Raw genomic sequence first — 57,167 nt, forward strand, 5'->3', positions numbered from 1 at the left:
GGCACCGCCCAGGCCCCCGACACCGGACAGCTCCAGACCTACCCCGTCCACGTCAACGCAGGGCGCGTCATGCTGGACACAAGCCGACGCCAAAACGCGGCCGCTTGAAAGGAACCGCGATGAACATGCAGCATCCCCGTCCCGCCGTCCGAACCACCTGCCCCTATTGCGGCGTCGGCTGCGGCGTTCTTGCGACGCCGGACGGGGCGGGCGGGCTGTCCGTCGCGGGCGATCCCCGGCATCCGGCGAACAAGGGGCGGCTGTGCGTCAAGGGATCGGCCCTGGGCGAGACCACCGGCCTGGACGGACGCCTGCTTGCCCCGCAGATCGACGGGCAGGAGGCAGGCTGGGATCAGGCGCTTGACCTGGTGGCACGGCGGTTTTCCGACACCATCGCCCGGCATGGGCCGGATGCGGTGGCCTTCTATGTCTCGGGGCAGTTGCTGACCGAGGATTACTATGTGGCCAACAAGCTGATGAAGGGCTTCATCGGCAGCGCCAACATCGACACCAATTCCCGACTGTGCATGGCGTCCTCGGTCGCGGGCCATCGCCGCGCCTTCGGCACCGACACCGTGCCCGGCCTTTACGAGGATCTGGAGGAGGCCGATTGCGTGGTCCTGGTCGGATCGAACCTCGCCTGGTGCCACCCGGTCCTGTACCAGCGCCTTGCCGCGGCGCGCGAGGCGCGGGGCACCAGGGTCGTGGTGATCGACCCGCGCCGCACCGCCACCTGCGACATCGCCGACTTGCACCTGGCCCTGGCGCCGGGGTCCGATGCCACCCTGTTCAACCTGCTGCTGGCCGAGATCGAACGGCGCGGGCTTGTCACCGAAAGCCCGGAAAGCCTGGCCGAGGCGCTTGCGGCGGCACGCGCCACGCTGCCCTCGGCCACCGGGTTGCCGCACAGCACCATCCGGCAGTTCCTGGACCTGTGGTGCGGCAGCGAGCGCGTCGTCACCGTTTATTCGCAAGGCGTCAACCAGTCGGACAGCGGCACCGACAAGGTGAACGCGATCCTGAACTGCCACCTGGCGACGGGCCGGATCGGCCGTCCGGGCGCCGGCCCCTTCAGCGTCACCGGCCAACCCAACGCCATGGGCGGGCGAGAGGTCGGCGGCCTTGCCAACATGCTGGCCTGCCACCTGGACATCGAGAACGCGGCCCATCGCGACGCCGTGCAGGGCTTCTGGGGATCGCCCCGGATGGCCGACACGCCGGGGCTGAAGGCCGTGGACATGTTCCGCGCGGTCGAGGACGGCCGCATCAAGGCGTTGTGGATCATCTGCACCAATCCCGCCGTGTCCATGCCCGAGGCCGACCGCGTCGCCCGTGCCATCAAGGGCTGCGACTTCGTGGTGGTGTCCGACATGATCGCCCGGACCGACACCGCGCGGCTGGCCCATGTGCTGCTGCCCGCGACCGGCTGGGGAGAGAAGGACGGCACCGTGACCAATTCGGAACGCCGCATCAGCCGCCAGCGGCGCGTCCTTGCCCCCGCAGGACAGGCGCGCGACGACTGGCGCATCATCGCCGACGTGGCCGCGCGCATGGGCTGGGGAAGCGCCTTCGCCTGGGACAGCCCGGCGCAGGTCTTTGCCGAACATGCGGCCTTGTCGGGCGTCGCGGTCGCGCTTGGCAGCGACTTCGACATCTCGGACCATGCCGGGATCACCCGGCAGGACTATGACGCGCTGGAGCCGTTCCTGTGGCCGCAATCGTCCCGCCGCAAGGGCGGGCGCTTCTTCGGAGACGGACGGTTCCACACGCCATCGGGCAAGGCGCGGATGGTGCCGGTGGTGCCGCGCCTGCCGCAACCGGTCAGCGAGGCCCATCCGTTCCGCCTGAACACCGGCCGGGTCCGCGACCACTGGCACACCATGACGCGCACCGGCCTGTCTCCGCGCCTGTCGCGCCACCTGGCCGAGCCGTTCCTGGAACTGCATCCCGCCGACGCCGCGCGGCTGGACCTTGCCCCGGCCTCCCTGGCCGAGGTTTCAAGCCCGCTGGGCCGCGCCATCCTGCGGGTGCTGGTGACGGACCGGGTTGCGCCGGGCCATCCCTTCGCGCCGATCCACTGGACGGGCGAGACCGCCGCCAGCGGCCGCATCGACGTGCTGGTGCCGGGTGCCGCCGACCCGGTCTCGGGCCAGCCCGCGTCGAAGTCGGCCGCGGTCGCCATCCGGCCCTTCAAGGCCGCCTGGTACGGCTTTGCCGTCTCGACGCACCCGATCAGGCCCGCCTGCGATTATTGGGCCACGGCCACGCTGGCCACGGGCCACCAAGCCGAACTGGCCGGATTGGCCGAGCCTGGGGACTGGGCGGAAACGGCCTGCGCGATGCTGGGCGTCGCCGGCGAACCGCTGGTCGTGCGCGATCCGCGCAAGGGCATCCTGCGCATGGCCTTCATGGCGGAAGGGCGCCTTGAAGCGACGCTGTTCATCGCGCCCGAGCCTGCGGCGCTGTCGCGCAGCCATGTGGTCGCGTCCCTGGGATCACGCTGCGGCGGGACCATCCTGGCCGGACGGCCCGGCGCCGACCAGGCGGATGCGGGGGCACTGGTCTGCGCCTGCTTCGGGGTCGGGATCAACACGATCCTGCAAGGGATCGCCACGCAGAAGCTGATGACGGTCGATGCCATAGGCAAGGCGCTTGGGGCGGGCACCAATTGCGGGTCCTGCAGGCCCGAGCTGAAGGCCCTGCTGGGGCAGGCCCGGTCGCAGCCAGGGCGCGACGCCCATGACCTTGCGCCCCTTGTGGCCGGAGAATGAGGGCGCGGCCCAGCGCGGCAGCCCTTCGAAAGGCTGCCGTGAACCTTGTCGGGACTGTCAGGCCAGATACTTCTCGAACCAGGCCAGCGTCCGGTCCCATGCCAGTCGCGCCGCCGCCTCGTCATAGCGGGGGGTCGAGTCGTTGTGGAAGCCGTGGTTGGTGCCGGGATAGACATGCGCCTCGTAGGTCTTGCCATGCTTCTTCAGCGCGGCCTCGTAGGCGGGCCAGCCCTTGTTGACGTTCTCGTCGGTCTCGGCGAAGTGCAGCAGCAGCGGTGCCTTGATCTTCGGCACATCCTCGACCGGCGCCTGGCGGCCATAGAACGGCACCGCCGCCGCCAGTTCGGGATAGGCCACGGCCGCCGCGTTCGACACGCCGCCGCCATAGCAGAACCCGGTGACGGCGACCTTGCCGGTGGTCATGTCGCTGGCCATCAGGAACTCGACGGCGGCGAAGAAGTCGTTCATCAGCTTCGCCGGATCGACCTCGCGCTGCAGCTCGCGGCCCTTTTCGTCATTGCCGGGATAGCCGCCCTTCGAGGTCAGGCCGTCGGGGGCCAGCGCCACGAACCCCGCCTTGGCGACCCGCCGCGCGACATCCTCGATATAGGGGTTGAGGCCGCGGTTCTCGTGAACCACCACGACGCCGCCGATGCGCGTGTCGGTTGCGACCCCCTCGCGCGCGGGGCGGACCAGATAAGCGCGCACCTCTCCGTGCCCCTGGGGCGAGGGATAGGTGATGTATTCGGCGACAATGCCGGGGTCGGTGAAGGCGACCTGCCGGGCCAGCGCACAATCCGGGCTGAGCGTCCGCAGCAGCGCCACGGCCGTCATGCCGCCCACCGCATAGGTCGCGGCGCGGTCCAGGAACTCGCGCTTGGTGATGCGGCCATGGGCATAGCCGTCGTAAAGCTCCAGCAGTTCGGGCGGAAAGTCCTTCGCGGTCAACCGGGCCATCGGGCATCCTTTCGGGTTGGGGACGCCGGATTGTAGCCCGGAACGGCGGGGCAGGGGATCACGGCATCGGCATCCCTGCGGCAAGGCGACAGCCGGGTGGCATCCGGCAACCGGCAGGACCACGGACGGCCGGCGGGCAAGGCGCAACCGGAACCCCTTGCCTTTGTGATGAACGCCGGTCCCCATGGGGGATGACGGGCCGCCCCCAAGCCCCTATGTCGAAGCGTCACCACCCTGCGCGGAGAGCCCATGGCCGATCCCCTTCCAATGGCAGACCGTTCCGGCGACCGCTATGCGCGGGAACTGGAGCGTCATCTCGACTGGCTTGACACCTTCACCTCGACGGCCCTCGGGGTGCTGGCGGCGGCCTCGGGGATCTATACCTATCTGGGCGTGCGGACGCTGCTGGACGATCCGGGTGTCTGGACCACCTTCGCGGCCTTGTCCTATTCCATCGCCGTGTCCGTGGGGATCTTCGTCTTCTGGTCCTACATGCTGCGGCTTCTGCCCGCCGTCAGGACGGCCACGTCGCGCATCGGGCTGATGCTGACGATGGCGCTTGGCTGCGTCGCCATCATCGCGATGTCGTCCTGGCTGAACGCGGCCGCCCTGGCGGGCGGCGCGGCGGTGGAAACCCACATGGCCACCACCGTGCAGCAATACCAGGCGGCGCTGGAACGCGCGCACGCGAACGCCGTCGCCGGGCAGTCCCTGTCGCGCGACGTGGCCCGCGTGCGCCAAAGCTTCGGCGACCTGTCGGAACAGGAGGCGGGCGGCACGCTGTCGGGCTTTTCCGGGCGCGGCGCGGTGTTCCGCGTCCTGACCCAGAAGGGGTCCGAGCTTCAGGCCCTGGAAGACCAGATGACCGGCGTCGCCCAGCCGATCGAGGATGCCTTCGCGCAGGGCAACACCATCCTTGCCCGGATGCGCAGCCTGTCGGTCGAGCCGGGCGCGATCGAGGAACGCACCGTCCGCTTTTCCGAGGACGCGGTCCAGCTTTCCGGCATCATCACCCAGCTTCGCCAGTTGAACCCCGCGCCGCTTGTCGCGCGGGCGGCGCAGGATCTGGCCGACGCGGTCGTGCTGCCCGAACTGGACGGATCGTCGGCCGACGTGCGCGCCGGGCAGAACAGCACCATCGCCTCGGTCCTGACGCTGGTGGAGCAACGGGCGGCGACCCTGACGGCGGCCGCGAACGAGGTCCTGTCCCTGCCGCAGCCGTCCGAGGCGATCTACACCGCCATGTCGGCGGCGGATGCGGTCATCGCCTATGCGGGCAACTTCATCCCGGCCTGGGCGGGGGCGATCTCGATCGACCTGCTGCCTGCGGTGCTGGTCTTCATCATCATGGTGGTGCAATCCGCGATCCGCGGCGGCCGGGGCGAGACCCACAGCGACGACCGCATGACCGTCGGCGAACTGCGTGCCGCGCTGGCGGCGGCGGACCTGCTGCGCCAGCCCGATGTTCCCGCCGATCCGCCGCGCGCGCTTGTGCGGCCGGGGGAATGACATGAGGCTGTTCTCGACCCCGCAGGGCGCGATCCGGGCCGTGCTGCTGTCGCAGGTCGTCATGGCCGGGGCCATCGTGGCGATGGACATCCGCGGCACGCCCGGCGAGGCCGCGCCGGGCCTGTTCGCGCCCCCTGCCCAAGGGCCAAGCGTCCGCCCCTACCGCCCCGACCTGCGGCCCGCCGCGCCCGGCACCCCCGCCATGCGGCCCATGCCCGAGCAGTTGGAGTTTTCCGTCGAAGACAGCGCGATCCGCATCGCGGGCCAGATCGCGCCGGGCGATGCCGACCGCTTCCTGGCCTGGCTGGACCAAGCCCGGCCGGTGGAAACGCTGGTCAGCCTCGACAGTTCGGGCGGGTCGGTGTCCGACGCGCTGGCCATCGGGCGCGCGATCCGTTCGGCGGGCTATGACACCGCCGTCGCCGACGGCGCGGTCTGCATGTCGGCCTGCCCCTACATGCTGGCGGGCGGGAACGCGCGCCGGGTGGCCCCTGGCGGCGTCGTGGGCGTGCACCAGCACGACTTCGGCGAGAACACGATCCTGCCCGCCTTCATGGCGATCCGAGACCTGCAGCGCGGGCAGGCGGGCGTCATGGACTTCCTGACCGACATGGGCGTGGATCTGCGCCTGATGTCCCACGCCCTGCGGACCCCGCCCGAAGACATAAACATCCTGCCGCCCGAGGTCCTGTCCGACCTGCGGCTGGTCACTGCCTGAAGCAAGCCCGGGGCCGCACATGGACTTTGCGGAACCCGGTGGCGCGAGCGAGGATTGAAAGACATCCAACAGAAGGCGCGTTTGCCATGGACGAGATCGAGTTGAAGCTGCACCTGTCCGAGGAGTCCGCCCGGATGATCGAGGCGGCGGGCGTGTTGCCCGGCAAGCCGAAGCCGGTCGCGCAGCGGTCGATCTATTTCGACACGCCGGACCGCGCGCTGGCGGCCGCCAACCTGTCGCTGCGCATCCGCGAGGCCAAGGGCAAGCGCATCCAGACCGTCAAGCAGGCGGACAAGGGCGCGGCGGGGGTCCTGACCCGGCCGGAATGGGAAATGCCCGTCAGCGGCGATGTGCCGGTGCTTGGCGACGACACCCCGGTTCCCTCGGTTCTGGGGGACGGTGCGGGGCGGCTTTCGCCTGTCTTTACCGTGGCGGTCGACCGGCGGCGCTGGCTGCTGAACGAAGACGGTGCCCAGATCGAGGTGGTGATCGACCAAGGCGACGTCCGGGCGGCAGACCGCAGCAGCCCGGTCTGCGAATGCGAGCTGGAACTTGTCTCGGGTCCGCCCCGGGCCCTTTTCGCCGTCGCGCGGCGGCTGGCCGCCGCGGCCCCTGTCAAGCTGGGCGTGCTGAGCAAGTCCGAACGCGGCTACCGCCTTGTCGGACCCGCGCCCGTGGCCATCAAGGCCGAGGAGGTGACCCTTGACGATGGCCTGACGGCGGCCGAGGCGTTCCGGCGGATCGCCCTGTCCTGCATCCGGCAGTTCCGCCTGAACGAGGATCTGCTGCTGGCAAGCCGAACCGCCGAGCCCCTGCATCAGGCGCGGGTGGCGCTGCGCAGGCTGCGGTCGGCGTTCACCATCTTCCGGCCGATGCTGGGGGCGGCGGGCGGCGGCCTGCGCGAGGACCTGCGCTGGCTGGCCGGAACGCTGGGAGAGGCGCGCGACCTTGACGTGCTGCTGTCCCGCGCGCCCTCAGGGCCCGTCCGGGACCGCATCCGGGCCGCCCGCGACAAGGCCTATGATGAGGTGGCCGAGGTCCTGGAGTCTGGCCGTGCCCGGACCCTGATGCTGGATCTTGCGGAATGGCTCGGACACGGGGACTGGCTGGCCGACCCCGACGGGCAGGCCATGCGCGACAAGGATGCCCGTGACTTCGCGGCCAAGGCGCTGTCGCGGTTCCGCCGCAAGGTCAAGTCCGGCGGCAAGGACCTGTCCGAACTTGAGGACGAGGCCCGCCATGATCTTCGAAAGGACACGAAGAAGCTGCGCTATGCCGCAGATTTCTTTGCTCCTTTGTTCGCAAGAGATCGCCGCAAGGATCGCAAGCGCTTTGGCGCGTCGCTGGAACTCTTCCAGGAACAACTGGGGGCATTAAACGACCTCGCCGCCGCGCCCCTGGTGCTGGACCGCCTGGGCTTGGGCGACATGCCGGAAGCGGCGGATCTGATCGGCACACATGACCGGGCGCCGCTGCTGGCCGCAGCCGAGGAAGCCTATCGGGATCTGGCCTCTGCCGCGAAATACTGGAAATAGCCTCGGGATGTGGGGGCGTCCTGTCTGGGCACTTGGATGCGACGATGTGCAACCTGTATAACCTGACCACCAACCAGCAGGCGATCCGGGACGTGGTGCGGGTCATGCAGGACAGCCTGGGCAATCTGGAACCCAGCCTTGACATCTATCCCGACCGCCCCGCGCCCGTGGTCCGCAACACGCCCGAGGGGCGGGAGCTTGCCCGGCTGACCTGGGGCATGCCGACGCCCCCGCAGTTCCTGAAGTCGAGGGATGCGCCCGACACCGGCGTCACCAACATCCGCAACACCGCCAGCCCGCATTGGCGGCGCTGGCTGGGGGTGGAGCACCGCTGCCTGGTGCCCGCTACCGCATTCTCGGAATACGGGGCAAGGCCCGACCCGGTGACAAGGCGCAAGCCGCTGCACTGGTTCGCCTTGGACGAGAGCCGGCCCTTGTTCTTCTTCGCGGGCATCTGGACGCCGTGGCAGGGCAGGCGCGGGTCGATGAAGTCGCCGCGACCGGGCGAACACCAGCTTTTCGCCTTCCTGACCTGCGAGCCGAACGGGATCGTCAAGCCGATCCATCCCAAGGCCATGCCGGTGATCCTGACCACCGAAGACGAGATCGAGATGTGGATGTCGGCCGACTGGACACAGGCACAGGCGCTGCAACGGCCGCTGGCGGATGATGCGCTGTTGGTGCTGCCGCCAAAGGCGCCCGACGAGCCGCAAGGGCGGCTGCTTTGATGCAAAAATGGCGCCGGGGGACTTGTCCCGGCGCCATCAAGGACGATCAAGGCTTCGTGCCGGTCAGAACGGGCTGTCGGGGAAGTAGAACTGCTCGGCGTTCTCGGGCGTGATCAGCTGGCTGCCGATGATGAAGCGGCCGACCATCGGCGCGCCGGACACGAAATGCAGCGCGGTCATCTCGATCGCCGAGGAGATCAGGGCAGGGGGATAGGTCACGTTCACCGGCAACTGCTTGTCGCCGTCCATGATCCGCTTGACGATCTCCTTCATGCCGGCGCCGCCGATCACCCACATCTCGTCCTGGCGGTTGGCGGCGGAAATTGCCTCCAGCACGCCCACGGCCATGTCGTCGTCGGCCGCCCAGACCGCGTCGATCTCGGGGTATTTCGCCAGATAGTCCTGCATCACCGCGAAGGCGTCGTCGCGGTTCCAGTTGCCGTGCTGCATGTCCAGGATCTCGACCTCGGACCCTTCCAGCGCGGCCTGGAAGGCCTCGACCCGCTCGTTGTCCAGCGTGGTGGGGATGCCGCGCAGCACCACGATCTTGCTGCCCGCTTCCAGGTTGTCGCGGAAGTATTCGCCCGCCACGCGCCCGAAGGCGGTGTTGTCGCCCGCGACATACAGATCCTCGATGCCTTCCTGCGACAGGCCGCGATCCACCACGGTCACGAACTTGCCCGCTTCCTTCACGGCGGCGACGGGGGCGGTCAGCGGCTCGGATTCGAAGGGCAGGACCACAAGGCCGTCGATGTCGCGGGTGGCCATCATGTCCTCGATGTCGCTGACCTGCTTGGCGGCGTCGCCCGCCGTGGACAGCACGAACTGGACGTTCGGATAAACCTCGCCCAGACGCTCGATGGTGTCCTGGGCGTGCCAGTTCAGCCCGCCCATGAAGCCGTGCGTGGCGGACGGGATCGACACGCCGATGGTGATTTGGTCGTCGGCGGCCTCCTGCGCCACCGCCATGCCGCTGCCCAGCACCAGGGCCAGCGCGGTGGCTTTCATCAGGCTTCTGCGTTGCATTCCATTCCCTCCCAAGGATTACCGCTCGTCCGCGGCGCGTTTTTCCCGCTGCAGCACGACAGCAAGAACGATGATGACCCCCTGGATCGCCCCATTCAGATAGGGACTGACCAGATCGGCCAGATTGAGGATGTTGTCGATCATCGACAGGATCAGCACGCCCACCACCGTGCCCCAGACCCGGCCCCGGCCGCCCTTCAGCGCGGTGCCGCCGATGATGACGGCGGCGATGGCCTCAAGTTCCCACAGGATGCCCGTGCCGCCGGAGGCGGAGCCCAGGCGCGGGACATAAAGAACCGTGGCGATGCCCACCAGCAGGCCAAGGCCCACATAGGTCATCAGCTTGACGCGGTTCACGTCGATTGCGGAATAGCGCGCCACGCGGTCGTTGGACCCGATCGCCTCGACATGGCGGCCAAAGCGGGAATGGCGCATGACCCATTCGCCCAGGATCGCGACCAGGGCGAAGGCGATGATAGGCCAGGTGATCCAGCCGATGCCGCCGTAATAGACGGGGCGGTACAGCGTGCGCAGCCCGTATTCCAGCGACAGCGTGCCGCCGTCGGCCAGCCATGTGGTCAGGCTGCGGAAGATGCCCATGGTGCCAAGGGTGACGATGAACGGCTCGATCCGCGCCTGCGTGATCAGAAGCCCGTTCAGCAGGCCCGCGACGACGCCCCCCAGGATCGCCACGCCGACGCCCAGCAGGATCGTGCCCCAGTTCTCGCCCACGCCGGGCAGGGCGGCGTTCATGGCGATGATGGCGATGCCGGCCAAAAAGGCCGCCATGGAGCCCACCGACAGGTCCAGCCCGCCCGCCGTGATCACGAAGGTCATGCCGACCGCGATGATGCCGATAAAGGCCGAGCGCGCCAGCACGTTGGTGATGTTGGCCGGCGCCAGGAAGGCGGGGTTCAGCAGCGCGCCCAGGATGATCAGCGCGATCAGCGCAACCAGCGGGCCGAGGATGTGGAGGTCGAGTTTCATGCGGCGTTCCCTGTCACGCCCATGGCAAGGCGCACGATGGTGTCTTCGGTCATCTGCGCGCCCGCGACTTCGCCTGCGATGCGGCCTTCGCGCATGACCAGGATGCGGTCGGACAGGCCGATCACCTCGGCCATCTCGCTGCTGATGACGATGATGCTGCGGCCTTCGTCGGCCAGCTTGCGGATGAAGGCATAGATCTGCTGCTTCGTGCCTACATCGATGCCGCGCGTGGGTTCGTCGATGATGATGATGCGCGGGTCGGGCAGCATGGTCTTGGCCAGCAGCAGCTTTTGCTGGTTGCCGCCCGACAGCTTGCCCGCCGCCATGTCGCGGCTTTTCGCGCGGATGTCGAAATCGGCGGTGGCACGGTCCAATGCCGCGTCCTCGGCGCGGGTATCCACGCGCAGGTTGCCGAAACGCTCCAGCGTGGCCAGCGTCAGGTTCTCGCGCAGGCCCTTGTCCAGAAGCAGGCCCGCTTCCTTGCGGTCCTCGGTCAGGTAGGCGAGGCCGGCGGCGAAGGCGTCGCGCAGGTGGCGGATCGCCACCGGCTTGCCGTCCACGCGGATCTCTCCGGTGGCGGTGCGCAGGCCCACCAGGCCTTCCGCCAGTTCCGTCCGGCCCGAACCGACAAGGCCCGCGATGCCCAGCACCTCGCCCTTGCGCAGGGTGAAGCTGGCGCCGTGGACGCGCCCCGGCACGGTCAGGCCGCGCACTTCCAGCGCGGCTTCGTCGCGCGGGTTGCCCTTGGGCGGATAGAAGTCCTGCAACTCGCGCCCGACCATGGCGGTGGCCATGCCGTCCTCGGTCAACTCGCCGCGCAGGGCCCGGCGCACCACGCGGCCGTCGCGCAGGACGGTGATGCGGTCGGCCAGATGCGCAACCTCGTCCAGGCGGTGCGAGCAGTAGAGGATCGCGACCCCTTCGGAGCGCAGCCGGTCGATCTGCGCGTAAAGCGCGCCGACCTCGCGGTGGGTCAGCACCGCACTGGGTTCGTCCATGATCAGCACGCGCGCCTTGCGGGACAGGGCCTTGGCGATCTCGACCATCTGGCGGTCGGGCACGGACAGGTCGCGGATGGGGGTGCCGGGGTCGATCCTTGTGTCCAGCCGGTCCAGCAGCGCCGCCGTTTGATCGCGCATGGCGCGGTGGTCCAGCCGCAGCCCGCCAAGTTCTCGGCCCAGGAAGACATTGGCCGCGACCGTGAGGTCGGGGGCGAGGTTGAATTCCTGGTGGATCACGACGATGCCCCGCGCCTCGGCGTCGGGGCCGCTGGCGAAGCGCACGGGGCGCCCGTCCAGCAGGATCTCTCCGCCGGTGGGGTCCAGGAAGCCGCCAAGGATCTTCATGATCGTGGACTTGCCGGCGCCGTTCTCGCCGATCAGGGCGTGGACCTCGCCGGGTTCCAGCGCCAGATCGACGTCGTGCAGGACCTGGATGGGGCCGAAGCTCTTGCTGACGTTCTTCAGGGCAAGAATCGTCATGGTGCTACCCAGGCGCCGTCTCGCGCGGCGGAGGCCTGGCAGGCAGCGATGAAGGCCATGCCGGACAGCCCGGCTTCGATCCCCGGCACGCGGCCCTCATGGGTCAGGTCGCCCCGGATGATTGCGGCGATGTCGCTGTAAAGGTTTGCGAAACCTTCCAGATAGCCTTCGGGATGGCCGGGCGGCGTGCGCGACGATCCGCTGCGGTCCTGCGCGCGCGTCAGGATGCGGGCGGGGCCGTCCTTGGGCGTCATGATCAACTGCTCGGGCCGTTGCAGGTGCCATTCCAGCGCCGCATCGGACCCGAACAGGCGCAGCGACAAGCCGTTTTCCTGCCCCACGGCGACCTGGCTGACCCAGATGCCGCCCTTCGTGCCGCCCTCATAGCGCAAGGCGATCCGTGCGTCGTCATCGACTGCCCGTCCCGCCACCATGGAGGACAGATCCGCCGAGATCAGGGCGGGCGTCCGCCCGGTCACGAACTGCGCCAGTTGCCAGGCATGGGTGCCAATGTCGCCAAGCGCCCCGGCGCCCGCGCGGGCGGGATCGGTGCGCCAGTCGGCCTGCTTGTTCTGCACGTCGTCGGCGAGCCAGCCTTGCAGGTATTCCGCCTGGACCAGCCGCAGCGTGCCCAGCGCACCGTCCGCCACCAGGGCGCGGGCTTCCCGCACCATCGGCAGGGCGCTGTAGTTGTGGGTCAGGAAGAGCCGCGCGCCGCCGGCCCTCGCGGCATCGGCGATCTGGCGGGCCTGTTCGGCCGTGGCGGCCAGTGGCTTGTCGCAGATCACGTGGATGCCCGCGTTCAGGAAGGCCACGGCGGGGGCGGCGTGCATGTGGTTGGGAGTGACGACCGCCACCGCCTCGATCCCGTCGGGGCGCGCGGCCTCGGCCTGCGCCATCGCGGCGAAATCGTCATAGCCGCGGATGCCCAAGTCGTCCGCGCTGGCCTGCGCGCGTGCCGGGTCCGAGGACAGCGCCCCCGCCACCAGCGCGAACCGCCCGTCCATGCGCGCCGCGATCCGGTGGACGGCGCCGATGAAGGCCCCGCTGCCGCCGCCGACCATGCCAAGCCTTACAGGATGAGGGCGGATCGGCCTCATAGCCCCAGCGCCTTGTCGATGGCCGCGCGATCGACGTGGCTTTCCGCGAAATCGTCGAAGGCGTGAGGCGTCACGCGGATGATGTGGTCGCGGACAAAGGCCGCGCCTTCGCGGGCGCCGTCCTCGGGGTGCTTCAGCGCGCATTCCCATTCGACCACGGCCCAGCCGTCGAAACCGTACTGCGTCAGCCTGGAAAACACCGCGCCGAAATCGACCTGCCCGTCGCCGGGACTGCGGAACCGGCCCGCCCGGTCGATCCACGGCTGGAAACCGCCATAGACACCCTGGCGGCCGGTCGGGCGAAACTCGGCATCCTTGACGTGGAACATGCGTATCCGGTCGTGATAGATGTCGATGTTCTGCAAATAATCCAGTTGCTGCAAGACGTAATGCGACGGGTCGTACAGCATGTTGGCGCGCCCGTGGTTGCCCACGCGGTCCAGGAACATCTCGAAGGTGATGCCGTCATGCAGATCCTCGCCCGGATGGATCTCGTAGCAGATGTCGATGCCGTGGTCCTCGGCCAGGTCCAGCAGGGGGCGCCAGCGCGCCGCCAGCGTGTCGAAGGCGGTTTCCACCAGTCCGGGCGCACGCTGCGGCCATGGGTAAAGATAGGGCCAGGCCAGCGCGCCGGAAAAGGTCGCCATCCGGTCCAAGCCCAGCAAACGGCTGACGCGGATCGCCTGGGCAACCTGACCGACGGCCCATTCCTGCCGCGCCTTGGGGTCGCCGCGCAGGCTGGCGGGCGCAAAGGCATCAAAGCCAGCGTCATAGGCGGGATGGACCGCGACAAGCTGGCCTTGCAGATGAGTCGAAAGCTCGGTCACCTCGACGCCGTTCTGGCGCGCGATGCCCAGGAACTCGTCACGGTAATCGGCCGAATCCTCTGCCTTTGCCAGGTCGAGGATGCGCGGGTCCAGCGTCGGCACCTGCACGCCCTTGTAGCCGCAATCGGCGGCCCAGCGGGTGATCCCGTCCCAGCTGTCGAACGGCGCTTCCGCGCCGATGAACTGCGCCAGAAACAGCGCAGGCCCCTTGATGGTTTGCATGAAGTCCTCTCCTCATGGTCCAGCCTGCACTGGACTGCAATCGATTGCAAACACTTTCTTGCACCCTTGTGCGCAGGGGCCTAGTGTCAGCGGATGGAACGAACCTCGGGACGGGCAAGACTGGCGGATGTGGCGCGGCTGGCGGGTGTGTCGGCCTCGACGGTCAGCCGTGTCCTGTCCCATCCCGATGTCGTCGCGGCCTCGACCCGCGAGGCCGTGATGGAGGCGGTCGCCTCGACCGGGTATCGCATCAACCATGCCGCCCGCAATCTGCGCAAGCAGCGCACCGGGGTGGTCGTGGCCCTTGTCCCGAACCTCGCCAATCCCTTCTTCGCCAAGATCCTGGACGGCATGGGCCGGAAACTGGCGCAGGCGGGCTATGACCTGCTGGTGTCCGACACGCTTGACGCGCAGGGGCGCCACCGCATGTTGCCGCGCTTCCTGGACCCCTCGCGGGCGGACGGGATCATCCTGCTGGACGGCATGGTGCCCCGGCGCCCCCTGATGGACCATGACGACATCCCCCCCGTCGTCACGGCCTGCGAATGGATCGAGGGCGCGGACCTGCCGCGCGTCATGCTGGACAACCGCGAGGGGGGGCGGCTGGCGGTGGCCCATCTGCGCGACCTGGGCCATGTCCGGATCGGCGTGATCGGCGGGCCGTCCGACAACGTCCTGCACAGGCACCGGCTGGAAGGGGCCCAAAGCGTCGCGGGCGACTTGATCCTGTTCCAGGGCGACTTCACCCTGCAGGCCGGGCAGCGCGCCGCGGCAGAGTTCCTGGCCATGCCCCCGGCGTCACGGCCCACGGCCGTCTTCGCCTTTTCGGACGAGATGGCCTGCGCCTTCCTTGCCAGCCTGCGCCGCGCCGGGGTCGAGGCGCCGCGCGACATTTCCCTGATCGGCTTCGACGACATCGAGCTTGCGTCGCACCTGAACCCCGCGCTGACCACGATCCGCCAGCCGAAGCGCGACTTGGGCCGGAACGCGGCGCGGGTGATCCTGGACCGGATCGAGGGGCGGCCGGTCGCAGCGCGAACCATGCTGGAGCCGCGCCTGATGGTGCGCGAGACCACCGGCCCGGTTGCCTAGGACAGGCAAAGCCGTTGTCCGGTCCGGCGCCTGTCAATCCCGGAACGGGTTGACGATGCGCAGCCGGTTCTCGACCAGCATTCCGTGCTGCATGTCCTCGGAATAAAGGCGCTCGCAGCCGTTGATCAGGGCGGCCGAGACGATCATCGCGTCATAAACGGAAAACTGGTACTTCTCGCCAAGCGCGCGGCCAAGGTCGTGCACGCCCGCGGTCAGGTCGGCCACCTCGCACAAGGCGCGGATGCCGCCAAGGAACTCGCCCGCCTCTTGCCAGGACAGGCCGGCCTTCCTGATGCAGTTGACCAGGGACTCGTTCAGGACCTGGACGCTGATCAATCCGCCCGAGGCCAGCAGGCTGGCTGCCCGGTCCGCCTTGGGGCCATCGTCCAGAAGGTAGAGAACGACATTGGTGTCGAAGAAGTCAGCGGGCATTCGCCTCGTCTCGGCTCAGCCGCCGTGCGGCGGGAAGCCTGCCGCGAAAGCGGCGCAGTTCGGCCAGGATCTCATCGGCCGAGGGGCTGCGGCGGATAGCAAGATTGCCGCCGACCCGTTCCAGTTCGATTCTGTCGCCTTCCTTCAGGCCCATGTCGCGCACCAGTTCGGCAGGAATGCGGACGGCAAGCGAGTTTCCCCATTTCGCGACCTGCATGGCGTCATCCTCCACGATGGATATCCTGTCGATGAATGTATATCATCGCGGCGGGCGCTTCAAGCGCGGCCAGGGCCCCGCGAACGGGCCGCCGTGACGACGTTCAAGGCGGCCGTATTCGCCCGGCAGGAAAATTTGCCAGATGGCGCCGCAATTTAGCGGCGTTGACCGGATGGTCAAAGAATGTCACCCTTCCGTCATCTGGATGTTGTGTTCGCGTCACCTTGGCCCTTTAGGCCCGGCGCGAACCGCAACTCCACAAGGGGAGGATATCATGAATCGACTTTCCGCAGCGTCCGCCGTGGCGCTGATCGCGTCGCTGTCGGCGGCACAGGCGCAGACCGAAATCCAGTGGTGGCACGCCATGGGCGGCGAGCTGGGCGCCAAGCTGGAGGAGATCACCAAGGGCTTCAACGATGCCCAGGACGAATACACGGTCGTGCCGTCCTACAAGGGCACTTATCCCGAGACCATGACCGCCGCCATCGCCGCCTTCCGCGCGCAGCAGCAGCCCGCCATCGTGCAGGTCTTCGAGGTCGGCACCGGCACCATGATGGCCGCCAAGGGCGCCATCGTCCCCGTCCACCAGTTGATGGGGGAACAGGGCGCCAGCTTCGACCCGGCCTCCTACCTGCCGGCCGTGGTCGGCTATTACACCGACACCGAGGGCAACATGCTGTCGTTGCCCTTCAACAGCTCGACCCCGATCGTCTACTACAACAAGACCATGTTCGAGAAGGCGGGGCTGGACCCGAACACGCCGCCCAAGACCTGGGCCGAGCTGGAGGAGTTCAGCGCGAAGATCAAGGAATCCGGCGCGGGCTCCTGCGGCTTCACCACCCAGTGGATCAGCTGGATCCAGACCGAGAACCTGTCGGCCTGGCACAATCAGCCCATCGGTACCGAACAGAACGGCTTCGGCGGCACGGCGGCGCGGTTGTCGCTGAACGGACCGGTGCAGGTCAAGCATTGGGAAAATCTCAAGCGCATGGCCGACGAGGGCGTCTTCAAGTATGGCGGCCCGGTCGGCGGCGACAATGCGGCACCGATGTTCTATTCGCAGGAATGCGCGATGTACATGGCAAGCTCCGCCAGCCGGGCGGGCGTGATCGCCAATGCCAAGGACTTCGAGGTCGGCTACGGGATGCTGCCCTTCTACGACGATGTCGAGGGGGCGCCGCAGAACTCGATCATCGGGGGCGCCTCGCTCTGGGTGCTGTCGGGGCGGCCTGACGAAGAATATGCGGGCGTCGCGAAGTTCTTCGAATACCTCTCCACGCCCGAGGTTCAGGCGGACTGGGCCTCCTTCTCGGGCTATCTGCCGATCACGCAGGCGGCGATGGACCAGATGGGCAGCTTCTATTCGGAAAACCCCGGTGCCGACACCGGCATCAAGCAGATAACGCTGAACGAGCCGACGGAAAATTCCAAAGGCCTGCGCTTCGGCAACTATGTCCAGATCCGCGGCATCATCGACGAGGAGTTCGAGCAGTTGCTGTCGGGCTCCAAGGATGCCCAGGGCGCGCTGGATTCCGTGGTCGAGCGCGGCAACGCGCTGCTGGAAGAATTCCAGGCCCAGAACCAGTGATCCCCTTGCATGGGGCCGCGCATCGTCGCGGCCCCATGCCCCTTTGACAAGGCAAGGCGATGAAGCGCACGATTTTCCGAAACCAGTTGCTGCCCTGGCTGTTGCTGGCGCCACAACTGGCCATCACCTTCATCTTCTTCCTGTGGCCCGCCGCCCAGGCCATCCGGCAAAGCTTCCTGCGCCAGGACGCCTTTGGCATCAGCACGCAATTCGTGGGCCTGTCGAACTTCAAGGCGCTGTGGAACAGCCCGGAATACCTGAACTCGTTGCAGGTCACGGCGGTCTTTGCGGTGCTGGTGACGGTGCTGTCGATGGGCTTTTCGCTGCTGCTGGCCGTGGCGGTGGACCGCACGATCCGATCCTCCAGCCTTTATACCACGCTGCTGGTCTGGCCCTATGCGGTGGCCCCGGCGGTCGCGGGCATCCTGTGGTGGTTCATCTTCAATCCCACCATCGGCATCATGCCCTATGTGCTTGACGTGGTGGGCTATGACTGGAACCACATCAGTTCCAAGACCGACGCGCTGGCGCTGGTGGTGATCGCATCCGCTTGGAAGCAGATCAGCTACAACTTCCTGTTCTTCGTGGCGGGCCTGCAATCCATCCCCGCCAGCTTGCGCGAGGCCGCCGCCATCGACGGCGCGGGCCCCGTGCGCCGCTTCTTCGACATCACCCTGCCGCTGCTGTCGCCCACGACCTTCTTCCTGCTGGTCGTGAACATCGTCTATGCCATGTTCGACACCTTCGCCGTGATCGACGCCACGACCGAGGGCGGCCCCGCGCAGGCCACCAACATCCTTGTCTACAAGGTCTATTTCGACGGCTTCGTGGGCCAGAACATGGGATCGTCGGCCGCGCAGTCGGTGGTGCTGATGGGCATCGTCATCCTGCTGACGGTGATCCAGTTCCGCTATGTCGAGAAGAAGGTGGCCTACTGATGATCGAGAACCGCCCCGGCCTGAACCTTCTGGCGCATCTGACCCTGATGCTTGGCGTGGCCATCGTGGCGCTGCCCGTCTGGGTGGCCCTTGTCGCGTCCACCCACACCGCGACCGACTTCATGTCGGGCACCATTCCCATCTGGCCCGGCCCGCATCTGGTGGAAAACTATGCCCGGATGCTGGACGCGGGCGTCAGCACCAGCGGCACGCCCCCGGTCGGCACGATGATGCTGAACAGCCTGGTCATGGCGCTGCTGATCGCCTGCGGCAAGATCGCCATCTCGATCACCTCGGCCTTTGCCATCGTCTATTTCCGCTTTCCGCTGCGCAACCTGGCTTTCTGGTGCATCTTCATCACCATGATGCTGCCGGTCGAGGTCCGCATCGTGCCGACCTTCCAGGTGGTGGCGGACCTGGGCCTGCTGAACAGCTATGCCGGGCTGTCGATCCCGCTAATCGCGTCGGCCACCGCGACCTTCCTGTTCCGGCAGGTCTTCCTGACCATCCCGGACGAACTGACCGAGGCCGCGCGCATCGACGGCGCGGGTCCCCTGAAGTTCTTTCGCGACATCCTGCTGCCCTTGTCGCGCACCAACATCGCGGCGCTGTTCGTGATCCTGTTCATCTATGGCTGGAACCAGTACCTGTGGCCGCTGCTGATCACGACCAGCAGCGACTATTACACCATTGTCGCGGGCATCAAGCGGATGGCCGACGCGGTGGACGGCCTGCCGCAATGGCATCTGGTCATGGCGACCGCGATGCTGGCGATGCTGCCGCCGGTCGCCGTTGTGATCGGCATGCAGCGCCTGTTCGTCAAAGGTCTTGTCGAGACGGAGAAGTAAGAAGAATGGCATCCATCACCCTCGACAATGTCGGCAAGGTCTATCCCGGCGGCACGCGCGCCGTGGGCGGCGTCAGCATCGACATCGCGGATGGCGAGTTCATCGTGTTGGTCGGCCCGTCCGGCTGCGGCAAGTCCACGCTGCTGCGCATGATCGCCGGGCTTGAATCCATCAGCGAAGGCACCGTGCGCATCGGCGACCGCGCCGTCAACGACATCGAGCCCGCCGACCGCGACATCGCCATGGTGTTCCAGAACTATGCGCTTTACCCGCATATGTCGGTGCGCCAGAACCTCGCCTATGGGCTGAAGAACCGCCGCACCCCCAAGGCCGAAATCGACCGCCGCGTGGCTGAGGCCGCCGAGATCCTGCAGATCGGCCCGTTCCTGGACCGCAAGCCTCGCGCCCTGTCCGGCGGGCAGCGCCAGCGCGTCGCCATGGGCCGCGCCATCGTGCGCGAACCGGCGGCCTTCCTGTTCGACGAACCCTTGTCGAACCTGGACGCCAAGCTGCGCGTGACCATGCGGCTGGAGATCAAGGAACTGCAGCGCCGCCTGCGCACGACTTCGATCTATGTGACGCATGACCAGCTCGAGGCGATGACGCTGGCCGACCGGCTGGTGGTGCTGAACGGCGGCAGGATCGAACAGATCGGCACCCCGCTCGAGGTTTATCGCAAGCCCGCCTCCACCTTTGTCGCGGGCTTCATCGGCAGCCCGGCCATGAACCTGATTCCGGCCCGCGCCGTTCCGCAGCTGCCGGGATCGGCCCATGCCGGCATCATCGGCATCCGCCCCGAGGATCTGACCATCGCACCCGACGGTCCGATCGCCATGGATGTCCTTGCGGTCGAGGAACTGGGCGCCCAGCGTCTGGTGCATGGCCAGACCGGAGGAGAACGGCTGACCGTCACGATGCCGTCCGACGCCCCGCTGTCCGACAGCCTGAGGCTGGCCTTCCGTCCGGGATCGCTGCACCTGTTCCAGGCCGAGGGCGGGCGCCGCATCGAATAAGGGGCCAGGTCCACCGTCAGGCCGACATGGACGCGGAAATCTTGTCCCAACCCCGCGTCACATCGACGAGTCCTCTTGCACGATGTGCAGAAGGGCGATACCGTCATGGTTGCAAAGAGATTTGCACTTACCCCAGAGGACCCTGTGCGCCACGACACGCACAGGGTCTTTTTCGTCGCGGGTGCCGCTATGACACCAGGCGCCTGCGGCGGCGGGTCGCAACGCCCTTGGCGATGGCCGCCGCGATGTCGGCGCAGGCGGTGATGCCCTGGACGAACGGGCGGTCGTGCATCAGATAGGGGATCGAACCGATGGACACGCCCCTGAACTCGGGCGGGCCGATGAGGCTGTAGTCCTCGGCGACGTCGGGGATGTCGTGGCCCGACCGCAGCAGGGCCTCGCGCAGGGTTGGGAAGGGCAGGTCCTCCGCGCCAAGCGGCTTCTGGCCGCGCGCGTCGATGAAGACGTCGAAGACATGGGCCTGGCCATCGACCTCGATCGTCGTGCCCGCGTCCTGCCGGGTCAGCGTGTAATCCTCGCCCAGGGGCAGAACGGACAGAAGCCCGGCGTCCCTCAGCGCCAGAAGGCGGCGGATGGATTCCGACGGGACGGCGGCGTAGTTGTCCACGAAGACCTTCTTCAATCCCGCATCGAAGCGCTGCCGGTCCGGTTCGGACAGGGCTGCGACGATGTCCTCGGCCCTTTCGTGCATCCGCAGCAGGGCATAGCGCCAGGGAACGGTGATCCGCCCGGCCTTGTTGCGCTCGACTTCCTCCAGGTTCTGTTTGGCCCAGCGGAACGGGTCGGCCGCCTTGCGGTCGGCGAAGTAGGCAGGGGCAAAGGTGTCGGCGTTCAGCCCCCCGAGCCCGATCCGCAGGCAGAAGGCCGGGTCGGCCTGCATCAGCTCGGCGCGCAGCAGGTCGAACAGGGCATCCAGCGGACGGCTTTTCGCGGCACAGGCGGCAACCGCCGACTCGGTCATCACGGCCAGCGGCTCGTAGGGGATGGGGCAGTAGAAATCAGCTTCCGGCAGGACGCCGGACCGGGACATGAGGGTGATGTGCAAGCCCGCGCCATCCGCGTCGAAGCGCAGGTCGTCGCCCCTGCGGCGGAACCGGCCATGCTGGACGGCGACGGCCATGGCCGCGTCGATGGAACTGAGCGACGTTCCCATGATGCCCACCGGCACCGCGCCAATCCGGGCTTCGATCAGGCCGGACCAAGGGCTGGGAAAATAGCTGCCGTCGGCGTCGCCGTTGTCGGGAAAGTCGTGGCCCGTCGCAAGGATCACCCTGCCGAACGGTCCCGCATCTTGCCCGGTCGCGGTCAGCACCCGCAATCCGTCGTCCCCCGGCACGATGTCGAGGACTTCGGTGCTTTCCCGGACGTCGATCCGGTGGCCCGTATTTCGGGCGGTCTTCACCAGCAGCAGAAGCTGGTCGCGGAAATACTCTCCCAGCAGCAGGCGGGGGGTGAACAGCCGTTCGTCCAGGTCGTCGGGATCGAGGCCATAGGCGGCGACCCGATCGGCGGGCTGTGCCTCCAGCCAGTCCAGATAGGGGATCACGACCGGCGGGATCTCGATGCTGGCGATGTTGGCCAGCATCGACTTGCTGGCGGTGTCGGGGGAATAGGGCATGCCGTAGCCCGCCTTCTCGCCCTTCTCGAACAGCGTCACGGCCAAGGGTTCGCCGATTTCCAGAAGTTGCTGCAGGGAATAGATTCCGGTCGGGCCGGTGCCCACGATGGCGATGCGCTTGGTCATGATCGTCCAGAAAGGTTGCCGCTGTGAACGCCGGCCCGAAAGGCGCAGTTCCGGCGGCAAACCTTTATGAAGCACCCTGCCTCACGGGCGCCCGTCCGTTCCCGCCGTCCCTGCTTGCGCCAGGAAGAACCGCGCCATCTCGGCACTGGCGTCGGGTCCCAGAGGATCGGCATAAGATCCGCCGGGCCTGCCGCCCGACCAGGCATGGCCCAGCCCGTCGATCACCCAATGCTCCAGGACAAGGCGGCCGTCCCCGGTGGTGGTCGTTTCCTGCTGGAAGCGGCGGCTGCCGGCCTTGCCGCTTCTGCGGTCAAGCAGCGTCTGCACGGGTCCGGCGGCCAGGACATCGGCGGCGATGCGCTCGCCGTTGACGGGGTGCACGGTCTTGTCCGCGCTTCCGTGGAAGATGATGGTCGGGGTCGGCGCGGGGTTCGGGCTGGCGGCCGACCGAGGGCCTGCCTGCGGAGCGCCGGTCCCGTTCATGGCGGCAAAGGCGCCGGGCACGTCCCGCGCGCTCCCGAAGGGCAGGCCGGAATGGACGCCGACGGCGGCAAAGATGTCGGGATGGGTCTGGCCCAGGATCACCGCCATCGCGGCCCCGGCCGACAGGCCCGCTACGAAGATCCGGTTGCGGGGCACCGCATGGGCATCGGCCAGATTGCGGGCCATCTGCGCCAGGATCTCGGGTTCGCCGCGCCCGCGTCGCTGATCGCCGGGATTGAACCAGTTCCAGCAGGACTGTGCATTCTCGCCCCGCGCCTGCTGGGGATAGACGACCAGCAGCCCATGCGCCTCGGCCAGGTCGTTCATGCCGGTGCCGCGCGCGAAATCCGCGTGCGTCTGGGTGCAGCCGTGCAGCATCATGATCATGCCCTTCAAACCCTGCCCGGCCGAGGCCGGCACATAGAGCATGTAGTCCCGGCTTCCCGCCGCGCAGGAAAATCGGTCTGCGGCAAAGCTTGCCCCGGCGGGCACCTTGGGCGCTTCGGCAGATCCCTGCGCGGAAAAGGGCATCTGCAAGCCGTCCGTGGCGGGCCCCGCCAGCCCATGCCTGGCCAGGGTCCGCTGCACAAGGTCATGGGCGCCGTCGCGGTGCAGGCCCGCCATCGCGCGGCGCAATGCCTCCATGGTGAAGTCTTTCATCGGTCGGGTCCTTCCCATGGTTCAGGCGATACGGTCCGCCAAGGCCTTCTTGACCTCGGCGCTGGCTTGCAGGGCGCCCAGGACCGAGATCGACCCGATCGTGTCGCGCGCGAGGTCGGGCGTCACGTCGGACGCGATGCGCGCCAGGCCCACGACCCTGACATGCAGGAGCTCGCCCGCGTCGCGCAGGGCCTCAAGCTCGGCCCGGCTGAAGTCGCGCAGGCCCATGTCCATCGTGTGGCGCTCGACCGTCCGGGCCACGATGTCACGGTGGCTGTCCAGCTGGCCGCGGATGGCCGAGCGGATGAAGTCGCTGCGGTTCGAATAGAAACCCTCCTGCACCAGCAGGTCGATGCGCCCGAGATCGACGTAACCCAGGTTGATGGTGATCTTCTCGGTCTCCGGGGTTTTTTCCCGCAGCATCCGTATCTCTGCCATGGCGATGTTCCTATACCATCCACATGGATGGTATATGGATGGTGATCGTCATCTTGCAAGGTCTTCTGTCATCAAATGCCCGCAATCGGTGCCACGCTTCCCAAGTGCCGCCCGCCAGCGAGCAGAAAGGGGACGCGCCGTCTGCACCGGCGCTGCCCGACGATGGCGCGTCAGCCAGTCTCCGACATGCTGTCCCCGGCTGCACTGCGGCGGACGCGCCCGCTGCGGGCGTTCAGGTGATCCGGCGCAGACGAGGGATGTCCTTCACGTGCAGAAGATGGACGCCTGTCCGCCGTGCCAAGGCCCTGGCGCTTTCCGTGTAATAGCCCGTGGTGATCACCACGGCGGTGTCCACGCGGTGAAAGGCCCGCCCGGAAAAAGCCTCTTGCACGGCCTTGTTGCCGACCGCGCCGTCATAGCGCTTGCACTGGATTCCGATCTTCTTGCCGTCGCGCCTGGCGATGATGTCGATGCCCTGGTCGCCCGAGCCCGAGGTCACGTCGGCCCGCCAGCCATGCAGTTCCAGCCGGTCCGCGACCCACCGCTCGAATTCGTGGCCGTCCTTGGGACAGGGGGCGGAACGGCGGGGCGTGGAAGGGCGTAGCGCCACTCTCTTCGGGCGGCTCGGGCGGCGCTTGCTTCCGGATCGGCGCGCCCTCTTGCCGCGCAGCAGGCGGGCGGGCAGCAGCAGGGCCGCCAGGATGATGCCGGCAAAGGCGGGCCTGTGGTCCTGGCCGCCGTCCATCGCATCCCCCGCGAAGGTCGCCATGATGAAGCCGCCGATCACGACCAGCGTGGCGGACAGGACCGCGTATCTGAACAGGTAGAAGGCGGACGAGATCAGACGGCGCATAGGGCTTCAAGGAAACGGCGTGACATGCCCAGGGCGAACGCCGCCCGGGCGCATACCTTAAGGGAAGAACGAACGGTAAACAATGACGCGGCGGCATAACAAATGCGCCAGCGCCAAGGGGCCGCTTGTCAGGGATGAAGAAGGGGCAGAGGTCTCTGCCCTGACAGGACCGCAGCGGCCCGTCGCGCCACTCGGCAGGTCCGCGCCGCGCATCCGGGGCAGCCACGGTCGCGGCTGCCCCGTGGCGGGTCAGAGGGGGCGCGCTGCGGGCGCGTTGCGCGTCGCCATGTATTGCCGGGCCGTCACCGCCGCCAGGATGACGAAACCCAGCGCGGTCGAGACCGGCTCGGGCGCGATCATCATCAGGGCCGCAATGGGCAGCGCGATCCGCTCGATCAGCCACAGCGGGCCCATCAGCCAGTTGGTGATGGCCGCCGACAGCGCCACGATGCCCAGCACCGACCCGGTAAAGGCCAGCAGGAAGTCGGGCAGAGTGAAGGCCTGCGTCACGATCAGCAGCGAGGGCGAGAACACGAACACGAAGGGCACCAGCGCCTTGCCCATCGACAGCCGGAACGCCGTGTTCCCCGCCTTGAAGCCGTTGGCCCCCGCGATCCCCGCCCCCGCATAGGCGGCAAGCGCCACGGGCGGGGTCACGTCCGCCAGCACGCCGAAGTAGAAGACGAAGAAATGCGCCACCAGCGGTTCCACGTTCATCATGCCCAGCACCGGCGCGGCCACGGCCACCATGATGATGTAGTTGGCGGTGGTGGGCACGCCGCAGCCCATCAGGATGCAGACAACGGCGGTCATCACCAGGGTGAACAGCAGGGTCAGCGTCTCGATGCTGAACAGCTCGAACGGCAGGAAGCCCAGGAAGGCGTGGAAGCTGCCGGCGGCGTTGGCCGCGACCGAGGTCACCATGAAGGCGATCTTGAAGCCCACGCCCGTCAGCGTGACGATGCCGATCACCACGCCGACAAGGGCGGCCGCCGCCGTCACCGACAGCGACTGTCGGGCACCCGACACGAAGCCCTCGAAGATTCCGGCGGCGGTTTCCCGGATGCCGCCCGTGACGCCGGACGCCATGATGCGCTGGATCAGATAGACGGCCATGCAGGCGGTGATCGCCCAGAAGGCCGACAGGAAGGGCGTGCGGCCCGACATCAGCATCCAGACCAGCAGGATCAGGGGTGCGACCGACAGCCAGCCTTCGCGCAGCACCTTGCCGGCCTTGGGCAACTCCTCCTTGGTCAGGCCGCGGATGCCCAGGCGCTTGGCCTCCAGGTGGACCTGAACCAGCACGCCGAAGAAATGCATGAAGGCGGGCACGATGGCGGCGATCAGGATCGTGCGCAGGGGGATGCCCAGGTATTCCACCATCAGGAAGGCCACCGCGCCCATGACCGGCGGCGTGATCTGGCCGCCGGTGGAGGATGCGGCCTCGACCGCGGCGGCGAAGTGGCGCTTGAAGCCGATCTTGATCATCGCCGGGATGGTCAGCGCGCCCGTGGTCACGGTGTTGGCGATGGACGATCCCGAGATCGTGCCCAGCATGGCCGACGACACGACCGAGACCTTGGCAGGCCCGCCCGAGAAGCGCCCGGTCAGCGCCGTCGCCAGGTCGATGAACAACTGACCCAGCCCGATCTTCTGCGCCATCACCCCGAACAGGACGAAGTGGAACACATAGGTCGCGATCACCCCCAGCGCGGTGCCGTAGATCCCCTGCGAGGTCAGGTAAAGGTGGTTGATGATGGTGTTCCAGTCGGCGCCCGGATGGACAAGGATGCCCGGCATCGACTGGCCCCAATAGGCATAGGCGATGAACAGCGCCGCGATCACCGGCAGGGGCCAGCCCATCGACCGGCGGACGGCCTCCATCAGGGTCAGCAGCAGGATCGTGCCCATGGCGATGTCCAGCGCCAAGGGGTTGCCGACGCGGAAGGCCAACTGGTCATAGATCCAGGGCACGTAGAAGGCGCTGACCGCCCCGGCGATGGCCAAGGCCCAGTCCACGACCGGGATGCCCAGGATGACAAGGCCGGTCGTCTTGTGGCGGCCGCTGTCGAAGGCCGCGAAGGACAGGAAGATCACGAACAGCGACACGCCCATGTGCAGCCCGCGATGGGTCGTGGCGCGCGGGATGCCGAAGCCCGCGGTGTAGAAGTGATAGGCCGACAACAGGAACAGGACGACCCCGGTCAGGATCGCGACCGGCCGCAGAACCGTTCGGAAGCGGGCCTCGGGGTCGTATTCCTCCTCGATCGCGCGAAGTTCGGCGTCGGACAGTTGGCGTGCGGTTTCGTTCATGCGTCATTCCTGCATATTCGGGAAACGGAAAAAGGACGCGGACCCCTGGCCCGCGTCCTTCGAACCGGATCGGACCCGCGCTTACTGAAGCTTGCCCGCTTCCTTGTAGAACCGCTCGGCGCCCGGATGGAACGGAATGCCCGCGCCGGTGGTCGCGCTGTCCAGCGTGATCTGCTTGCCCTTGGCGTGGCCCGCCGCGAACAGCTTCTGCGTGTTCTCGTTATACAGCGCCTTGGTTATGCCGTAGATCAGCTCCTCGGGCTGATCGGCCGAGGTGACAAGCTGCGCGCCGACCGAGATGGTGGGAACGTCGGCTTCCTGCCCGTCATAGGTGCCGGCGGGAAAGTTGTCGGTGGCGAAGAAGTCGTAGGTTTCCAGCAGCTTTTCGACCTCGGGGCCGGCGATGGGAACCAGCTTCACGTCATGCTGGCTGGCCAGTTCGGCGATCGCGCCCGCGGGAAAGCCGCCGACGAAGAAGAAGGCGTCCATCGCCCCGTCGCGCATTCGGTCGGCCGCCTGGTCGGGCTTGAGGTATTCCGCCGTCACGTCGGCTTCCGACAGGCCATAGGCCTCCAGGATGATCTTGGCATCGACCAGCGTGCCCGAGCCGGGCTCGTCCAGCGACACGCGCTTGCCCTTCAGGTCGGCGACGGATTCGATCCCGGCATCGGCGCGCGTGACCAGGTGGATGCTTTCGGGGTAAAGGTTGGCGATCAGCCGCAGCTTCTCGACCGCGGGCTGGCCTTCCCACAGGCCGGTGCCGGTCTGCGCCCAGTAGGCCACGTCCGACTGGCTGAAGCCCGCCTCCATCGCGCCGCCGTTGATGGCGTTGACGTTGCCGACCGAACCGTTCGATGCCACGGCGGTCGCCACAAGCCCCGGCACCCCGCAGGACCCGCCGTCCTCGCAGGCGCGAGAGCCCGGCGGGTTCGAGATCGCGTTCGCGATCAGCCCGCCGATCGGGTAGTAGGTACCCGCCGTCCCGCCGGTGCCGATGCGGAAGAACGACATCTCTTGCGCCGAGGCCAGACCGCCGATCCCGGCAGCAACAACAAACGCGGCGACAAAGCCGTTGAGCTTCATGATATTATCCCTGCTGTCAATTTCCCGAGGTCACGTTAACGCGATGACGGGGCAGGGGACAACCGCCATGGCAAGGCGACCCTGCGTCAAGGGCGGACGGGTCTTCCTGTTTCCCGGTGGCGGTCCGGAACCCTGCCCATCACGGCGCCGTGACCCCGATCCTGCGGAACGCAAGGCGCGCCTGCCCGTTGTGCTGCGCTGACCATGGGGTGGACGATGTCCGACGATCCGAAAATCGACGCTGTTCCGATTGTCGAGGAAACCGTTTCGCTGACCACCAGAAAGGTCGCCAGCGGCCGGGTCAGGATCGCGACCCGCACTGAGGAGATCGACCATGTCCTGCCGGCCGAGCTTTCGAGCGTCGAGGTGGACGTGGTCCGGGTTCCGGTCGACCGCAAGATCGACTCGGTCCCCGACGTCGTGACCGAAGGCGGCCTGACCATCATCCCCGTGGTCGAGGAGCGGCTTGTCGTCACGCGCGAACTGTATCTCCGAGAGGAGATCCACGTCCGCCGCATCGAACGCACGGAAGCCGTCGAAGTCGAGGCGACGACCCGTCGCCAAACTGCCCAGGTCGAGCGGCTTCCCGCCAGCCCGGCCACCTTCCCAAACAAGGACGATCAAGATGACCTATGACAACGAAGTCGGCACTCTGGGAACAACGTCGGTTTCCGCCATGTTCGACAGCCAGGCCGAGGCGCAGGGCGCGGTGGACCGACTGGTCGCGGCCGGCATTCCGACCGCGCGCATCCGGCAGGTCGCGGGCAGTTCCGACACCACCACCGCGGTCTCGACCGAAGACCGCGACAAGGGCTTCTGGGACAGCCTCAGCGACTTCTTCTTCCCCGACGAGGATCGCTATACCTACGCCGAAGGTCTGTCGCGCGGGGGCTATCTCGTGACCGTCACCGGCCTGACCGGGGCCGAATACGACACCGCCCTGGACATCCTGGACGACGAGGGCAGCGTCAACCTTGACGAGCGTGCCGAAAGCTGGCGCTCGGAAGGCTGGGGCGGCTACGAGGCCAGTTCCTATGCCTCGGGGGCGACGGCCTCGACCTATGGATCGAGGGCGGGCCTGGGCGGCACCGGAACCGGCTATGCCGAAGGCGACAGCCTGCGCGGCGCGGACAGCCTGCGCGACGAGGAAACCATTCCGGTGGTCGAGGAACGCCTGCACATCGGCAAGCGCGAGACCGGCCACGGCCGCGTCCGCGTCCGCGCCTACACGGTCGAGGAGCCGGTGAACGAAAGCATCGACCTGCGCGAGGAGCGCGTCGAGATCGAGCGCCGTCCGGTGGACCGCGCCGCGACCGGTGCCGATGCCGCCTTCCAGGACCGCACCCTTGAAGCCGAGGAATACCGCGAGGAAGCGGTTGTCCAGAAGGAAGCCCGCGTGGTCGAGGAGATCGGCCTGCGCAAGACCAGCGAAACGCATCGCGAAACGGTGTCCGACACCGTGCGGCGCACCGAGGTCGAGGTCGAGCAGGACCGCGACGATCTGGACCGCAGCAAGCTTTGACCGTCGCCTGACGGCACCGGAAAGGCCCTGCCGATGCAGGGCCTTTTTCTTTTCAACCCAAATACATCTGGTGGATTGATAATCCTGTTTCCAGCGTTCCGGATCGCCGGGGCTGCCTGTCGGCCTGATCGCAAGGCAGGCCCCGCAAGGCTGCGGACCGGGTCAGACCGCCGGGTGGTGGTAAAGCGGGTTGGACCGATCCAGATGCGCCTGCATCGCCCGGACCGCGCTATCCGCGTCGCGGGCGGCGATCAGGTCCACGATCTCGTCATGTTCCTGCAGCGTGACCTTTTCGTTGCCCGACCAATGCAGCAGGCCGCCATGGTATTCGAACAGCCACCGCAGCATGGCCTGGCTGGACGCCATCAGGATCGGGTTGGCCGAGATCTGCGCGATCCGCGTGTGAAAGGCCATGTCAGCAGTCACGAAGGCCTCGGCATCGCCGATGCGGGCGCGCTGTTCGCCCACCAGTTCCCGCAGGTCGCGCACGTCCTGGGCGATGGCCTTTTCCGCTGCCACCCGGACAAGGCCGCATTCGAACATGCGGCGCGCCTGCTTCAGATGCTCCAGCTGCTCGGGCTCGGAGGACAGCAGCATCCGCGCCACGTCATCGACGCGGGCCAGGACGCTGTTTGCCGACAGTTCGTTGACGCGGCTGCGCTCGCCATGGCTGATGGTGATCAGGCCCATGGTGTGCATGTGCTGCAACGCCTCGCGCACGGCGGGGCGGCCGACACCGAACCGCTCCATCAGGTCGCGTTCCGAGGGCACCGCCGCGCCGGGGGGCAGCTCTCCGCTGGCCATCATGTCGCGCAGGCGGTCGAAGACCTGATCGGACAGCTTGCGGCGGGTGATCCGGTCGGGACTGGCATGGGGGTCGTGTTTCATGGCGTGGTCCCTGGCTGCGGTCTGTCGTCAGGACTTAGGCGAAGGCGGGCGGCTTTGCCAGCCGAAGGGATCGGGTCCGTCCGGCGTCAGATTGGCGGTGAGGGTGGCATCGTCGAAGGCCAGTTCCGCCCGCCCCTCGGCCACCGTCGCGCCGCGCACCGGCTGACCCGCCTGCGCCGCCAGGGCCTGCACCACTGCGGCTACCGAGCGCAGGTTGCCATCGTCCCGGACCAGCCCGCGCGGGCCGTAAAGCGCGGCAGGCGTCCAGACCGTCACGCCCGCCGGCGCAATGCTGGCCGCCAGCCCCAGGGTCCAGGCCGCGGCGAAGGCGCCGTCCTGCCGGGGATCGTTGTCGGCCATGCAGACCCGGTCGCGGTCCGGGTTCGGGATCGTGCGGCTGCCATAGGGGTTCTGGCGCATGGCGATGGTGGACGGCCCCAGCCGATAGTCCCGCTTGCCGATGATCCCGCGGGCCGAGGCGAGGATATGCGGCACGGCCTCCAGCGTTTCCATTACCGACAGGTCATCAGCGGCATGGACGATGGGGCAAAGGCCGTGGGTGACATAATCCCAGGCACCAGCGGGGGGACGCTTGCGGTTCAGTTCGGGGAAGAAGCTCGCCATGCCCCCGCCCAGGGTCACGCCGGGGAAGGCCTTGCGGGCGGCGGCGTGGATCGCCTCCAGGGGCGGGCAGGGGGGCCAGTCCGATCCCGGCGGCGTCGATTGGCGGTCCACCGAGGGGCAGGTCATGATGGATGCGGGGCGGAAGCCCGACGCTTCCAGATCGGCGGCATAGCCCGCGAATTCCGCGTCCAGGTCGCTGTCGGGCAGGCAGGCGGCGATCAGTTCCAGGTCATGGGCCAGATCGGGCAGGGCGGCGTGCAGCGCCGCGAAGTCGCGCAATTCCGCCAACCCGTTCCCGGCGGCGATGTCCAGATGGCACAGCACCCGCTGCGCGCCGATCCGGCGCAGGTCGTCGGGATTAGCCGTGGCGCGGCGGGCGTCAGTTGCGGTCAGGACAAGCGCGGTTTGGGGGAAGGTCGCGTCGGGAACCTGCGCGCGGATCGGCGCGACCGGCTTGGCAGCCGGGGCAGGGGTCCAGAAGATCCGCACCGCCTGCCGCAGTTCCGCGCCGTCGCGGATCGCATGAGGCCAAGGCAGCGCCAGCGGGCGGTTATAGGTCTTGAAGGACGCATCGCCCCATTGGCGCTGGTCCTCCATCTCGAAGACATCGCCCTCCAGCCGGCATTCGACGCGCAGCCCGCCAGCCTGGTGGGTCAGCGAGGCGATGTTCTTGAAGGGCTGCCAAGGTTCGATCAGGGCGGGGAAGTGCGCCTCCTCAATGCTGCCGTCGGGATGGCCGACGCGGACGGGCGCACCGGCCACGCCTTCAATGGGATGCAGCACGGTGAAGCCCGCGCGGTTGGTTTCCACGGTGCCATGGGCCACCGCCACGACCTCGGCCGTCAGGCTGTCGGGCGTCAGGGTCAGCGTGACCTGCGCATCGAGGCTGCCCCCGCCCATGTCATAGCGGGCCGCATAGGCGACATGCCCGCCCTTCATCGACAGTTCCGTGATGACGGGATCGACCGTTCCCCAATCCCGGTCGCGGACCAGGAAGGACACGGCGCGGATCGCCTCCACGCCGCCCACGCGCAGGTGGCGCAACTGCCCGGCCTCCAGCGTCACCTGCGCGTCGCCCGCCCGCAGCACCTCGCCCCGGCGCGGCGGCTTGTCGGTGCCGTAGAGCCGGGTCAGGTCCATTCCGGCGCCCGCATGTCGATGCGCGAGCGGTCGGCGGCGGAGCGATAAGCCGCCTCGACCAGGGCCAGCGTTTTTAGGTTGTCGTGGCCCGATGTTTCGGGCTGTGTGTCGCTGCGCAGGCAGTCCACGAAGTGTTGCTGGATGATCTGCACGCTTTCCTGGATGTTGTGCCAAGGCCGTTCCGCCCAGGGCAGGACCGGCGGGGCCACGTCGCGGGCCTCCTCTCCATCCGTCTGGATTACCAGCCGGTATCCCGCGTCCAGCCGCAGCGTGCCGCTGTCGCCGTCAATCTCCAGCAGCGTTTCCGGGAAGGTCTCGGGCTGGCGCTTGGTCGCATAGGAACAATCGACCACGCTGGTCACGCCGCTTCCATGCTCCAGCAGCACCGTCGCCACGTCCTCTCCCCGGATCGCCGGGTTGATCCGCCGCGTGGTGGCCGACAGCGTCGCCACGTCGCCGAACAGGGCGCGGGCCACGTCGAGGATATGGATGCCCAGATCCTGGATGATGAAGCGCGGATCGGTGGCCAGATAGGGCTGGCCCGAGAACACGTCGTATCCCGACCGGAAGCTGACGCGGCCGAAGAAGGGCGTGCCGATGGCGCCACCCCGCACCGCCTCGATGGCCGCGCGAACCGCCGATTGCCAGCGGAAGTTCTCATGCACCATCAGGGTCCTGCCTGCCGCATCGACGGCAGCGACCATGGCGCGGGCATCCTCCATCGTCTCGGCAAAGGGCTTCTGGCAGATGACGTGGACGCCCGATTGCGCCGCCAGTTCCACCAGCGAACGGTGGGATGCAACGGTGGTGGCGATGTCCACGAAGTCCAGCGTTTCCGCGGCCAGCATTTCGGCGGCATCGGCATAGGGGCGGGCATCAAATCGGGCCGCCGTGTCCTCGCGTCGCGCCGGATCGCGGTCGCAGACGGCGACGATCTCGACCCCGTCGATCCCGGCCCAGCCGTGCATCTGGTTCTGCGCGAAGAACCCGCAGCCGATCAAGGCACCCTTCATCCTACTTCCCCGCTTCGGCCTGCAAGGCGACCCGCGCCTGCAATTTCTGTTGCGCCTGATCGACCACCACGGCGGCGATGATGACAAGCCCCTTGATGACCGTCTGCCAGAAGGACGACACGCCCATCATCACCAGCCCGTCCGACAACACGCCGATCACGAAGGCCCCGACGATGGTGCCGCCGATCCGCCCGCGTCCGCCCGACATCGACGTGCCGCCGAGGACGGCTGCGGCAATCGCGTTCAGCTCGAACGCCTGGCCCGTCGCGGGATGCGCGGCGACAAGCTGCGACGAGATGATCAGCCCCACAAGCGCCGCGCAAAGCCCGCTGAACATATAGACAAAGAACTTGATACGGTTGACCTTGACCCCCGACAGCGCCGCGCCCCGTTCGTTTCCGCCGACGGCATAGATATACCGCCCCAGCGGCGTGCGGCGCGCGATATAGGCCGCAATCAGCGCCACCACGATCAGCATCCAGATCGAGATCGGCAGGCCCAGCACGTTCCCCGCTCCGATCAGGCGGAACGTATCGGATCCGTATTCGGGATTGCCGTTCAAGTTCGGGAAGGTCCGCCCGTCGGAAAACAGCATTGCCGCGCCCCGGCAGACATACAGCGTGCCCAGCGTGGCGATGAAGGGCGCGACGTTCAGTTTCGTGATCAGGAAGGCGTTGACCCCCCCGATCAGCACGCCCACGACCATCACGATCAGGCAGATCTCGACCGTGTTGAACTGGATCGACCAGCCAAGGCCCAGGTCGATGCCGTACAGCACCAGCCAGCCCGCGACCATGCCGCAGAGGCCCACGATGGACCCGACCGACAGGTCGATCCCGCCCGAGATGATCACGAAGGTCATGCCGATCGCGAGGAAGGCGTTCAGCGCCACGTGCTTCGACATGATGACCATGTTCGCCGTGGACAGGAAGTTCGGCGCGGCAAAGGCGAAGAAGGCGAAGACCAGAATCAGCGCGATGAAGGTCCGCGCCTTCAGAAGCACCAGCAGCAGGTTCGCGGACCCGGCCTGCGGGGCGGAGTGGGTGGCGGCATGGGTCATGCGACGGGTTCCTTGACGGGGGTGGGGGCGTGGCCCTTGGCCGAGGCATTGATGACAAGCGTTTCCGTGGCGTCCTTGCGGTCGAATTCGCCCGTGACACGGCCGTTCGACATGACGACGATGCGGTCGGACAGCGCCATCAACTCCTCCATGTCCGAGGTGACGAAGACGATGCCAAGCCCCTCGGCGGCCAGCTTGCGCATGGTGCGGAAGACCTCGGCCTTGGCGCCGATGTCGATGCCGCGCGAGGGTTCGTCCATCAGCAGGACCTTGGGTCTCGTCATCAGCGCCTTGCCGATCACGACCTTCTGCTGGTTGCCGCCCGACAGGCTGGAAACCGGGTTTTCCATCGACGCGATCTTGACGGTCAGGCGTTTGACGAAGTCGCGCACCGTGCCGCGTTCCGCGCCCAGGTTCATGTGGAAGCCGGTGGTGAACGCGCCCAGCGACGACAGCGTCATGTTCTCGCGGATCGACAGGATCTGCACCAGGCCGTCGTTCTTGCGGTCCTCGGGGATCAGGGCGATGCCCGACCGGATGCGGCCCGCGACAGTCTTGGTGCGCAACTGCTTGCCGTCCACGAAGATGCGCCCGCCCGCATGGGGGTGGCGGCCGATCACGCATTCCAGGAACTCGCTGCGGCCCGCGCCCATCAAGCCATAGACGCCCAGGATCTCGCCCGCGCGCAGCGACATGGAAACGTGATCGACGGCCAGGCCGCCGCCCGCGCGGGGCAGGGTCACGTCCTCGGCCCGGAAGACCTCGGGGCCGTAGGGGTGGTCGATGTCCTTGGCGAAGTCTCTGGACGCCTCGCCGATCATGGCGCGAACGATCCAGTCCACGTCCACGCCCTCCATCGACCGCGCGCCGGTGATCGCGCCATCGCGCAGCACGGTGATGTAGTCGCCGATGCGGATCAACTCCTCGAGCCGGTGCGAGATATAGACGATGCCAACCCCCTGCTTCTTCAGGTCGGCAATGACGCGGAACAGGATCTCGACCTCGGCGGCGGACAGCGCCGACGTGGGTTCGTCCAAGATCAGGATCCGCGCGTCCTGCGCCAGGCTTTTCGCGATCTCGACGATCTGCTGCTGGCCGACACGCAGGTCGCCGACCATCGTGTCGGGGTCGATATCGTGTTCCAGCCGCCGCATCAGCCCGCGCGTGGCCTCGCGCTGCGCGGCGGTGTCGATGTCGATGCGGCCGCGCGTGATCTCGCGGTTGATGAAGATGTTTTCCGCGACCGTCATGTTCGGGAACAGGTTCAGTTCCTGGAACACGATGCCGATGCCGTGGCGGCGCGCGTCGTCGGTGCCGTTCAGATGCACCGGCTTGCCGTCCATCAGGATCTGGCCTTCGGTCAGTTGCTCGACCCCGGCGATGACCTTCATCATCGTGGACTTGCCCGCGCCGTTTTCGCCCACCAGCACGTTGACCGCGCCCATGCGCAGGTCGAAGTCCACGCCCTTCAACGCGCGGGTGCCGGGATAGACCTTGGTGCCGCCCCGGATCTGAAGGCCGATGGGGTGCGTCATGGCTGGACGTCCAGAACGGTCGGGACGACCAGGATCGGATCGGTGGCGCTGCGCAGGGTGGTCGCGCCCTCGAAGCGGACGGTCTTGCCGGTCAGGTCGCCCTCGGGCAGCGTGATCGCGGCGTGCGTCCGGTCGTTCAGCGCGCGGGCAAGTTTTGCGAATTCGATCTGATCGCGATAGTCGGTGAAGACGATGAAGTCTGCCGAGTCGCGCAGCGCGGTGCCCTTGATGACCGGGCCAAGCTGGATCGTCACGTCGGCCTGCCCGTCGCCGGTCGCGTCCAGCGTCAGGGTGGCCGCTCGGGATTCGCGATTGGCCTCGATTACGGTGCCCTGGCCCTTGACCAGGAAGTTCCACGGGCTGCCCTCGGCTTGCGGGCGGATGCCGTGGGCCTTGCCCGCCGCCTCATACCCGCCGTGCAGGGCGCTTGTCAGCACGGGCAGGTCGATGGCCTTCCCGCTGACATAGGGGACCAGTTGGCTGTCATAGACCTCGGCAGCCTTTGCAGCCATGCGGTCTTCGTCGGTCTGGGACGCCGCATTCTCGCTGCCGGGTTCGGGATTGGGGACGATCTTGCAGGCGCCAAGCGCCACGGCCAGCGACAGGCCAAGGATCGCGGTCATCGCGCGCATCAGCGGGACTCCGAGGGGGAGGGGAAAGCGGCCCGGCTTGGGTGCCGGGCCGATGGGATCACTCCGCCAGGGCGAAGGTTTCCAGCTTGTCGGCGTTCTCGGCATTGATCAGGATGCAGTCCATAAGCTGCTTCTCATCCACGCCGGTGGAGCCGTTCTTCAGATAGGCGTCCGCCTGTTCCACGGCCAGTTGCGCCTGGCGATAGGCCGGTTGCAGCACGGTGGCCTTGATGCCGCCCGCCTTGATGGAATCGCGCACGTCGTTCGACCCGTCGAAGCCCACCACGATCACGTCCGTCCGGCCTGCCGCCTCAAGCGCGGCCCAGGCACCCATGGCCATGGTGTCGTTGCCCGAGATCACGCCCTTGATGTCCGGGTTGGCCTGCAGGATCGTCTCCATCACCGTATAGGCCTCGGTCTGGGACCAGTTGGCGGTCTGCTGGGCCACCATCTCCATATCGGGATACTGATCGATGATGTCGTGATAGCCGGACGACCGGATGCCTGCGTTGGTGTCGGCCTCGCGGCCCAGCAGTTCGGCATATTTGCCGGTCTCGCCCATCAGCTTGACGAACTCTTCGGCCCCAAGCTGCGCGCCCTGATAGTTGTTGGACACGATCTGGCTGACGGCGATGCCGGATTCCTTGATCTCGCGGTCAATCAGGAAGGACGGGATGCCCGCGTCCTTGGCAGCCTGCACCGCGGCCACGGTGGCGTCGGCCCCCGCGTTGTCCAGGATGATCGCCTTCACGCCCTGGCCGATGGCAGTGTTGAACAGTTCAAGCTGCTTGTTCGGGTCATCGTCATGGACCATGACCACGGTGTCGTAGCCCAGTTCCTTGGCGCGCGCCTCGGCGCCCACGGCCTCGGCCTTGAAGAAGGGGTTGTCGTGGCTGGGGGTGATGATCGCGATGGTGCCCTCGGCCGCAGCGAAGGACGGGGTGGCAACGGTCATGGCAAGGCCAAGGGCCGAGATCATCAGCCGGCGGGTCAGTTTCATGTTTTCCTCCCTTTGGGGTCAGCCGGTTTTGCGCCGGTTCCTCTCTGACCGTTTCAAGCTGCGGGGGAATCGTCATCCTGTCAACAGGTATGACAAGATAACGATTGCCGGTTTGTCAGGTGATGCGTTCGATGCTGGCCGCGACCTCGTCCCATTCCAGCACCTTCTTCCAGTCGTCGCGCATCAGCATGGGGATGCCGAACTCGATCGCCTTGTTGCACGCGTCCGAGAACTGGCCCTGCCGTTCCTCGAAGATCACCGCGCCCAGGATGTTCATGTGCCCCAGCAGGAAGTCGCGGGCGCATTCCTTGCTGACGCCGCTGCGGGCCACGACCTCGTCCATGGCCTCGCGCATCACCATCAGCAGCGAGGCGCAGACGGTTTCCGACAGGCCCGGTTCCAGCATGGCCATCTGCTTGACGGTGACTTCGTAGCTGCGGGTGACGGGGGCATAGATGGCGCGGGCGATGCGGTCGCCCAGTTCGTAATGCTCGCGCGGGCCTTGCATCAGGGCGTTGACCACGCCCTGCTTGGCCGCGACGCCGCCGAAATGGTCGGCGCGGCCTTCCGGCGTGTCCTCGTCGTTGAAGATCGGCGGGTGGCAGGGGTGGGTCACGAAATAGGTGATGTCGGCGCGTTCCGGCAGGTGGCCCGCGAAGGGGGCTGCGGCGTCCAGGATCACGATCATCGTGCCGGGCGCGACCTGTGGCACGACGGATGCGGCAACCTTCCGGATGACGGTGTCGGGGACGGCCAGGATCACCACCTCGGCGCCTTCCAGCGCGGTGGCGGCATCGACGGTGTCGAAGCCCAGTTCGGTCTTCAGCCGTTCGCGGCCTGCGTCGCTGACCTCGACATGGGCCACGTCGAAATCGGTCTTGGCCAGGTTCGTGGACAGGCGCACGCCCATCTTGCCACCCGCCCCGAACAGGGCAACCTTCGTCATCTCGCTCTCCTCCTCGCAAGGAATCGATCCTTGCCAAACTGGTATGATGAGATAATAAGAACGGAAAGCTGTCAAGGGAGGATGGCGATGTCCGACGCGCCTTGGGTGACATGGCTGGGTGACGATTTCACCGGATCGGCCGCGGTGATGGAGGTGCTGCAGTTCGCGGGCCTGCCCTCGGTCCTGTTCACCGACATTCCCCCGCCCGATCTGGCGGCGCGCTTTGCTGGGTGCCGGGGCATCGGCATAGCCACGACCGCGCGCAGCCACGATCCGGCCTGGATGGCGCGGAACCTGCCGCCTCTGCTGGACTGGCTGGATGGCCTGGGCGCGCCGATCCTGCATTACAAGATCTGCTCGACCTTCGACTCGGCGCCTGACAGCGGCTCCATCGGCGCGGCCATCGAGATCGGCTTGCGCACCCGTCCCGCCCGCGCCGTGCCGCTGCTGACGGCCGCGCCGCAGATGCGGCGGTACCAGGCCTTCGGGCACCTGTTCGCCGGCACGCTGGACGGAGTGTTCCGGCTGGACCGCCACCCGGTCATGTCGCGCCATCCTGTCACGCCCATGTCCGAGTCCGACCTGCTGCGGCATCTGGCGGCGCAGACGGACCTGCCCTCGGCGTTGATCGACCTTGAGGGCCTGGCCGATCCGCAGGCGGCGCTGCGGTCCGCCCTGGCGACGGGCGCGCGCATTCTGTCCATCGACAGCATGGACGCGGTCAGCGAAGCCGCGGCCGGGCGGCTGATCTGGGAAAACCGCGCAGACCTGGGCTTCGTGGCGGGCAGCCAGGGCGTCGAATATGCCCTGGTGCGGCACTGGCAGGACAGCGGCGCGATCCCGCGCGTCGATGCGCCGGGCGCGGCGGCGCGGGCCGGCCGGATCGCGGCGGTGTCGGGATCGGTCTCGCCCACCACCGCGCGGCAACTGGACTGGGCCGGGCGGAACGGATTCGCGCTGCTGCCCTTCGACGCGCGCGCCGTGACCGGCAGCGATGCCGACATGGCGGCCGAGGAACGGCGGCTGACCGGGGCCGCCATTGCCGCGGCAGCCGCGGGCCAAAGCCCGCTGGTCCATTCGGCTTCGGGCGAGGGGCCGCAGGTCGAGGCCTATCGCGCGGCCCTGGCCCGCGGCGGCATGGACCCGGCCACCGCCAACCGCCGCATCGGCGAGGCGCTTGGCCGCATCCTTGACGCCACGCTGCGCGAAACGGGAATCCGCCGTGCGGTGATCTCGGGCGGCGACACGTCAGGCCACGGGATGCGGCAGCTTGGGCTGTCCGCGCTTGTCGCGGTGGCGCCGACGATCCCCGGCGCCGCGCTGTGCCAGGCCTTCGGGAACGGACCCCATGACGGCCTGGAAATCGCCCTGAAGGGCGGTCAGATGGGGTCCGAGGATTACTTCGGCTGGGTCCGCGACGGCGGCGGCACAAGGAGAAAGCCATGACCGACCATATCCGCGTCACCTACCGCATCGAGACTCCGGGCAGCATCGAGGCGATGGCGCAGAAGATCGCCGCCGACCAGTCCACCGGCACCTTCACCGAACTGCCCGGAGAGACCGAGGCCCTGAAGGCCCGATACGCCGCGCGCGTCGAACGGATCGAGCCCCTGCCCGACGCAGACCGCCCCGGCTTTCCGTCTGACGCGCCCGGCCCTTTCCACCGCGCCGACGTGACGGTCGCCTGGCCGCTCGACGCCATCGGCACCGACATCGCCGCGCTGATGACGATCACCGTGGGCGGGGTCTACGCCGCGCGCGGGCTGACCGGCGTGCGCGTCATGGACTTCGATCTGCCGCCCGCCTTTGCCTGCCACCCGGGACCGCAATTCGGGATCGCCGGTTCCCGCCGCCTGATGGGCGTGCCGGAAGGCCCGATGATCGCGTCGATCATCAAGCCGTCCCTGGGCCTGTCGCCCGAGGATACGGCGCAGGTCGTCCAGACCCTGTGCGAGGCGGGGGTGGATTTCATCAAGGACGATGAAAAGCTGATGTCGCCCGGCTATTCGCCGCTGTCCGCGCGGGTCGATGCGATCATGCCGGTGATCCAGCGCCATGCCGACCGGACGGGCAAGAAGGTCATGTATGCCTTCGGCATTTCCTCGGCCGATCCTGACCGGATGATGCGCGACCATGACCATGTCGTGGCCCATGGCGGCAATGCGGCGGTGGTCAACATCAACTCGGTCGGGCATGGCGGCATGGCGTTCCTGCGCAAGCGGTCGGCCTTGTGCCTGCACGCGCACCGCAACGGCTGGGACATCCTGACCCGCCACCCGGCCTTGGGGATGGAGTTCCGCGCCTATCAGAAGATCTGGCGCCTGCTGGGCGTCGATCAGTTCCAGATCAACGGGATACAGGCGAAGTACTGGGAACCCGACGACAGTTTCGTCCGATCGTTCCATGATGTGATGACGCCGATCTTCTCGGATGCGGACCGGCCGCTGCCGGTGGTCTGTTCCGGTCAATGGGGCGGGCAGGCGGTCGAAACCTATCGACGCACGGGCCAGACGCTGGACCTGATGTATCTGGGCGGAGGCGGCATCCACGGTCATCCGGGCGGCCCGGCGGCAGGGGTGCGGGCGATCCGCCGGGCCTGGCAGGCTGCGGCCGACGGGGAAACGCTGCGTGACGCGGCCAGGGACAGCCCGGATCTGGCGGCATCGCTGGCGAAATGGGGTCGGGACGATGACCGCTGAGCACTGATAAAGATCAATGCAACCAATGTTGAAGCAGGGTCGTTGACGATTGCTTTAACTGCGGATGGACGCATATGCCCGGCTGGATCGTTGCGATATCCGACTTTTGCTCGCAAGTCCCGCCCAGCATTCCGGAAAACGTCCCGCAGGATGATCTCTGGTCCCGCAGCATCCCCCCCATGCACAGGACGCGGCCCCGGCAGATCGACGTGACCGGCGGATACCTGGAACGTCTGCCGCTGGCCGCCGTCGCCAGCGGCGCCGTCGATCATGCCGAGATCTGGAGCTTTGCCGGCCGCGCCGGGGACTCGGACCGCGACCGGGGCCTTCCCGACGGCACGCCCGATCCCGGCAACCCGGCCCTGACCCGGCGCGTGTTCCGCGCGGATGGCCCCGCCCCCTATGCCTCCGCCGAGGCGGTCGAGTTCATCCGGACGGTGGGCGCGCCCGACATCCTGTGCGTCTGGGGCCTGGGCGTCGATGCGGCCCTGCTGGATGCCTGCGCCGCGTCGCTGAAGATCTACAATTCCATCGACGCGCCCGCCTTGCGCATTCCCGACGACCTGGCCTCGCGCTTCGACCTGTTCCTGACCGGCGCCGAGTGGCAGTCGCGAGAGATCGAGGCCCGCGTTCCCGGCGCGCGCACGCTGGTCCTGCCCATCGGCCCGGCCTTCGCGTCCGGCCGGACCTTCTTCCCGACCGGCGCCGACAAGGACCGCGACGTGGTCTATGTCGCCTGCGCGCAGCCCTACAAGCGGCACGACATCCTGTTTGACGCCATGGCGCGCCGCCCCGGCACGCGCGGCTTGCTGGTGGTGGGATACGGCCACCAGACGGACGAATTCCGCGACCGCGCCGCCCGCGAGGGGCTGGATCTTGAGATCATCGGCCCGCCCGGCGTCAGCCATGACGAGGTGAACCGCCAGATCAACCGTGCCCGCGTGGGCGTCGTCTGCGGCGAGGATGACGGCGCACCGGCGATCCTGACCGAATACCAGCTGGCGGGCCTGCCGGTTCTTGCCAATGCCCGGCTGTCCTGCGGGCTGCAGTTCGTGACGCCCGAAACGGGCATGACCGCCCATGAGGGCGCCGACTTCGCCGAGGCGCTGGACATGCTTCTGCGCGACCATGCCCGCTATGACCCGCGCCCCGTCGCGTTGTCGCGCTGGGGGTGGGAGCCCTCGGTGGCGATGCTTGCCGAAAAACTGACAGAAATCCGCAACGCAAGGATGGTGCGATGAACGATGCCAAACCCCTCAGCCCCCTTGCGCTTGCGATCAGGCCCGCGCTGATCTGCTTTTCGCACCTTCGCTGGGATTTCGTGCTGCAACGTCCACAGCACCTGATGTCGCGCTTCGCCGACGAGTATCGCCTGTTCTTCTGGGAGGAGGCGATCCCCACCGACCACCATCTGCCCTACCTGGAATTCCATGCCTTCGAGGGCACCAGCGTCCAGTCGATCCGCCCCCGCGTCCCGGCCCGCTGGTCGCCCGAGGATCAGGCTCGTGCGCTGTCGGACCTGCTGGACCAGATGATGGGATTGGCGGGCATCCATCGCCCGGTCCTGTGGTTCTACACGCCGATGATGTGGCCGATCGCGCGCCATGTCGATGCGGCCGCCATCGTCTATGACTGCATGGACGAACTTTCGGCCTTCCGCTTCGCCCCGCCCGAACTGGCCGTGAACGAGGACGCGCTGATGAAGGCCGCCGACGTGGCCTTCACCGGCGGCCATTCCATCTTCGAGGCGAAGGCCGGCCGCCACGCCAACATCCACCCCTTTCCGTCCTCGGTGGACACCGCTCATTTTGCCCGCGCGCGGGGCGGGTTGGCGGAACCCGGCGACCAGGCGGGGCTGCCCCGGCCCAGGCTGGGCTATTACGGCGTCATCGACGAGCGGCTGGACCTTGGCCTGATCGCCGCCCTGGCGCAGGCGTACCCGGATTGGTCCATCGTGATGATCGGTCCCCTGGCCAAGATAGGCCCCGAGGATCTGCCGCGCGCGCCCAACATTCATTGGTTGGGCCAGCGCGGCTATGACCAGTTGCCCGCCTACCTGGGCGGCTGGGACGTGGCGCTGATGCCCTTTGCCATGAACGAGGCGACGCGCTTCATATCCCCGACCAAGACGCCGGAATACCTGGCGGGCGGGGTGCAGGTGGTCTCGACCCCCGTGCGCGACGTGGTGCGGCATTATGGCGACCTTGCCGCCGTGCGGATCGCCGCCGATGCGGGCGCCTTTGCCCGTGCCTGCGAGGCGGCGCTGGCCCAGCGCGACCGTCCCGCCGCCTGGCGCGACGCCGCCGACAGGATGCTTGCCGACGGAAGCTGGGACAGCACCTTCCGCCAGATGTCCGGACATCTGGACCGCGTCCTGGGCAAGCACCTGCCCTCGGCCTCGATCGTGAAGCTTCCGGCGCCCGCCATCCTGCGCGGCGCGAAAAAGCACGATGTGACGATCTGCGGCGCGGGCTTTGCCGGATCGGTTCTAGCCCGGCAATTCGCCGAGGTGTCGGGCAAGCGCGTGCTGCTGGTGGACAAGCGCGACCACGTCGCGGGCAATGCCTTCGACTGCCTGGACAGCGCGGGCATCCTGATCCACCGCTATGGCCCGCATATCTTCCACACCAACAGCGACGACGTGTTCGACTGGCTGGGCCGGTTCACGGCATGGCGCCCCTACGAACATCGCGTCCTGGCGCGCGTGGGGGACAAGTCGGTGCCGATGCCGATCAACCGCACGACGCTGAACGCGCTTTACGGCCTCGACATGCAATCCGAAGCCGAGGCCGAGGCCTTCCTGGCCCGCCAGGCGCAGCCGGTGAAGGACATCCGCACATCCCGCGATGTCGTGGTAAATGCAATCGGGACAGAGCTTTACGAGACATTCTTCCAGGGATACACGCGCAAGCAATGGGGCCTTGATCCCTCTCAACTCGACAAGTCCGTGACGGCACGGGTCCCGACCCGGACCAACACCGACGACCGCTACTTCACGGACAAGCATCAGGCCATGCCCCGAGAGGGTTACACCCGGATGTTCGAGCGGATTCTGGATCATCCCGGCATCGAGCTTGGGCTTGGCACCGACTTTCATGACCTGGAACCGGCGGACAAAGGCAGGCTGGTCGTCTATACCGGCCCCATCGACGCCTATTTCGGCCACCGCTTCGGCACGCTGCCTTACCGCAGCCTGCAGTTCCGGCACGAGACGCTGGACCAGCCGCAGTTCCAGCCCGTCGGCGTCGTGAACTACCCGGCCGAGGACGTGCCCCATACCCGGATCACGGAATACAAGCACCTGACCGGGCAGACCCATTCCAAGACCTCGATCAGCTACGAATATCCCTCGGCCGAAGGCGATCCCTACTATCCCATTCCTCGGCCGGAAAACCACGAGTTGTTCCGCCGCTATGACGCTCTGGCCGCCGCCGAGCCGAACGTGATCTTCGCGGGCAGGCTTGGTAGCTATCGCTACTACAACATGGATCAGGTCGTGGGTCAGGCCCTGGCGATCCACCGGCGGCTGACCGCCCGGCAGCCCGCGGCGGAAGCAGCGGCGCCCCTGGCCTGACCGCTCATGCGCTGTCTTCTGCTGACCGACAGTCCCGAGCCGTCGGGGGTGGGCGAACACATGCTGACGCTGGCGGCGGCCCTACCGCCCGGCATGGCGGTGCTGGCCTTTCCCGATCATGCCGCAGGCCTTGCGCTTGCCGCCCGCGCCACGGCCATTGGCCTGCCCGCGCAGACCTTCGCCTTGGGCGATGCCGAAAGCTTCGTTGCCGCCAGCCGGACCCGTATCGTCCACATCCATGCGGGTATCGGCTGGGAAGGCCATGGCATCGCCCTTGCCGCGGCTCGGGCGGGGCGGGCGGTGATCCGCACCGAACATCTGCCCTGGCTGCTGACGGACAGCCACCAGATCGCCCACTACCTTGAGGCCAGCCGGAACGTGGATGCCGTTGTCGCCGTCTCGCAGGCGGCGGCGGGCAGCTGGCAGGCGGCCCTGCCCGGGATGGCGGTCCACGCGGTGCCGAACGGCACCCTGGCCCCGGCGGTGCGCCACCAGGGCGGGGACGGCCTGGGACTGCTGTGCGTGGGGCGCTTCACCCCGCAGAAGCTGCACCGGACCTTACTGACAGCCCTTGCACGCCTGCATCGCCAGGGCATTCCGGCGCGGCTTGATCTGGTGGGCGAGGGGCCGGGCATGGCGCGGTTGCGGCGCTGGGCCGACCGGCTGGGCCTGACCGGCAGCATCCGCTTTCTGGGCCGCCGGGACGACGTGCCCGCCCTGATGGCGGGCGCCGACCTGCTTGTCCTGCCCTCGGGCTTCGAGGGGCTGCCCCTGGTGCTGCTTGAAGCCATGTCCATCGGCCTGCCCGTGGTCGCCACCGATGTCACCGGATCGGCCGAGGCGCTGGGCACGGACCACCCCTGGCTGGTGCCGCCGCGCCGCTCGCGGCCCCTGGCCGATGCCCTTCGGCAAGCGTTGACCGACACCCGGCGCCGCGCCATCGTGGCGCGCGACGGTCAAGTCCGCTGGTCCCGACATTTCACCGCCGCCCGCATGGCGGCCGACACCGTGAAGATTTACCGCAAGGTCCTGCGGCAGCGTGGAGAAGACGGAATGACGAAGACAAGGCTTGGCTTTATCGGCGCGGGCGGCATCGCGCATCGCCATTTCGGCGTGCTGCGCACGATGGAGGACGTCGGCATCGTGGCCGTCTGCGACCCGGACCAGGCCCGCGCCGATGCCGCCGCCGAGGCGACCGGAGCCAAGGCCTATGCCGACCATGACGCCATGCTGGCGGCCGAGGATCTGGACGCCGTCTATATCTGCGTGCCGCCCTTCGCCCATGGCGCGCCCGAACGGGCCTGCATCGCCAAGGGCCTGCCGTTCTTTGTCGAAAAGCCCCTGTCGCTGGACATCAGGCTGGCCGAGGAAATCGGCGCCGAGGTGGAAAAGGCGGGCCTGATCACCGCCGTCGGCTATCACTGGCGCTACCTGGACACCATGGACGAGGCGCGCGGGCATCTGGCGCAGAACGCCCCACACCTGATCCAGGGCTTCTGGCTGGACCAGACGCCGCCTCCGCAATGGTGGTGGAACCAGGACCAGAGCGGCGGGCAGGTGGTCGAACAGGCCACCCATGTCATCGACGCCGCCCGCTTCCTGGCCGGCGACGTGACCGAGGTCTTCGGCATGTCCGCCCGCCGCGACCGTGACGACTTCCAGGGCCTGACCGTGCCCACCGCCACGGCGGCCACGCTGCGCTTCGCGTCCGGCGCCATCGCCAACCTTTCGGCCACCTGCCTGCTGCGCTGGAACCACCGCGTCGGCCTGCACGTCTTCGCCGACGGCATGGCGCTGGAGATCAGCGACCACGACCTGATGGTGGATGTGGGCCGGGGCCGTCCTACCCGCCGGGCCGAGGGCGATCCCGTCTGGCGCGAGGACCGCGACTTCATCGAGGCCGTTCAGGGCCATGAGAACCGCATCCGCTGCCCCTATGCCGAGGCGCTGATGACCCACCGCGTGGCCCTTGCGGTCGCGCAATCCGCCCAGAACGGCGCTCTTGTGAAGATGGAGGGGCTGCGGGCTGACCCGCAGCCCATCTTTCGTCAAGCCGCTTCGAAAGGTGCCGTTGATGCCGCATGAGCATCGCCACATCCGGTCCCTGGGCATCGAACGCCCGCACGAGCCGTATTTCTTCGGCTATGAGGAAGGCCCGGCGGGCGACGGGCAGGTGCGGCTGGACCTGATGTACACCGGCCTGTCGGCGGGGACCGAGCTGACCTTCCTCAAGGGCAGCAACCCGTATCTGCACAGCCGCTGGGACGACTGGCAGGGCCTGTTCATCCCCGGCGAACCCTCGGCGCATTTCCCGGTGAACTTCTTGGGCTACATGGAGGTGGCGAAGGTCATCGACGCCCGCGCGCCGGGGTTCGCCAATGGCGATGTCGTGGGAACGACCTTCGGCCACAAGACCGGCCACACGGCCGATCCGGCCCATGACCTGCTGCTGAAGCTGCCAGAAGGCATGGACCCGATCCTGGGCATCTTCGTGGCGCAGATGGGGCCGATCGCCGCCAACGGCATCCTGCACGCCGACGCCGACCAGTTCGGCGCATCGGTCCCCTTCCTTGGCGCCGGGGTGGAAGGCCGCCCCGTCCTGGTCTGGGGCGGCGGCACGGTCGGCCTGTTCTGCGCGCTGTTCGCCCGCCAGGGTGGCGCGTCCGAAGTCGTCGTGGTGGACCCCTCGCCGTTCCGCCAGGATATCGCCCGCAAGATGGGCTTTGTCGCGATGGGAGAGGACGAGGCGGTCCGTTACGCGAAATCCGCCTGGCACCACAAGGTCGGCGGGCGCGGCGCGGAATACGTGTTCCAGACCCGCGCGCGGTCCGACAGCCTCAACCGCTGCCTCCAGGCGCTGCGCCCGCAGGGCACGGTGATCGACCTGGCCTTCTACCAGGGCGGCATGGACGGCGCCCGCTTCGGAGAGGAGTTCCACCACAACGGTCTGGCGATCCGCTGCGCGCAGATCAACCGGATGCCGCGCCCCGTGGCCCATGCCTGGGACCAGCGGCGGCTGGCGCAGGAAACGCTGCGGCTGCTGGAGGACGAAGGCGACCTGATCCGGCAGCACATGATCACCCATGTGGTGCCCTACAACGACGCGCCGGACTTCCTGCGCCGTCTGGTCGCGGAACGTCCCGACTTCCTGCAAATCGTGTTCGAGGCCAAATGAGCGCGGATGACCAGCCGATCTGGGGGTTCGTGCCCCCGGAAACCTTTCCCCAGCCGCATGACGGCCACGACCTGATCCGCATCACCTTCGTGATGGCCTGGCTGGTCGTCGGCGGCGAGGAAACCGAAATCCGCCTGCTGGCCCGCACCTTGCCGCGCGACCGATACCGCATCACCGTCATCCCCTGCTTCCACAAGGAGGGGATGCCCGACCAGACGCATCAGCAACTGACCGACCTGGGCGTGCATGTGGACACTACCCCCTATGGCTTGGGGTTCGAGGAGACCATCGACTACCTGCGCCGCAAGCTGGCCGGGGCCGATGTGGTCGTGTCCTGCCAGAACGTCGCCGACATCTATCCGGCGCTGGAACGCATGGCCCTGCGCCCGCCCCTGATCGAACATGGCGGTCTGGTCAGCGAGGCCCTGGCGGGGCCCAAGCATTTCACCGCCCGCTATGTCGGCGTCTGCGACAGCATCCGGGCGGCGGCGGCGGGCAAGATGCCGGACCGTCCGGGGGATGCGCTGGAAATCCCCTCGATGGTGGATCTGGACGAGTTTCACCCGGAACGCCGCGACGCCATGCGTGCAGGCCTTGGGGTGCAACCTGACGAAATCCTGATCGGCTGGGTCGGACGGCTGGACCGCAAGAAGCGGGTCGAGGATTTCATCGCCGCCGCCTTGGCAATCAACGACGCCCGCGTGCGCTTCGTGATCGTGGGCGGCCCCGATGCCTTCATGCCGGAATACGCCGACGAATTGCGCCGCATGGCCACCCCCCTGGGCCCGCGCATGATCTTCACGGGTGACCGCAAGGACGTGCCGGACCTGCTGGCGGCGATGGACATCTTCTGCTGGCTGTCGCGCGGCGAGGGCATGCCCCATGTCATCGCCGAGGCCGGCGCGGCGGGTCTGCCCGTCATCGCCACGCCCGACAACGGCGCCTTGCAGCAGATCGTCGACGGGGTCAGCGGCATCTTCGTCCCGCATGAAGACCCGCAGGCCGTGGCCCAGGCCATGACGCGCCTGCTGGCCGATGCCCCCCTGCGGCAGCGCTTGGGCATGGCGCTGAAGGCCCATGTCCATGCCACCTATTCCGCGCCCGTCGTGGTGCCGCAATGGCAGGCGCTGATCGACGCCGTTCTGGCCGAACGCCGCGCCCCGCCTGCGCCCGAGACGTTCCGAAGCTTCGTCCTGGGCGGATGGGAGGCCTCGACCCACCGCCTGCGCCATGGCCGGCGGCTGGACCTGATCGACGCCGTGGGTCACGACGCCCATGCTGCGCAGGATTACCGGCAGTTGGCGTCCCTGGGCATCCGCGCCTGCCGCGACGGGGTCCGCTGGCACCGGATCGAGACGGCGCCGGGCCGCTATGATTTCTCCAGCCTGACGCCCATGATGCAGGCAGCAGCCGATACCGGCACGCAGGTCGTCTGGGACCTGCTGCATTACGGCTGGCCCGACGACCTGGACATCTGGCAGCCCGCCTTCGTGGACCGCTTCGCCCGCCTTGCCCGCGCCGTGGCGCGGCATCACCGCGAGATCACGGAAGCCGTGCCCTTCTGGTGCCCGGTGAACGAGATCAGCTTCTTCGCCTGGGCGGGCGGTGACGCGCAATACCTCAACCCCTTCGCCGCGCATCGCGGATACGAGCTGAAATGCCAGCTTGCCCGCGCCTCGATCGCGGCCATGCACGAGTTGCGCGCCGTCGATCCCCGCGCGCGCTTCGTCCATGCGGAACCCCTGCTGGCGATCCATCACGACCCGCACAGCGGCCGCCCCTTGTGGGAGGCCCATGGCTATCACGACGCGCAATTCCAGGCCTTCGAGCTGCTGTCGGGCCGGATGTGGCCGCAGCTTGGCGGCGATCCGGCCTTCCTGGATATCGTCGGCGTCAATTACTATTGGAACAACCAGTGGATCCACGGCGGCCCGCCCATCGACATGGACCACCCGTGGTATCGCCCGTTGTCCGACCTGCTGGTCGAGGTCGCGGCGCGATACGAGCGGCCGCTGATGATTGCGGAAACAGGGACCGAGGGCGCGCGGCGCGCGTCCTGGTTCGCCTATGTGCGCGACCAGGTGGCGCGGGCGCGCGAACGCGGCGTGCGGGTCGAGGGGATCTGCCTTTACCCCATCGCCAACCATCCCGGCTGGGACGACGACCGGCTGTGCCCCAACGGTCTGCTGGGCCATGACCCAAAGGACGGGCATCGGTCGGTCGAGTGGCCGCTCGCGCAGGAGATCGCGGTTCAGAACACGTCGATGCGATAGCGCCCGTGGTCGGTGGTGGCGGGCAGGCCAAGAACGTCCGCCAGCAGCGACACCGCGCATGGGCCGTCCAGTTCGTCCTCCGAAGTGGACCCGGTCCAGGTGACGGCGACGGTATGGCCCGTGGCATGGGTCTTCAGCCATGAACCGAGGCCCGCGATGTCCTCGGGCGTCAGGAAATACAGCACCTCGGACAGCAGGACCAGATCGAAGGCTCGGTCCGGCAGGTCGCGCGGGGCCATGCCTTCGACCACCGAAACCTGCGGCAGGTCTGCCAGATGGCTGCGGGCGATGGCGACGGCGGCGGGCGTGACGTCCATCGCGGTCAGGCGTTCGCAGCGCGGCGCAAGGCGGCGTGCCAGCGTGCCGTTGCCGCAGCCGATCTCCAGCGCGTCCGCGAAGGGGCCGGGGCCGATGGCCTCCAGCGTGGCGTCGTATTTCGCGGCCTCGTAGGGGCTGGTGCGGTGGTCCCAGGGATCGTCGCTGGCCGCGTAAAGCCGGGCAAGGTGGTCGAGGACGGATTCACGGGGCAAGGATCACCTCGGGGTGGGACAGGAAATGCTGCTGACGCCAGTCTTCCATGACGAAGCCGTCCGGGTCGTCGTCGATCAGCCCCGTCATCTGCGTCCGGTGGCGGGCAAGCGCCCGGGCCTTGGCGGCCCTGGCCGCGTCGGACGCCCGGATCAGGCGGGCCGGGGCAGGGCGGTCGATGAAGCGGCCCCAGATGGGATAGAAGTGCAGCATGGCGTCGGGACGTTCCGCCAGCGCCCGCCGAGCCAGCCGCGCGGTGCTTTCGTGGTCGATATGCGGATCGTGCCCCCAGCTTGCCAGGACAACCGCCCTATCGGGAATCATCCGCGACAGGTGGCGGGCAGAAGCCGCGTCCACCGGCGCCTCGCAGTCGGGATGGTCCAGCCAATGCGTCGCGGCGCCGGGGGCAAGGATCGCGACCGCGCCCTCGAACTCGGCCCGGCGCGTGGCGGCAAGGCGTGCGGGGGGCCAGTCGCGCGATCCGGGATGCGAGCGGTTGCCGTTCGTGACGCAGATGACGTGGCAGGGATTGCCCCGCGCGTGGGCGTCGAACAGCAGCGCGCCGCAGCCCAGCGTCTCATCGTCCGGGTGCGGGGCGATCACGACAAGCGGGCGGTCGTCCAGCAGATCCGCGACCCCGACAAGGGGCGCGCGGGCAAGCGCGTCCAGAAAGCCGCTCATCCGATCCATCGGTCGCGCAGGGCCGGATCGGCCAGGACGCGGGACAGCGACCCCATGGCCAGCCCGTCCGGGTCCGCCTGGCGCAGGTAGAAGTTCAGGTCGCGCCGGATGCGGTCGGCGGGATGGCGCGTCGCAAAGGATGCCGCGCCAAGCGCCTGGTCCGCGAGCGCCAGCACCGTCGCGGCTTCCTCGGCCGTCTTCAGCCGCCCAAGGATCGCGGCTTCCGCATCCGCCGCCGTCGCCTCGGGCCGCTCGACCGTGCAGGCGGCCTGTTCCAGCCACAGCCGCGCGGTTTCGCAGGCCGTGACCATCCGGTGCAGCCGCATGGCTTGCAAAGGGGCGCCGGACTGGTTGCGCGCCTGCAACTGGTCGGCGGTGATCGCCGCCAGCGCCCGCATCGCGCCCAGGTGCACGGCGGCATAGCGCCAGACGCCGCCATAGAAATGCGGCTCGGTCAGGTAGTCGCCGGGCCGGCCCAGCGGCACCGCATCCGCCACCGCCAGCCCGTCCAGGTCGCAGCGCCCCGATGCCGTGGCCCGCATCCCCGACACCTGCCATTCGTCGGGAAAAAGCCGCCCCAGCAACTGGTCCCGCGTGAACAGCAGCAGTTGCAGCCCGCCCTCTGCCTGCACGGAAACAATCACCCGGTCCAGAACGTCGGCGCCGCTGCAAAACAGTTTCTGGCCCCGCAGCACCCCATCCTCGATCCGGGCGGGGACGGGGCCTTCGGCGCCCCAGATGCCGTGCAGCAGCCCGTCGCGGACGCCGTCCAACGGGCCGCCATGCAGATGCAACAGCTTCACCGCATTGACATGGCCTTCGAAGATCCGGCCCGCCGAAAGGCTGGCGCGGCCGATGGTGGCAAGCGCGTCGAACAACTCGCGCGGGTTGTCGGGATGATGGGCCAGCGCCTCGCATTGCGCCAGAAGGCCGCTGTCGCGCAGGGCAGCCGCAAGCGCCTGCCCCGAGGGGCCGTCCGCGCCGTCGTCCGGGGCCTGCGCGATCAGCATGGCGGCCTTGTCGGCGGCCCTCATGCGACGGCCACGGCGGGCATGGCGCCCAGCCATAGCGCCGCATCGGGCCGGACTTGCGCCTCGACAAAGGCCGAGAGCCTGGGCAACTCGCGTTCCAGATCGGAGGCGCGCATCCGCCGGCCGCACGGGACCGAGCGATCGGGAAACAGCGGCCGGTCCCCCGCCATCGTCCGCGCCCATAGCTGGCGCAGCACGAGCAGCCGCAGCATCGCCTGGTCGGCCAAGGGGTCATCCTCGGTCATGCGGCGGCGCAGGCATTCGGCCATGCCGCCCTCGGCCCTACCGAACAGGCGCGCCGAGACATGGGCGTGCATCGCGTCGTCATAGCAGATCGCCAGTCCGCGACGCTCGGCCAGGTGGACCAGGGCGCGATCCTCGCTGGAGCGGACATGGGGCAGGCCGCCGATGGCGGCATAGGCATCGGCTCGGATGGCAAGCGAGGCACCGGATTCGATGTAGTGGGGCTTGGGCGTCCCCACCGGCTGGCGCCCGGCGATCTGGTCCAGAGCATGGCGGATTTCATGGACCAGGGCGCCATAGGCCACCTCGGCCGCGGTGATCCGCGCGCCTGACGGGGTGGCAAGGACATGGCGGGCATCGGTGCCGATGGTGCCGCAAACGACGTCGGCGCCCAGGGCCGCGCGTTGAAAGGCGGCGGCGATCCAGTCGGGCGCGGGGGTCGCGTCGCCATCTGTGGTCATCAGCAGCGCCCCTTCGCGCCAGGCCAGGTCCATCGCCAGCCTGCGGGCACGCCCCGCATTGGCCTCGGCCGCAGCAAAGGCGATCTCGACCGTCTCGATCCCCAGGGCAGGGTGGCGGAAGGCACGGGCGAGGGCGGCGGTGTCGTCCGAACAGTTGTTGGCCAGGACCAGGGCCGTCACCGGGCAGGGGCTGCGTTCGGCCGCCACGGCCAGGGCGGACAGCAGGCGGTGAAGACGGCTGGCTTCGTTTCGGACGGGAATGGCGACGGCCACATGGCAGGGCAGGGATTGTCGCGGTCGTGCCGCTGCCAGGTCGAATGAGCCGTCCATCCGTTTCTCCTGCATGGTGCGCAGGACGAACATATGTTTAGGGCATTCCGTTCCTGCATCAAATGTCAATCGCCTCCGTCGCGCTGGAACCCGCACAAACCTCAGCCGTTCCAATCGGGTAGATGCGGCGGAGGCAGCCATGGCACCCAGGGCAAGCTGGAAGGGATTCCTGAAGGTCGGAGAGGTCAGTTGCGCAGTCGGGCTTTACACCGCCGCCTCCACGTCCGAGCGGATCGCCTTTCACACGCTGAACCGCAAGACCGGCAACCGCGTCCACCGCGTCTTCGTGGACAGCGACACCGGCAAGACCGTCGAACGCGACGATCAGGTCAAGGGTTACGAAATCGGGCCCGACGACTATGTCGTCCTTGACCCCGAGGAGGTCGCCTCGGCCGTGCCCGACAGCGACAAGACGCTGTCCGTCACCGCCTTTATCGGCTGCGATGACATCGACGACCTTTACTTCGACAAACCCTACTATATCGCCCCGTCCGACGAGGGCGCAGCCGAGGCCTTTGCGCTGATCCGGGACGGGATGCGCGGCAAGAAGGTCGCGGCGCTGGCCCAGACGGTGCTGTTCCGCCGCGTACGCACCGTGCTGATCCGCGCCCATGACGACGGGCTGATCGGGACCACGCTGAACTTCGACTACGAGGTTCGCGATCCTGCCGAGGTCTTCTCGGACCTGCCCGACATCCATATCCAGGGCGAGATGCTGGACCTTGCCCAGCACATCATCAAGACCAAGCGCGGCAAGTTCGATCCCAAGGACTTCGACGACCGCTACGAGGCGGCCCTTGCCGAACTGGTCAAGGCCAAGATCGAGGGCCGGAAGATCCAGCCCCGCAAGGAGCCCGCGCGCGAGGAGGTGGTCGATCTGATGGAAGCCTTGCGTGAAAGCGCGGCCCAGGCCAAGCCCGTGCGCCGCGTCCCGGCCAAGCCCCGGTCGCGCAGCGGCAGCACGACTAAGCGCCGGGCGCCGTCGCGGTCGCCTGCCAGCAAGAAGGCCGGCTAGGCCATGGCAGGAACGTCCGGCGCGGGCCTTGATACCTACAACGAAAAGCGCGACTTCACGCAGACGCGGGAACCGCGCGGGCGCAAGGCCGCGAAGGCGGGCCGGTCCTTCGTGATCCAGAAGCACGCCGCGACCCGGCTCCATTACGACCTGCGGCTGGAAATGGATGGCGTGCTGAAAAGCTGGGCCGTCACGAAGGGGCCAAGCCTTGTGGCGGGCGAAAAGCGCCTGGCCGTCCATGTCGAGGATCATCCGCTGGATTATGGCGGCTTCGAGGGCACCATCCCCAAGGGCAACTATGGCGCGGGCGCGGTGATCGTCTGGGACCGGGGCGACTGGGTGCCCATCGACGGCGACTATGCCAAGGGCAAGCTGGAGTTCGAACTGAAGGGCGAAAAGCTGGGCGGCCGCTGGCACCTGGTCAGGATGCGCGGCAGGCGCGGCGAAAAGCGCGAGAACTGGCTGCTGATCAAGTCCGAGGACGAGGCGGCGCGCCCCGGCGACGCCGCCGACATCCTGTCCGAACGTCCCGAATCCGTGAAGACTGGCCGCACCGTCGAGGAGGTTGCCGAGGGCGCCGAGGAAAAGCCGAAGCCCGCCAAGCCCAAACCTGGGCGGACACGCAAGGCCGACGAAAAGGCCCCGGCGCCGCGCGCAAAGAAGGCGCCCATGCCGGATTTCATCGAACCGGCCCTTGCCACGCTGAAGCCTGCGCCGCCCACCGGGTCGAAGTGGCTGCACGAGGTCAAGTTCGACGGCTATCGCCTGCAGGCCCGGCTGGACGGGCAAACGGTGCGGCTGCTGACCCGCAGCGGGCTGGACTGGACCGACCGCTTCGGGGCCGAGGTGACGGACGCCTTGCGCGCCCTGCCTGCGGAAAGCGCCATCATGGATGGCGAACTGGTGGTCGAATCCGGGGCGGGATCGTCTGACTTCTCGGCCCTGCAGGCCGACCTGTCCGAAGGCCGAAAGGACCGCTTCGTCTTCTATGTCTTCGACCTGATGTATCTGAACGGCTACGACCTGCGCGAGGCGCCCCTGATCGAACGCAAGGGAGTGCTGGAGGAGTTGGTGGGCACGGAACCGGGCCGGGTCAGGTTCAGCAGCCATTTCGGCGAAAGCGGGTCCATGGTGCTGCGCCATGCCTGCCGGCTCAGCCTGGAAGGCATCATCTCGAAAGAGGCCGACGCCCCTTATCGTTCGGGGCGGGGCAAGGGCTGGATCAAGTCGAAATGCTCGGACCGGCAGGAATTCGTGGTGGCGGGCTATGTGCCGTCCACGACATCCGACAAGCTGATCGGCTCGTTGGTTTTGGGCGTGTTCGAGGGTGGCGCGCTGGTCCATGTCGGCCGCGTCGGCACCGGCTTCTCCCAGAAGATCGCCGGAGAGCTGCGCGCCAGGCTGGAAGGGATGCGCATCGAAAAAAGCCCCTTCGCGGGCAAGCTGACCGCCGACGAGGCGCGCGGGGTCCGCTTCGTGCGCCCGGACCTGGTGGCCGAGGTGGAGTTCCGCGCCTGGACCGCAGACGGCCTTCTGCGCCACGCGTCCTTCCGGGGCCTGCGCGAAGACAAGGCGGCGGCCGAGGTGGTGCGCGAAAGCGGGCCGTCCAAGGTCGGCGAACCGAAGCCGCAAAAGCGCCGCGTCACGCTGACCCATCCCGACCGCATCTACTGGCCGGACGAAGGCATCACCAAGGAGGGACTGGCCGATTACTACGCCGAGGTCTGGCCGAAAATCGCCCCCTTCATCGTCGGGCGGCCGCTTGCCTTGCTGCGCTGCCCCGGCGGGATCAACGGTCAGAAGTTCTTCCAGAAGCACGCCTGGAACGGCATCAGCAAGCATATCTCTCAGGTGAAAGACCCCGGGAAAAAGGCCGAGGAGGCCATGGTCGCCATCAACGACCTGGACGGGCTGATGGCCCTGGTCCAGTCGGCCGCGCTGGAGATCCATCCCTGGGGGTCCACCGTGGCCGATTGGGACCACCCCGACACGATCACCATGGACCTGGACCCCGGAGAGGGCGTCGCCTGGGAGGCCGTGGTCGCCGGCGCCCACGAGGTCCGGCAGCGGCTGGCCGATGCGGGGCTGGAGGCTTTCGTCAAGACGTCGGGCGGAAAGGGCCTGCATGTGGTGGCGCCCTTGAAGCCCAAGGCCGACTGGCCTGCCGTGAAGGCCTTCACCAAGGCCCTGGCCGGCGCCATGGCGGCGGACGACCCCGAGGCCTATGTCGCGACCATCACCAAGTCCAGGCGCAAGGGCCGCATCCTGATCGACTATCTGCGCAACCAGCGCGGCATGACGGCGGTGGCTGCCTATTCGACCCGTGCCCGCCCCGGCGCCGCTGTCTCCATGCCCGTCGCATGGGAGGAACTGGACCAGATCGGTCCTGCTTACTTCACGGTCCTGAACACGCCCGGCCGGCTTGCCGCCCTGGACCGGGACCCGTGGGAGGATTTCCACGCCGCCGCCCGGCCGCTGGAGGTCAAGCCGCCGCGCAGGCGCTGATCAGCGGCTGCTGCGGCGTCCCTCGGCCTGGATGCTTTTCTTCAGCGCGGTCATGATGTCGATGACATTGTCTTCCGGCGCGGCCGCGCGTGGCTTGGGGCGGGCCGCGCGCTTCTTGCCCTTCTTCTTGGCGGCGATGATGTCCTTCAGCCGCGCCTGCACCGGATCGTCCACCATTCCCGCATCCCAGGGCGTCGTGCTTTCGTCGATCAGCTTGCGGACCAGCGTCATCAGCTTCGCCTCGGGCTTTTCGGTCCCAAGCGCGTCGAAGTAGTCGGCGTCGTCGCGCACCTCGTCGCCATAGCGCAGGGTCCACAGGACGATGCCCTTGTCGCGCGGCTTCAGCATCACCGCGCGTTCGCGGCGATACATCACCACGCGCGAGATGCCGACGGTGCCCGTGACCTCCATCGCGTCGCGGATCACGGCAAAGGCCTCCTGGCCCACCTCGTCGGCCGGCATCAGGAAGTGCGGCCTGTCATACCACACCCAGGCGATCGAATTTGCGGGCACGAACATGTCGATGTCGATGGTGCGCGTGCTTTCAAGGGCGACCGCCTCGATCTCCTCGTCCTCCAGCATGACATAGTCGTTCTCGCCGCGCTCGTAGCCCTTGACCTCGTCCTCCTCGCGGACGGGGCGTCCGGTCTCGGCATCGACATACTGGCTGACCACGCGGTTGCCGGTCCTGGCGTTCAGCGTGTGGAA

Annotated in this window: 48 protein-coding genes (1 of these 48 running past the window's edge); 21 read left to right on the forward strand and 27 right to left on the reverse strand. The window is 67.8% G+C overall.

Annotated features, from left to right (window positions below):
* Positions 1-119 precede the first annotated feature (119 nt).
* Positions 120-2,771 carry a nitrate reductase gene (locus tag J0F76_RS04165; RefSeq protein ID WP_207466052.1) on the forward strand — a complete coding sequence of 884 codons (2,652 nt, stop codon included), beginning with the start codon at positions 120-122 and terminating at the stop codon, positions 2,769-2,771.
* Between the two features lie 57 nt (positions 2,772-2,828).
* Here the strand turns inward: J0F76_RS04165 and yghX are convergent, their stop codons facing one another.
* The gene (gene yghX / locus J0F76_RS04170; RefSeq protein ID WP_207466053.1) at positions 2,829-3,728 is read right to left on the reverse strand and encodes a YghX family hydrolase; all 900 of its coding nucleotides are present in this window, start codon (positions 3,726-3,728) and stop codon (positions 2,829-2,831) included.
* Positions 3,729-3,995: 267 nt separating this feature from the next.
* On the opposite strand from yghX, the gene J0F76_RS04175 reads away from it, so the two are divergent.
* The 4 genes from J0F76_RS04175 (at position 3,996) to J0F76_RS04190 (ending at position 8,218) form a co-directional block, all read left to right on the forward strand.
* On the forward strand, positions 3,996-5,237 hold the full coding sequence (locus J0F76_RS04175; protein ID WP_242689977.1) for a hypothetical protein: 1,242 nt from the start codon (positions 3,996-3,998) through the stop codon (positions 5,235-5,237).
* Between the two features lies 1 nt (position 5,238).
* Positions 5,239-5,955 carry a COG3904 family protein gene (locus J0F76_RS04180; protein ID WP_207466058.1) on the forward strand — a complete coding sequence of 239 codons (717 nt, stop codon included), beginning with the start codon at positions 5,239-5,241 and terminating at the stop codon, positions 5,953-5,955.
* 86 nt (positions 5,956-6,041) lie between these two features.
* Positions 6,042-7,490: a CYTH and CHAD domain-containing protein gene (locus J0F76_RS04185; RefSeq protein ID WP_207466061.1), complete on the forward strand. Its 1,449-nt coding sequence runs from the start codon at positions 6,042-6,044 to the stop codon at positions 7,488-7,490.
* A 32-nt stretch (positions 7,491-7,522) separates the two neighbouring features.
* On the forward strand, positions 7,523-8,218 hold the full coding sequence (locus tag J0F76_RS04190) for an SOS response-associated peptidase (protein ID WP_341351556.1): 696 nt from the start codon (positions 7,523-7,525) through the stop codon (positions 8,216-8,218).
* A 63-nt stretch (positions 8,219-8,281) separates the two neighbouring features.
* On the opposite strand, the gene J0F76_RS04195 is transcribed toward J0F76_RS04190, so the two are convergent.
* Genes J0F76_RS04195 through J0F76_RS04215 form a run of 5 tightly spaced genes read right to left on the reverse strand, consistent with a single transcriptional unit; the run spans position 8,282 to position 13,861 of the window.
* The gene (locus tag J0F76_RS04195; RefSeq protein ID WP_207466063.1) at positions 8,282-9,244 is read right to left on the reverse strand and encodes an ABC transporter substrate-binding protein; all 963 of its coding nucleotides are present in this window, start codon (positions 9,242-9,244) and stop codon (positions 8,282-8,284) included.
* An 18-nt stretch (positions 9,245-9,262) separates the two neighbouring features.
* Complete coding sequence (locus J0F76_RS04200) at positions 9,263-10,231, reverse strand: ABC transporter permease (RefSeq protein ID WP_207466066.1); 969 nt, start codon at positions 10,229-10,231, stop codon at positions 9,263-9,265.
* Positions 10,228-11,712, reverse strand: a complete 1,485-nt coding sequence (locus tag J0F76_RS04205; protein WP_207466068.1) for a sugar ABC transporter ATP-binding protein — start codon at positions 11,710-11,712, stop codon at positions 10,228-10,230. The genes J0F76_RS04200 and J0F76_RS04205 overlap by 4 nt, the downstream gene beginning before the upstream one ends.
* Positions 11,709-12,812, reverse strand: a complete 1,104-nt coding sequence (locus J0F76_RS04210; protein ID WP_242689978.1) for a Gfo/Idh/MocA family protein — start codon at positions 12,810-12,812, stop codon at positions 11,709-11,711. The genes J0F76_RS04205 and J0F76_RS04210 overlap by 4 nt, the downstream gene beginning before the upstream one ends.
* A complete protein-coding gene (locus J0F76_RS04215) occupies positions 12,809-13,861 on the reverse strand; it encodes a sugar phosphate isomerase/epimerase family protein (RefSeq protein WP_207466071.1) in 1,053 nt (350 codons plus the stop codon). Before J0F76_RS04215 ends, J0F76_RS04210 begins: the two co-directional genes overlap by 4 nt.
* Positions 13,862-13,954: 93 nt before the next feature.
* On the opposite strand from J0F76_RS04215, the gene J0F76_RS04220 reads away from it, so the two are divergent.
* A complete protein-coding gene (locus J0F76_RS04220; RefSeq protein WP_207466073.1) occupies positions 13,955-14,953 on the forward strand; it encodes a LacI family DNA-binding transcriptional regulator in 999 nt (332 codons plus the stop codon).
* A 33-nt stretch (positions 14,954-14,986) separates the two neighbouring features.
* Here the strand turns inward: J0F76_RS04220 and J0F76_RS04225 are convergent, their stop codons facing one another.
* Together J0F76_RS04225 and J0F76_RS04230 are read right to left on the reverse strand one after the other, a co-directional pair.
* Positions 14,987-15,385, reverse strand: a complete 399-nt coding sequence (locus tag J0F76_RS04225; RefSeq protein WP_207466075.1) for a PIN domain-containing protein — start codon at positions 15,383-15,385, stop codon at positions 14,987-14,989.
* Entirely contained in the window at positions 15,375-15,602 is a 228-nt protein-coding gene (locus tag J0F76_RS04230) for an AbrB/MazE/SpoVT family DNA-binding domain-containing protein (RefSeq protein WP_207466244.1), read from the reverse strand. Before J0F76_RS04230 ends, J0F76_RS04225 begins: the two co-directional genes overlap by 11 nt.
* A 274-nt stretch (positions 15,603-15,876) precedes the next feature.
* Here J0F76_RS04230 and ugpB point away from each other — a divergent pair, with 274 nt between their 5' ends.
* The 4 genes from ugpB to J0F76_RS04250 are packed head-to-tail and all read left to right on the forward strand — an operon-like array spanning position 15,877 to position 19,989.
* Complete coding sequence (gene ugpB, locus J0F76_RS04235; protein ID WP_207466077.1) at positions 15,877-17,190, forward strand: sn-glycerol-3-phosphate ABC transporter substrate-binding protein UgpB; 1,314 nt, start codon at positions 15,877-15,879, stop codon at positions 17,188-17,190.
* Positions 17,191-17,249: 59 nt separating this feature from the next.
* Positions 17,250-18,128: a sn-glycerol-3-phosphate ABC transporter permease UgpA gene (gene ugpA, locus J0F76_RS04240; protein ID WP_207466079.1), complete on the forward strand. Its 879-nt coding sequence runs from the start codon at positions 17,250-17,252 to the stop codon at positions 18,126-18,128.
* Positions 18,128-18,976, forward strand: coding sequence for a sn-glycerol-3-phosphate ABC transporter permease UgpE (gene ugpE / locus J0F76_RS04245; RefSeq protein ID WP_207466080.1), 849 nt, complete (start codon positions 18,128-18,130; stop codon positions 18,974-18,976). The genes ugpA and ugpE overlap by 1 nt, the downstream gene beginning before the upstream one ends.
* A 5-nt stretch (positions 18,977-18,981) precedes the next feature.
* Entirely contained in the window at positions 18,982-19,989 is a 1,008-nt protein-coding gene (locus J0F76_RS04250) for a sn-glycerol-3-phosphate import ATP-binding protein UgpC (RefSeq protein WP_207466082.1), read from the forward strand.
* A gap of 187 nt (positions 19,990-20,176) precedes the next feature.
* Here J0F76_RS04250 and J0F76_RS04255 read toward each other — a convergent pair whose 3' ends face one another.
* The 6 genes from J0F76_RS04255 to J0F76_RS04280 all read right to left on the reverse strand — a co-directional run bounded on the left by J0F76_RS04255 (position 20,177) and on the right by J0F76_RS04280 (position 27,584).
* Positions 20,177-21,754, reverse strand: coding sequence for an FAD/NAD(P)-binding protein (locus J0F76_RS04255; protein WP_207466084.1), 1,578 nt, complete (start codon positions 21,752-21,754; stop codon positions 20,177-20,179).
* A gap of 81 nt (positions 21,755-21,835) precedes the next feature.
* The gene (locus J0F76_RS04260) at positions 21,836-22,897 is read right to left on the reverse strand and encodes an extracellular catalytic domain type 1 short-chain-length polyhydroxyalkanoate depolymerase (RefSeq protein ID WP_207466086.1); all 1,062 of its coding nucleotides are present in this window, start codon (positions 22,895-22,897) and stop codon (positions 21,836-21,838) included.
* Positions 22,898-22,918: 21 nt separating this feature from the next.
* Positions 22,919-23,335, reverse strand: coding sequence for a CopG family transcriptional regulator (locus J0F76_RS04265; protein WP_207466088.1), 417 nt, complete (start codon positions 23,333-23,335; stop codon positions 22,919-22,921).
* A 232-nt stretch (positions 23,336-23,567) separates the two neighbouring features.
* Complete coding sequence (locus J0F76_RS04270; protein ID WP_207466090.1) at positions 23,568-24,188, reverse strand: restriction endonuclease; 621 nt, start codon at positions 24,186-24,188, stop codon at positions 23,568-23,570.
* 249 nt (positions 24,189-24,437) lie between these two features.
* Positions 24,438-26,501, reverse strand: a complete 2,064-nt coding sequence (locus J0F76_RS04275) for a TRAP transporter permease (protein WP_207466092.1) — start codon at positions 26,499-26,501, stop codon at positions 24,438-24,440.
* 81 nt (positions 26,502-26,582) lie between these two features.
* Positions 26,583-27,584, reverse strand: coding sequence for a TAXI family TRAP transporter solute-binding subunit (locus J0F76_RS04280; RefSeq protein WP_207466095.1), 1,002 nt, complete (start codon positions 27,582-27,584; stop codon positions 26,583-26,585).
* A 216-nt stretch (positions 27,585-27,800) separates the two neighbouring features.
* Between J0F76_RS04280 and J0F76_RS04285 the strand changes: the two genes are divergently transcribed.
* Both J0F76_RS04285 and J0F76_RS04290 read left to right on the forward strand, forming a co-directional pair.
* Positions 27,801-28,220 (forward strand): DUF2382 domain-containing protein, encoded by a 420-nt coding sequence (locus J0F76_RS04285; RefSeq protein ID WP_207466097.1) that lies wholly within the window; start codon positions 27,801-27,803, stop codon positions 28,218-28,220.
* Positions 28,210-29,106 carry a YsnF/AvaK domain-containing protein gene (locus tag J0F76_RS04290; protein ID WP_207466100.1) on the forward strand — a complete coding sequence of 299 codons (897 nt, stop codon included), beginning with the start codon at positions 28,210-28,212 and terminating at the stop codon, positions 29,104-29,106. The genes J0F76_RS04285 and J0F76_RS04290 overlap by 11 nt, the downstream gene beginning before the upstream one ends.
* Before the next feature lie 162 nt (positions 29,107-29,268).
* Here the strand turns inward: J0F76_RS04290 and J0F76_RS04295 are convergent, their stop codons facing one another.
* The 8 genes from J0F76_RS04295 to J0F76_RS04330 all read right to left on the reverse strand — a co-directional run bounded on the left by J0F76_RS04295 (position 29,269) and on the right by J0F76_RS04330 (position 37,944).
* On the reverse strand, positions 29,269-29,994 hold the full coding sequence (locus tag J0F76_RS04295; RefSeq protein ID WP_207466102.1) for a transcriptional regulator NanR: 726 nt from the start codon (positions 29,992-29,994) through the stop codon (positions 29,269-29,271).
* Positions 29,995-30,021: 27 nt separating this feature from the next.
* Positions 30,022-31,758 (reverse strand): D-apionate lactonase family protein, encoded by a 1,737-nt coding sequence (locus J0F76_RS04300; protein WP_207466105.1) that lies wholly within the window; start codon positions 31,756-31,758, stop codon positions 30,022-30,024.
* Positions 31,749-32,771, reverse strand: coding sequence for a Gfo/Idh/MocA family protein (locus tag J0F76_RS04305; RefSeq protein WP_207466107.1), 1,023 nt, complete (start codon positions 32,769-32,771; stop codon positions 31,749-31,751). The genes J0F76_RS04300 and J0F76_RS04305 overlap by 10 nt, the downstream gene beginning before the upstream one ends.
* Before the next feature lies 1 nt (position 32,772).
* Entirely contained in the window at positions 32,773-33,831 is a 1,059-nt protein-coding gene (locus J0F76_RS04310) for an ABC transporter permease (RefSeq protein WP_207466109.1), read from the reverse strand.
* Positions 33,828-35,366 carry a sugar ABC transporter ATP-binding protein gene (locus tag J0F76_RS04315; RefSeq protein ID WP_207466112.1) on the reverse strand — a complete coding sequence of 513 codons (1,539 nt, stop codon included), beginning with the start codon at positions 35,364-35,366 and terminating at the stop codon, positions 33,828-33,830. The genes J0F76_RS04310 and J0F76_RS04315 overlap by 4 nt, the downstream gene beginning before the upstream one ends.
* Entirely contained in the window at positions 35,363-35,989 is a 627-nt protein-coding gene (locus J0F76_RS04320) for a DUF2291 family protein (RefSeq protein ID WP_242689979.1), read from the reverse strand. Before J0F76_RS04320 ends, J0F76_RS04315 begins: the two co-directional genes overlap by 4 nt.
* Positions 35,990-36,056: 67 nt before the next feature.
* Positions 36,057-36,998, reverse strand: a complete 942-nt coding sequence (locus J0F76_RS04325) for a D-ribose ABC transporter substrate-binding protein (RefSeq protein WP_207466115.1) — start codon at positions 36,996-36,998, stop codon at positions 36,057-36,059.
* 115 nt (positions 36,999-37,113) lie between these two features.
* Entirely contained in the window at positions 37,114-37,944 is an 831-nt protein-coding gene (locus tag J0F76_RS04330; RefSeq protein ID WP_207466117.1) for a phosphogluconate dehydrogenase C-terminal domain-containing protein, read from the reverse strand.
* 87 nt (positions 37,945-38,031) lie between these two features.
* Between J0F76_RS04330 and J0F76_RS04335 the strand changes: the two genes are divergently transcribed.
* The 7 genes from J0F76_RS04335 (at position 38,032) to J0F76_RS04365 (ending at position 49,665) form a co-directional block, all read left to right on the forward strand.
* Positions 38,032-39,390, forward strand: coding sequence for a four-carbon acid sugar kinase family protein (locus J0F76_RS04335; protein ID WP_242689980.1), 1,359 nt, complete (start codon positions 38,032-38,034; stop codon positions 39,388-39,390).
* Positions 39,387-40,643, forward strand: a complete 1,257-nt coding sequence (gene oiaX, locus J0F76_RS04340; RefSeq protein WP_207466121.1) for a 3-oxo-isoapionate-4-phosphate decarboxylase OiaX — start codon at positions 39,387-39,389, stop codon at positions 40,641-40,643. Before J0F76_RS04335 ends, oiaX begins: the two co-directional genes overlap by 4 nt.
* Before the next feature lie 179 nt (positions 40,644-40,822).
* Positions 40,823-41,884: a glycosyltransferase gene (locus J0F76_RS04345; RefSeq protein ID WP_207466123.1), complete on the forward strand. Its 1,062-nt coding sequence runs from the start codon at positions 40,823-40,825 to the stop codon at positions 41,882-41,884.
* Positions 41,881-44,217, forward strand: a complete 2,337-nt coding sequence (gene glf, locus J0F76_RS04350; RefSeq protein WP_207466125.1) for a UDP-galactopyranose mutase — start codon at positions 41,881-41,883, stop codon at positions 44,215-44,217. The genes J0F76_RS04345 and glf overlap by 4 nt, the downstream gene beginning before the upstream one ends.
* Positions 44,218-44,223: 6 nt before the next feature.
* The gene (locus J0F76_RS04355) at positions 44,224-46,302 is read left to right on the forward strand and encodes a glycosyltransferase (RefSeq protein WP_207466127.1); all 2,079 of its coding nucleotides are present in this window, start codon (positions 44,224-44,226) and stop codon (positions 46,300-46,302) included.
* Positions 46,292-47,392: a zinc-dependent alcohol dehydrogenase gene (locus J0F76_RS04360; protein WP_207466129.1), complete on the forward strand. Its 1,101-nt coding sequence runs from the start codon at positions 46,292-46,294 to the stop codon at positions 47,390-47,392. The genes J0F76_RS04355 and J0F76_RS04360 overlap by 11 nt, the downstream gene beginning before the upstream one ends.
* Positions 47,389-49,665, forward strand: coding sequence for a glycosyltransferase family 4 protein (locus J0F76_RS04365; protein ID WP_207466131.1), 2,277 nt, complete (start codon positions 47,389-47,391; stop codon positions 49,663-49,665). The genes J0F76_RS04360 and J0F76_RS04365 overlap by 4 nt, the downstream gene beginning before the upstream one ends.
* Here J0F76_RS04365 and J0F76_RS04370 read toward each other — a convergent pair.
* Genes J0F76_RS04370 through J0F76_RS04385 form a run of 4 tightly spaced genes read right to left on the reverse strand, consistent with a single transcriptional unit; the run spans position 49,644 to position 52,939 of the window.
* The gene (locus J0F76_RS04370) at positions 49,644-50,195 is read right to left on the reverse strand and encodes an SAM-dependent methyltransferase (RefSeq protein WP_207466133.1); all 552 of its coding nucleotides are present in this window, start codon (positions 50,193-50,195) and stop codon (positions 49,644-49,646) included. The genes J0F76_RS04365 and J0F76_RS04370 overlap by 22 nt on opposite strands.
* Positions 50,185-50,874, reverse strand: a complete 690-nt coding sequence (locus tag J0F76_RS04375; RefSeq protein ID WP_207466135.1) for a PIG-L deacetylase family protein — start codon at positions 50,872-50,874, stop codon at positions 50,185-50,187. The genes J0F76_RS04370 and J0F76_RS04375 overlap by 11 nt, the downstream gene beginning before the upstream one ends.
* On the reverse strand, positions 50,871-51,908 hold the full coding sequence (locus J0F76_RS04380) for an acyl-CoA dehydrogenase family protein (RefSeq protein ID WP_207466137.1): 1,038 nt from the start codon (positions 51,906-51,908) through the stop codon (positions 50,871-50,873). The genes J0F76_RS04375 and J0F76_RS04380 overlap by 4 nt, the downstream gene beginning before the upstream one ends.
* Entirely contained in the window at positions 51,905-52,939 is a 1,035-nt protein-coding gene (locus tag J0F76_RS04385) for a glycosyltransferase family 2 protein (RefSeq protein WP_207466139.1), read from the reverse strand. Before J0F76_RS04385 ends, J0F76_RS04380 begins: the two co-directional genes overlap by 4 nt.
* A gap of 139 nt (positions 52,940-53,078) precedes the next feature.
* Between J0F76_RS04385 and ku (J0F76_RS04390) the strand changes: the two genes are divergently transcribed.
* The gene (gene ku, locus J0F76_RS04390; protein ID WP_207466141.1) at positions 53,079-53,954 is read left to right on the forward strand and encodes a non-homologous end joining protein Ku; all 876 of its coding nucleotides are present in this window, start codon (positions 53,079-53,081) and stop codon (positions 53,952-53,954) included.
* Positions 53,955-53,957: 3 nt separating this feature from the next.
* On the forward strand, positions 53,958-56,459 hold the full coding sequence (ligD, locus tag J0F76_RS04395) for a DNA ligase D (RefSeq protein ID WP_207466143.1): 2,502 nt from the start codon (positions 53,958-53,960) through the stop codon (positions 56,457-56,459).
* Here the strand turns inward: ligD and ku (J0F76_RS04400) are convergent, their stop codons facing one another.
* On the reverse strand, positions 56,460-57,167 hold the 3' portion of the coding sequence (gene ku / locus J0F76_RS04400) for a non-homologous end joining protein Ku (RefSeq protein WP_207466145.1). 99 nt of this gene lie beyond the right edge of the window; only the last 708 of its 807 coding nucleotides appear in the window; its start codon lies beyond the right edge, outside the window; the stop codon is at positions 56,460-56,462.

This window comes from Paracoccus fontiphilus (genome assembly GCF_017356265.1).
Classification (GTDB): domain Bacteria; phylum Pseudomonadota; class Alphaproteobacteria; order Rhodobacterales; family Rhodobacteraceae; genus Paracoccus; species Paracoccus fontiphilus.

Coding starts and splice junctions, on each gene's coding strand:
- ugpB (WP_207466077.1), top strand. CDS start 15,877: ATGAATCGACTTTCCGCAGCGTCCGCCGTGGCGCTGATCGCGTCGCTG.
- glf (WP_207466125.1), top strand. CDS start 41,881: ATGAACGATGCCAAACCCCTCAGCCCCCTTGCGCTTGCGATCAGGCCC.
- J0F76_RS04225 (WP_207466075.1), bottom strand. CDS start 15,385: ATGCCCGCTGACTTCTTCGACACCAATGTCGTTCTCTACCTTCTGGAC.
- J0F76_RS04375 (WP_207466135.1), bottom strand. CDS start 50,874: ATGAGCGGCTTTCTGGACGCGCTTGCCCGCGCGCCCCTTGTCGGGGTC.
- J0F76_RS04325 (WP_207466115.1), bottom strand. CDS start 36,998: ATGAAACTGACCCGCCGGCTGATGATCTCGGCCCTTGGCCTTGCCATG.
- J0F76_RS04180 (WP_207466058.1), top strand. CDS start 5,239: ATGAGGCTGTTCTCGACCCCGCAGGGCGCGATCCGGGCCGTGCTGCTG.
- J0F76_RS04285 (WP_207466097.1), top strand. CDS start 27,801: ATGTCCGACGATCCGAAAATCGACGCTGTTCCGATTGTCGAGGAAACC.
- J0F76_RS04275 (WP_207466092.1), bottom strand. CDS start 26,501: ATGAACGAAACCGCACGCCAACTGTCCGACGCCGAACTTCGCGCGATC.
- J0F76_RS04385 (WP_207466139.1), bottom strand. CDS start 52,939: ATGGACGGCTCATTCGACCTGGCAGCGGCACGACCGCGACAATCCCTG.
- J0F76_RS04255 (WP_207466084.1), bottom strand. CDS start 21,754: ATGACCAAGCGCATCGCCATCGTGGGCACCGGCCCGACCGGAATCTAT.
- J0F76_RS04290 (WP_207466100.1), top strand. CDS start 28,210: ATGACCTATGACAACGAAGTCGGCACTCTGGGAACAACGTCGGTTTCC.
- J0F76_RS04195 (WP_207466063.1), bottom strand. CDS start 9,244: ATGCAACGCAGAAGCCTGATGAAAGCCACCGCGCTGGCCCTGGTGCTG.
- yghX (WP_207466053.1), bottom strand. CDS start 3,728: ATGGCCCGGTTGACCGCGAAGGACTTTCCGCCCGAACTGCTGGAGCTT.
- J0F76_RS04220 (WP_207466073.1), top strand. CDS start 13,955: ATGGAACGAACCTCGGGACGGGCAAGACTGGCGGATGTGGCGCGGCTG.
- J0F76_RS04330 (WP_207466117.1), bottom strand. CDS start 37,944: ATGACGAAGGTTGCCCTGTTCGGGGCGGGTGGCAAGATGGGCGTGCGC.
- J0F76_RS04315 (WP_207466112.1), bottom strand. CDS start 35,366: ATGACGCACCCCATCGGCCTTCAGATCCGGGGCGGCACCAAGGTCTAT.
- J0F76_RS04250 (WP_207466082.1), top strand. CDS start 18,982: ATGGCATCCATCACCCTCGACAATGTCGGCAAGGTCTATCCCGGCGGC.
- ku (WP_207466141.1), top strand. CDS start 53,079: ATGGCACCCAGGGCAAGCTGGAAGGGATTCCTGAAGGTCGGAGAGGTC.
- J0F76_RS04165 (WP_207466052.1), top strand. CDS start 120: ATGAACATGCAGCATCCCCGTCCCGCCGTCCGAACCACCTGCCCCTAT.
- J0F76_RS04210 (WP_242689978.1), bottom strand. CDS start 12,812: ATGAGGCCGATCCGCCCTCATCCTGTAAGGCTTGGCATGGTCGGCGGC.
- ligD (WP_207466143.1), top strand. CDS start 53,958: ATGGCAGGAACGTCCGGCGCGGGCCTTGATACCTACAACGAAAAGCGC.
- J0F76_RS04335 (WP_242689980.1), top strand. CDS start 38,032: ATGTCCGACGCGCCTTGGGTGACATGGCTGGGTGACGATTTCACCGGA.
- J0F76_RS04345 (WP_207466123.1), top strand. CDS start 40,823: ATGCACAGGACGCGGCCCCGGCAGATCGACGTGACCGGCGGATACCTG.
- ugpA (WP_207466079.1), top strand. CDS start 17,250: ATGAAGCGCACGATTTTCCGAAACCAGTTGCTGCCCTGGCTGTTGCTG.
- J0F76_RS04305 (WP_207466107.1), bottom strand. CDS start 32,771: ATGAAGGGTGCCTTGATCGGCTGCGGGTTCTTCGCGCAGAACCAGATG.
- J0F76_RS04200 (WP_207466066.1), bottom strand. CDS start 10,231: ATGAAACTCGACCTCCACATCCTCGGCCCGCTGGTTGCGCTGATCGCG.
- J0F76_RS04355 (WP_207466127.1), top strand. CDS start 44,224: ATGCGCTGTCTTCTGCTGACCGACAGTCCCGAGCCGTCGGGGGTGGGC.
- J0F76_RS04380 (WP_207466137.1), bottom strand. CDS start 51,908: ATGAGGGCCGCCGACAAGGCCGCCATGCTGATCGCGCAGGCCCCGGAC.
- J0F76_RS04230 (WP_207466244.1), bottom strand. CDS start 15,602: ATGCAGGTCGCGAAATGGGGAAACTCGCTTGCCGTCCGCATTCCTGCC.
- J0F76_RS04295 (WP_207466102.1), bottom strand. CDS start 29,994: ATGAAACACGACCCCCATGCCAGTCCCGACCGGATCACCCGCCGCAAG.
- J0F76_RS04360 (WP_207466129.1), top strand. CDS start 46,292: ATGCCGCATGAGCATCGCCACATCCGGTCCCTGGGCATCGAACGCCCG.
- J0F76_RS04270 (WP_207466090.1), bottom strand. CDS start 24,188: ATGCGCCGTCTGATCTCGTCCGCCTTCTACCTGTTCAGATACGCGGTC.
- J0F76_RS04310 (WP_207466109.1), bottom strand. CDS start 33,831: ATGACCCATGCCGCCACCCACTCCGCCCCGCAGGCCGGGTCCGCGAAC.
- ugpE (WP_207466080.1), top strand. CDS start 18,128: ATGATCGAGAACCGCCCCGGCCTGAACCTTCTGGCGCATCTGACCCTG.
- J0F76_RS04320 (WP_242689979.1), bottom strand. CDS start 35,989: ATGACCGCGATCCTTGGCCTGTCGCTGGCCGTGGCGCTTGGCGCCTGC.
- oiaX (WP_207466121.1), top strand. CDS start 39,387: ATGACCGACCATATCCGCGTCACCTACCGCATCGAGACTCCGGGCAGC.
- J0F76_RS04300 (WP_207466105.1), bottom strand. CDS start 31,758: ATGGACCTGACCCGGCTCTACGGCACCGACAAGCCGCCGCGCCGGGGC.
- J0F76_RS04280 (WP_207466095.1), bottom strand. CDS start 27,584: ATGAAGCTCAACGGCTTTGTCGCCGCGTTTGTTGTTGCTGCCGGGATC.
- J0F76_RS04175 (WP_242689977.1), top strand. CDS start 3,996: ATGGCAGACCGTTCCGGCGACCGCTATGCGCGGGAACTGGAGCGTCAT.
- J0F76_RS04260 (WP_207466086.1), bottom strand. CDS start 22,897: ATGAAAGACTTCACCATGGAGGCATTGCGCCGCGCGATGGCGGGCCTG.
- J0F76_RS04185 (WP_207466061.1), top strand. CDS start 6,042: ATGGACGAGATCGAGTTGAAGCTGCACCTGTCCGAGGAGTCCGCCCGG.
- J0F76_RS04265 (WP_207466088.1), bottom strand. CDS start 23,335: ATGGCAGAGATACGGATGCTGCGGGAAAAAACCCCGGAGACCGAGAAG.
- J0F76_RS04215 (WP_207466071.1), bottom strand. CDS start 13,861: ATGCAAACCATCAAGGGGCCTGCGCTGTTTCTGGCGCAGTTCATCGGC.
- J0F76_RS04205 (WP_207466068.1), bottom strand. CDS start 11,712: ATGACGATTCTTGCCCTGAAGAACGTCAGCAAGAGCTTCGGCCCCATC.
- J0F76_RS04365 (WP_207466131.1), top strand. CDS start 47,389: ATGAGCGCGGATGACCAGCCGATCTGGGGGTTCGTGCCCCCGGAAACC.